At 69.9% G+C, this 52,564-nt stretch carries 60 protein-coding genes and 1 pseudogene (1 of these 61 cut by a window edge); 30 read left to right on the forward strand and 31 right to left on the reverse strand.

From position 1 onward, the window contains the following. Positions 1-88 precede the first annotated feature (88 nt). From AC3WOE_RS24140 to AC3WOE_RS24155, 4 genes are all read right to left on the reverse strand, one after another. A complete protein-coding gene (locus AC3WOE_RS24140) occupies positions 89-766 on the reverse strand; it encodes a helix-turn-helix transcriptional regulator (RefSeq protein ID WP_492693938.1) in 678 nt (225 codons plus the stop codon). Between the two features lie 117 nt (positions 767-883). Beyond that, entirely contained in the window at positions 884-1,528 is a 645-nt protein-coding gene (locus AC3WOE_RS24145; protein ID WP_492693939.1) for an MBL fold metallo-hydrolase, read from the reverse strand. Between the two features lie 480 nt (positions 1,529-2,008). Next, positions 2,009-10,312: a GH36-type glycosyl hydrolase domain-containing protein gene (locus tag AC3WOE_RS24150; protein WP_492693940.1), complete on the reverse strand. Its 8,304-nt coding sequence runs from the start codon at positions 10,310-10,312 to the stop codon at positions 2,009-2,011. A 174-nt stretch (positions 10,313-10,486) separates the two neighbouring features. Then, complete coding sequence (locus AC3WOE_RS24155) at positions 10,487-10,651, reverse strand: DUF1328 domain-containing protein (RefSeq protein WP_492693941.1); 165 nt, start codon at positions 10,649-10,651, stop codon at positions 10,487-10,489. Between the two features lie 228 nt (positions 10,652-10,879). Here AC3WOE_RS24155 and AC3WOE_RS24160 point away from each other — a divergent pair, with 228 nt between their 5' ends. The 3 genes from AC3WOE_RS24160 (at position 10,880) to AC3WOE_RS24170 (ending at position 12,632) form a co-directional block, all read left to right on the forward strand. Beyond that, the gene (locus AC3WOE_RS24160; protein ID WP_492693942.1) at positions 10,880-11,284 is read left to right on the forward strand and encodes a DUF4398 domain-containing protein; all 405 of its coding nucleotides are present in this window, start codon (positions 10,880-10,882) and stop codon (positions 11,282-11,284) included. A 128-nt stretch (positions 11,285-11,412) separates the two neighbouring features. Beyond that, positions 11,413-12,258, forward strand: coding sequence for an OmpA family protein (locus AC3WOE_RS24165; RefSeq protein ID WP_492693943.1), 846 nt, complete (start codon positions 11,413-11,415; stop codon positions 12,256-12,258). A 53-nt stretch (positions 12,259-12,311) separates the two neighbouring features. Next, positions 12,312-12,632: a BON domain-containing protein gene (locus AC3WOE_RS24170; RefSeq protein WP_492693944.1), complete on the forward strand. Its 321-nt coding sequence runs from the start codon at positions 12,312-12,314 to the stop codon at positions 12,630-12,632. Here the strand turns inward: AC3WOE_RS24170 and AC3WOE_RS24175 are convergent. Continuing rightward, positions 12,589-13,221, reverse strand: a complete 633-nt coding sequence (locus tag AC3WOE_RS24175) for a sterol desaturase family protein (RefSeq protein ID WP_492693945.1) — start codon at positions 13,219-13,221, stop codon at positions 12,589-12,591. The genes AC3WOE_RS24170 and AC3WOE_RS24175 overlap by 44 nt on opposite strands. Positions 13,222-13,238: 17 nt before the next feature. Further along, positions 13,239-13,826, reverse strand: a complete 588-nt coding sequence (locus AC3WOE_RS24180) for a hypothetical protein (RefSeq protein ID WP_492693946.1) — start codon at positions 13,824-13,826, stop codon at positions 13,239-13,241. Between the two features lie 184 nt (positions 13,827-14,010). Between AC3WOE_RS24180 and AC3WOE_RS24185 the strand changes: the two genes are divergently transcribed. The 5 genes from AC3WOE_RS24185 to AC3WOE_RS24205 all read left to right on the forward strand — a co-directional run bounded on the left by AC3WOE_RS24185 (position 14,011) and on the right by AC3WOE_RS24205 (position 18,247). Beyond that, positions 14,011-14,643, forward strand: coding sequence for a DUF1003 domain-containing protein (locus AC3WOE_RS24185; RefSeq protein ID WP_492693947.1), 633 nt, complete (start codon positions 14,011-14,013; stop codon positions 14,641-14,643). Between the two features lie 182 nt (positions 14,644-14,825). Beyond that, positions 14,826-15,584: a trypsin-like peptidase domain-containing protein gene (locus tag AC3WOE_RS24190; RefSeq protein WP_492693948.1), complete on the forward strand. Its 759-nt coding sequence runs from the start codon at positions 14,826-14,828 to the stop codon at positions 15,582-15,584. A 104-nt stretch (positions 15,585-15,688) separates the two neighbouring features. Then, positions 15,689-16,423, forward strand: a complete 735-nt coding sequence (locus tag AC3WOE_RS24195) for a Crp/Fnr family transcriptional regulator (protein ID WP_492693949.1) — start codon at positions 15,689-15,691, stop codon at positions 16,421-16,423. Between the two features lie 56 nt (positions 16,424-16,479). Next, the gene (locus AC3WOE_RS24200; RefSeq protein ID WP_492693950.1) at positions 16,480-17,190 is read left to right on the forward strand and encodes a Crp/Fnr family transcriptional regulator; all 711 of its coding nucleotides are present in this window, start codon (positions 16,480-16,482) and stop codon (positions 17,188-17,190) included. A 46-nt stretch (positions 17,191-17,236) separates the two neighbouring features. Beyond that, positions 17,237-18,247: a diguanylate cyclase domain-containing protein gene (locus AC3WOE_RS24205; RefSeq protein WP_492693952.1), complete on the forward strand. Its 1,011-nt coding sequence runs from the start codon at positions 17,237-17,239 to the stop codon at positions 18,245-18,247. A gap of 63 nt (positions 18,248-18,310) precedes the next feature. Here the strand turns inward: AC3WOE_RS24205 and AC3WOE_RS24210 are convergent, their stop codons facing one another. Both AC3WOE_RS24210 and AC3WOE_RS24215 read right to left on the reverse strand, forming a co-directional pair. Beyond that, positions 18,311-18,790: a fasciclin domain-containing protein gene (locus AC3WOE_RS24210; RefSeq protein ID WP_492693954.1), complete on the reverse strand. Its 480-nt coding sequence runs from the start codon at positions 18,788-18,790 to the stop codon at positions 18,311-18,313. Positions 18,791-18,812: 22 nt separating this feature from the next. After that, entirely contained in the window at positions 18,813-19,646 is an 834-nt protein-coding gene (locus tag AC3WOE_RS24215) for a beta/gamma crystallin-related protein (RefSeq protein ID WP_492693956.1), read from the reverse strand. Between the two features lie 219 nt (positions 19,647-19,865). Between AC3WOE_RS24215 and AC3WOE_RS24220 the strand changes: the two genes are divergently transcribed. Continuing rightward, positions 19,866-20,273 carry a hypothetical protein gene (locus AC3WOE_RS24220; protein ID WP_492693958.1) on the forward strand — a complete coding sequence of 136 codons (408 nt, stop codon included), beginning with the start codon at positions 19,866-19,868 and terminating at the stop codon, positions 20,271-20,273. Between the two features lie 77 nt (positions 20,274-20,350). On the opposite strand, the gene AC3WOE_RS24225 is transcribed toward AC3WOE_RS24220, so the two are convergent. The 4 genes from AC3WOE_RS24225 to AC3WOE_RS24240 form a co-directional block, all read right to left on the reverse strand. Continuing rightward, positions 20,351-20,533, reverse strand: a complete 183-nt coding sequence (locus AC3WOE_RS24225; protein ID WP_492693960.1) for a CsbD family protein — start codon at positions 20,531-20,533, stop codon at positions 20,351-20,353. A 58-nt stretch (positions 20,534-20,591) separates the two neighbouring features. Next, on the reverse strand, positions 20,592-20,996 hold the full coding sequence (locus tag AC3WOE_RS24230; RefSeq protein ID WP_492693962.1) for a PRC-barrel domain-containing protein: 405 nt from the start codon (positions 20,994-20,996) through the stop codon (positions 20,592-20,594). A 179-nt stretch (positions 20,997-21,175) separates the two neighbouring features. Then, complete coding sequence (locus AC3WOE_RS24235; RefSeq protein ID WP_492693964.1) at positions 21,176-22,075, reverse strand: DnaJ C-terminal domain-containing protein; 900 nt, start codon at positions 22,073-22,075, stop codon at positions 21,176-21,178. Between the two features lie 188 nt (positions 22,076-22,263). Then, positions 22,264-22,536: a hypothetical protein gene (locus AC3WOE_RS24240; protein ID WP_492693966.1), complete on the reverse strand. Its 273-nt coding sequence runs from the start codon at positions 22,534-22,536 to the stop codon at positions 22,264-22,266. Between the two features lie 340 nt (positions 22,537-22,876). Here AC3WOE_RS24240 and AC3WOE_RS24245 point away from each other — a divergent pair, with 340 nt between their 5' ends. Then, positions 22,877-23,158: a BON domain-containing protein gene (locus tag AC3WOE_RS24245; protein WP_492693967.1), complete on the forward strand. Its 282-nt coding sequence runs from the start codon at positions 22,877-22,879 to the stop codon at positions 23,156-23,158. Here the strand turns inward: AC3WOE_RS24245 and AC3WOE_RS24250 are convergent. From AC3WOE_RS24250 to AC3WOE_RS24275, 6 genes are all read right to left on the reverse strand, one after another. Continuing rightward, complete coding sequence (locus AC3WOE_RS24250; RefSeq protein WP_492693969.1) at positions 23,142-23,426, reverse strand: sll1863 family stress response protein; 285 nt, start codon at positions 23,424-23,426, stop codon at positions 23,142-23,144. The genes AC3WOE_RS24245 and AC3WOE_RS24250 overlap by 17 nt on opposite strands. Before the next feature lie 33 nt (positions 23,427-23,459). After that, positions 23,460-23,618 carry a DUF3309 family protein gene (locus AC3WOE_RS24255; protein ID WP_492693971.1) on the reverse strand — a complete coding sequence of 53 codons (159 nt, stop codon included), beginning with the start codon at positions 23,616-23,618 and terminating at the stop codon, positions 23,460-23,462. Positions 23,619-23,977: 359 nt separating this feature from the next. Next, positions 23,978-24,655 carry a PRC-barrel domain-containing protein gene (locus AC3WOE_RS24260; RefSeq protein WP_492694226.1) on the reverse strand — a complete coding sequence of 226 codons (678 nt, stop codon included), beginning with the start codon at positions 24,653-24,655 and terminating at the stop codon, positions 23,978-23,980. Beyond that, positions 24,537-25,124, reverse strand: coding sequence for a diguanylate cyclase domain-containing protein (locus AC3WOE_RS24265; RefSeq protein WP_492694228.1), 588 nt, complete (start codon positions 25,122-25,124; stop codon positions 24,537-24,539). The genes AC3WOE_RS24260 and AC3WOE_RS24265 overlap by 119 nt, the downstream gene beginning before the upstream one ends. A 258-nt stretch (positions 25,125-25,382) precedes the next feature. Beyond that, a complete protein-coding gene (locus AC3WOE_RS24270) occupies positions 25,383-26,183 on the reverse strand; it encodes a substrate-binding periplasmic protein (RefSeq protein ID WP_492693973.1) in 801 nt (266 codons plus the stop codon). Positions 26,184-26,251: 68 nt separating this feature from the next. Then, the gene (locus tag AC3WOE_RS24275; protein ID WP_492693975.1) at positions 26,252-27,133 is read right to left on the reverse strand and encodes an AraC family transcriptional regulator; all 882 of its coding nucleotides are present in this window, start codon (positions 27,131-27,133) and stop codon (positions 26,252-26,254) included. A gap of 235 nt (positions 27,134-27,368) precedes the next feature. On the opposite strand from AC3WOE_RS24275, the gene AC3WOE_RS24280 reads away from it, so the two are divergent. Beyond that, positions 27,369-28,097 carry a hypothetical protein gene (locus AC3WOE_RS24280; RefSeq protein ID WP_492693977.1) on the forward strand — a complete coding sequence of 243 codons (729 nt, stop codon included), beginning with the start codon at positions 27,369-27,371 and terminating at the stop codon, positions 28,095-28,097. Between the two features lie 132 nt (positions 28,098-28,229). On the opposite strand, the gene AC3WOE_RS24285 is transcribed toward AC3WOE_RS24280, so the two are convergent. Next, a complete protein-coding gene (locus AC3WOE_RS24285) occupies positions 28,230-28,922 on the reverse strand; it encodes a hypothetical protein (RefSeq protein WP_492693979.1) in 693 nt (230 codons plus the stop codon). A gap of 111 nt (positions 28,923-29,033) precedes the next feature. Here AC3WOE_RS24285 and AC3WOE_RS24290 point away from each other — a divergent pair, with 111 nt between their 5' ends. Then, on the forward strand, positions 29,034-29,525 hold the full coding sequence (locus tag AC3WOE_RS24290; RefSeq protein ID WP_492693980.1) for an MOSC domain-containing protein: 492 nt from the start codon (positions 29,034-29,036) through the stop codon (positions 29,523-29,525). Here AC3WOE_RS24290 and AC3WOE_RS24295 read toward each other — a convergent pair. Then, positions 29,518-30,963 (reverse strand): aminotransferase-like domain-containing protein, encoded by a 1,446-nt coding sequence (locus tag AC3WOE_RS24295; protein ID WP_492693982.1) that lies wholly within the window; start codon positions 30,961-30,963, stop codon positions 29,518-29,520. The genes AC3WOE_RS24290 and AC3WOE_RS24295 overlap by 8 nt on opposite strands. Further along, positions 30,963-31,547, reverse strand: coding sequence for a LysE family translocator (locus tag AC3WOE_RS24300; protein ID WP_492693983.1), 585 nt, complete (start codon positions 31,545-31,547; stop codon positions 30,963-30,965). The genes AC3WOE_RS24295 and AC3WOE_RS24300 overlap by 1 nt, the downstream gene beginning before the upstream one ends. Before the next feature lie 96 nt (positions 31,548-31,643). Between AC3WOE_RS24300 and AC3WOE_RS24305 the strand changes: the two genes are divergently transcribed. The 7 genes from AC3WOE_RS24305 to AC3WOE_RS24335 all read left to right on the forward strand — a co-directional run bounded on the left by AC3WOE_RS24305 (position 31,644) and on the right by AC3WOE_RS24335 (position 37,457). After that, the gene (locus AC3WOE_RS24305) at positions 31,644-32,852 is read left to right on the forward strand and encodes a PQQ-dependent sugar dehydrogenase (RefSeq protein ID WP_492693985.1); all 1,209 of its coding nucleotides are present in this window, start codon (positions 31,644-31,646) and stop codon (positions 32,850-32,852) included. 3 nt (positions 32,853-32,855) lie between these two features. Next, a complete protein-coding gene (locus tag AC3WOE_RS24310; RefSeq protein ID WP_492693987.1) occupies positions 32,856-34,067 on the forward strand; it encodes a helix-turn-helix domain-containing protein in 1,212 nt (403 codons plus the stop codon). A 26-nt stretch (positions 34,068-34,093) separates the two neighbouring features. Further along, the gene (locus AC3WOE_RS24315; RefSeq protein ID WP_492693988.1) at positions 34,094-34,747 is read left to right on the forward strand and encodes an NHL repeat-containing protein; all 654 of its coding nucleotides are present in this window, start codon (positions 34,094-34,096) and stop codon (positions 34,745-34,747) included. Between the two features lie 76 nt (positions 34,748-34,823). Continuing rightward, the gene (locus AC3WOE_RS24320) at positions 34,824-35,585 is read left to right on the forward strand and encodes a DUF899 domain-containing protein (RefSeq protein WP_492693990.1); all 762 of its coding nucleotides are present in this window, start codon (positions 34,824-34,826) and stop codon (positions 35,583-35,585) included. 5 nt (positions 35,586-35,590) lie between these two features. Next, the gene (locus tag AC3WOE_RS24325) at positions 35,591-36,151 is read left to right on the forward strand and encodes a hypothetical protein (RefSeq protein WP_492693992.1); all 561 of its coding nucleotides are present in this window, start codon (positions 35,591-35,593) and stop codon (positions 36,149-36,151) included. Then, positions 36,105-37,031: a serine O-acetyltransferase EpsC gene (gene epsC / locus AC3WOE_RS24330; RefSeq protein WP_492693994.1), complete on the forward strand. Its 927-nt coding sequence runs from the start codon at positions 36,105-36,107 to the stop codon at positions 37,029-37,031. The genes AC3WOE_RS24325 and epsC overlap by 47 nt, the downstream gene beginning before the upstream one ends. A 36-nt stretch (positions 37,032-37,067) precedes the next feature. Beyond that, a complete protein-coding gene (locus AC3WOE_RS24335; RefSeq protein ID WP_492693996.1) occupies positions 37,068-37,457 on the forward strand; it encodes a YybH family protein in 390 nt (129 codons plus the stop codon). Here AC3WOE_RS24335 and AC3WOE_RS24340 read toward each other — a convergent pair. Genes AC3WOE_RS24340 through AC3WOE_RS24350 form a run of 3 tightly spaced genes read right to left on the reverse strand, consistent with a single transcriptional unit; the run spans position 37,454 to position 39,837 of the window. Then, positions 37,454-38,680: a potassium/proton antiporter gene (locus tag AC3WOE_RS24340; RefSeq protein ID WP_492693997.1), complete on the reverse strand. Its 1,227-nt coding sequence runs from the start codon at positions 38,678-38,680 to the stop codon at positions 37,454-37,456. The two genes, AC3WOE_RS24335 and AC3WOE_RS24340, sit on opposite strands and share 4 nt — an antisense overlap. Positions 38,681-38,683: 3 nt before the next feature. After that, positions 38,684-38,929, reverse strand: a complete 246-nt coding sequence (locus AC3WOE_RS24345) for a hypothetical protein (protein ID WP_492693999.1) — start codon at positions 38,927-38,929, stop codon at positions 38,684-38,686. Beyond that, positions 38,926-39,837, reverse strand: coding sequence for a mechanosensitive ion channel family protein (locus AC3WOE_RS24350; protein WP_492694001.1), 912 nt, complete (start codon positions 39,835-39,837; stop codon positions 38,926-38,928). The genes AC3WOE_RS24345 and AC3WOE_RS24350 overlap by 4 nt, the downstream gene beginning before the upstream one ends. Before the next feature lie 180 nt (positions 39,838-40,017). Here AC3WOE_RS24350 and AC3WOE_RS24355 point away from each other — a divergent pair, with 180 nt between their 5' ends. The 9 genes from AC3WOE_RS24355 to AC3WOE_RS24395 all read left to right on the forward strand — a co-directional run bounded on the left by AC3WOE_RS24355 (position 40,018) and on the right by AC3WOE_RS24395 (position 46,969). Further along, entirely contained in the window at positions 40,018-40,290 is a 273-nt protein-coding gene (locus AC3WOE_RS24355; RefSeq protein ID WP_492694003.1) for a DUF2789 family protein, read from the forward strand. A 1-nt stretch (position 40,291) separates the two neighbouring features. Then, positions 40,292-41,245, forward strand: coding sequence for an extracellular catalytic domain type 1 short-chain-length polyhydroxyalkanoate depolymerase (locus AC3WOE_RS24360; protein WP_492694005.1), 954 nt, complete (start codon positions 40,292-40,294; stop codon positions 41,243-41,245). 57 nt (positions 41,246-41,302) lie between these two features. Beyond that, positions 41,303-41,632, forward strand: a complete 330-nt coding sequence (locus tag AC3WOE_RS24365) for an ArsR/SmtB family transcription factor (RefSeq protein WP_492694007.1) — start codon at positions 41,303-41,305, stop codon at positions 41,630-41,632. A 7-nt stretch (positions 41,633-41,639) separates the two neighbouring features. Then, positions 41,640-42,143, forward strand: a complete 504-nt coding sequence (locus tag AC3WOE_RS24370) for an arsenate reductase ArsC (protein WP_492694009.1) — start codon at positions 41,640-41,642, stop codon at positions 42,141-42,143. A 4-nt stretch (positions 42,144-42,147) separates the two neighbouring features. After that, positions 42,148-42,810: an aquaporin gene (locus AC3WOE_RS24375; protein ID WP_492694013.1), complete on the forward strand. Its 663-nt coding sequence runs from the start codon at positions 42,148-42,150 to the stop codon at positions 42,808-42,810. A gap of 115 nt (positions 42,811-42,925) precedes the next feature. After that, positions 42,926-43,417: a MarR family winged helix-turn-helix transcriptional regulator gene (locus tag AC3WOE_RS24380; protein WP_492694015.1), complete on the forward strand. Its 492-nt coding sequence runs from the start codon at positions 42,926-42,928 to the stop codon at positions 43,415-43,417. Next, positions 43,408-45,252 (forward strand): arsenic resistance N-acetyltransferase ArsN2, encoded by a 1,845-nt coding sequence (gene arsN2, locus AC3WOE_RS24385; RefSeq protein WP_492694017.1) that lies wholly within the window; start codon positions 43,408-43,410, stop codon positions 45,250-45,252. Before AC3WOE_RS24380 ends, arsN2 begins: the two co-directional genes overlap by 10 nt. 2 nt (positions 45,253-45,254) lie before the next feature. Further along, complete coding sequence (locus AC3WOE_RS24390; protein ID WP_492694019.1) at positions 45,255-46,433, forward strand: MFS transporter; 1,179 nt, start codon at positions 45,255-45,257, stop codon at positions 46,431-46,433. Beyond that, complete coding sequence (locus AC3WOE_RS24395; protein ID WP_492694021.1) at positions 46,430-46,969, forward strand: arsinothricin resistance N-acetyltransferase ArsN1 family B; 540 nt, start codon at positions 46,430-46,432, stop codon at positions 46,967-46,969. The genes AC3WOE_RS24390 and AC3WOE_RS24395 overlap by 4 nt, the downstream gene beginning before the upstream one ends. A gap of 17 nt (positions 46,970-46,986) precedes the next feature. On the opposite strand, the gene AC3WOE_RS24400 is transcribed toward AC3WOE_RS24395, so the two are convergent. From AC3WOE_RS24400 to AC3WOE_RS24410, 3 genes are read right to left on the reverse strand one after another with little or no spacing between them, the layout of a single operon-like run. Then, positions 46,987-47,451: a MerR family transcriptional regulator gene (locus tag AC3WOE_RS24400; RefSeq protein WP_492694023.1), complete on the reverse strand. Its 465-nt coding sequence runs from the start codon at positions 47,449-47,451 to the stop codon at positions 46,987-46,989. Between the two features lie 10 nt (positions 47,452-47,461). Beyond that, positions 47,462-47,737, reverse strand: a complete 276-nt coding sequence (locus AC3WOE_RS24405; RefSeq protein WP_492694025.1) for a hypothetical protein — start codon at positions 47,735-47,737, stop codon at positions 47,462-47,464. After that, positions 47,724-47,978 carry a hypothetical protein gene (locus AC3WOE_RS24410; RefSeq protein ID WP_492694026.1) on the reverse strand — a complete coding sequence of 85 codons (255 nt, stop codon included), beginning with the start codon at positions 47,976-47,978 and terminating at the stop codon, positions 47,724-47,726. Before AC3WOE_RS24410 ends, AC3WOE_RS24405 begins: the two co-directional genes overlap by 14 nt. A 98-nt stretch (positions 47,979-48,076) precedes the next feature. Here AC3WOE_RS24410 and AC3WOE_RS24415 point away from each other — a divergent pair, with 98 nt between their 5' ends. Next, on the forward strand, positions 48,077-48,412 hold the full coding sequence (locus tag AC3WOE_RS24415; RefSeq protein ID WP_492694028.1) for a YnfA family protein: 336 nt from the start codon (positions 48,077-48,079) through the stop codon (positions 48,410-48,412). Between the two features lie 344 nt (positions 48,413-48,756). On the opposite strand, the pseudogene AC3WOE_RS24420 reads toward AC3WOE_RS24415, so the two are convergent. From AC3WOE_RS24420 to AC3WOE_RS24435, 4 genes and pseudogenes are all read right to left on the reverse strand, one after another. Then, positions 48,757-49,263 (reverse strand): annotated as a pseudogene (locus AC3WOE_RS24420) (TSUP family transporter); the annotation flags it as partial. Then, positions 49,260-50,795 (reverse strand): tryptophan halogenase family protein, encoded by a 1,536-nt coding sequence (locus AC3WOE_RS24425; RefSeq protein ID WP_492694030.1) that lies wholly within the window; start codon positions 50,793-50,795, stop codon positions 49,260-49,262. The pseudogene AC3WOE_RS24420 and the gene AC3WOE_RS24425, both read right to left, overlap by 4 nt. Next, positions 50,792-51,289: a PIN domain-containing protein gene (locus AC3WOE_RS24430; RefSeq protein WP_492694032.1), complete on the reverse strand. Its 498-nt coding sequence runs from the start codon at positions 51,287-51,289 to the stop codon at positions 50,792-50,794. The genes AC3WOE_RS24425 and AC3WOE_RS24430 overlap by 4 nt, the downstream gene beginning before the upstream one ends. Further along, positions 51,289-51,537 (reverse strand): type II toxin-antitoxin system Phd/YefM family antitoxin, encoded by a 249-nt coding sequence (locus tag AC3WOE_RS24435; RefSeq protein WP_492694034.1) that lies wholly within the window; start codon positions 51,535-51,537, stop codon positions 51,289-51,291. Before AC3WOE_RS24435 ends, AC3WOE_RS24430 begins: the two co-directional genes overlap by 1 nt. A 208-nt stretch (positions 51,538-51,745) precedes the next feature. Here AC3WOE_RS24435 and AC3WOE_RS24440 point away from each other — a divergent pair, with 208 nt between their 5' ends. Next, on the forward strand, positions 51,746-52,564 hold the 5' portion of the coding sequence (locus AC3WOE_RS24440; protein WP_492694036.1) for a cation:proton antiporter. Its footprint extends 546 nt past the window's final position; only the first 819 of its 1,365 coding nucleotides appear in the window; its start codon is at positions 51,746-51,748; its stop codon lies beyond the right edge, outside the window.

Raw genomic sequence — 52,564 nt, forward strand, 5'->3', positions numbered from 1 at the left:
GCCATCCGCCCTTTTGCTTTTCTCTCTTCTCTTCTCCTCCCCCCCCCCCCCCCCTCCCCCCCCCCCCCCCCCCCCCCCCGCCAGGATGTTAGTTCACCAGCTTGGCGGGTCGCAGCGACGACACCAAAGGCGGCAGCAGTGCCAGCTGACGCATCAACTCGCCGATGCTGTCCGCCCCGCTCTTGGCGCGGATGCTCTGGATCTGGCTGCGCACCGTGGAGATGGCCACGCCCTGGCGCTGGGCCACCTCGGTGGGCTTGACGCCGTTGGACAGGGCCTTGAGCACCTCGGTCTCGGCCGGCGTCAGCTGGTAGCGCAGCGCGAACCACTGGGCGGCGAGATCGCCGCAGAGCTGGCGGCGCTCCAGGATCAGCAGCACAGCCGCCTGGTTGACGTCGCGGTTCAGCGGCACGACGACGACATTGGCGCGGCCGCATTCGGCACGGTCGTCGCCCAGGCGCAGCAGGCAGCGGCGCCCGCTCGCCTCGGCGCCTTCCAGCGCCTCGGCCAGCGGCACGGCATCGGTCAGCAGGCGGGCCCGCAGATGCTGGCCGACCAGCTCCAACGGGTGGTTGTCGTCCAGCGACGCTCGCGCCGCCAGATTGGTGTGCAGCACGCGGCCGCCACCGTTGAGCAGCACGACCCCGTGGTCGAGCTCCTCCAGCACCAAACCCAGCCACTGATTGGACAGTGAGGCCGCCTGGCGGCGTTCACGCGGACGGGCGCCGGGGGTTTGGCCCGGCTGCACAAACTCGGACAACCACATGGAAGCACTCCTCTGCCCACACCTTGCGAGCTCTCATCAAAGCGTAGGAGAGCATGTTTCGCCTTGGGCGTAAATGTTGCTGGGTGTGTTTGTGAAGGAATTACAGCGCGCCGTCGCTCAAACGCCATCTGCAACATAGGGATTGCTGCGACGTTCTTTTCCGATGCTGCTTTCCGGTCCGTGGCCCGGAATGAAGATGGTGTCGTCACCCATGGGCCACAGGCGCTGGCGGATGGCGTCGATCAGCTGCTGATGGTTGCCGCCGGGGAAATCGGTGCGGCCGATGCCGCCCGCGAACAGCACGTCGCCGACGAAGGCGCGCCCGGCCGAGGCCGAGTGGAAGACGACATGGCCCGGCGTGTGGCCGGGGCAGTGACGCACGTTCAGCGTCTCTTCACCGATCTGCACCGTGTCGCCATCGTCCAGCCAGCGATCGGGCGCGAAGCTCTCGGCCGGCGGGAAGCCGAACATCTTGCTCTGCTGCGCCAGGCCGGCTATCCAGAACTGGTCGCCGGGATGCGGGCCGATGATGGGCAGGCCCTGCTCACGCGCGAGCTGGCCCGTGCCGCCGGCATGGTCGATATGGGCATGCGTCAGCCAGATGGCCTTGAGGTTCAGGCCGCGCTGCTGCACCGCAGCCAGCAGCCGCGGCAGCTCGCCGCCGGGGTCGATCACGGCGGCGTCCCGGGTGGCGTCGCACCAGACGAGGGAACAGTTCTGCTGGAAGGCGGTGACGGGGAGGGTCAGGTATTGCAGGGCCATGTGACGAGTGGGAGCTGATAACAAGGTTTCGAACTGAAGGTCAATGTATCGAAACGGCTCCTCGAGCTTCGCCGAACGTGACTGTCAAAGTTTCGAATCCCGTGGGCCACCAGCCGCAAGTGGTTTGAAGCGCAACGCAAGAGCTGCACGAGATGGCTTCGCAGCGACAGCGGTCCTTCCATCAGGTTGATCGCCCGAGACATGCCGCTGAAGATCGATTCGATGACGTTCAAGAACTGAGAGCTGGCTGGCAGTGGGACAAGTTCTAGGCGCGGCCCGTCAAGAGCCTCTTCGTTGTGCTTCTCGATATATTTCTTCAGCTCTCTCGACTCGTGCCATGACGCGGCGTCCCAGGACAGATACCCGCATCGACCATCGTCTGGGATCCGGATCCCGATGACATCGGGTTGCACGTCGACGGGTGGCCGGGTCACACGAGCACGAAGCGCCGGACTGGCGGTCCGTCTGTGAGGCCGCAGATCAAACTGCCGGGCCCAGCTCTTCGACAGCCGGCGCCGCCTCGCGCGGCGCGGGCCGGGAATGTGCAGGCGGCAGGATCACGAGGTGGTGCACTGCCGTCGGTTCGACATCCGTCCTCAGCCACTCGCCCGCCACCAGCGGCTGTGCCCCCTGCGCCCGCGCAGCGGCCGCCTCCTGCAGCGCGTCGGCCCGGCACAGGCTGAAGCGGTAAAGCCGCCCGTGACGGCGCAGCGTCAGCTGCACGGCCGGCCAGTGGCTGGGCAGCGCGGGCACGAAGCGCAGCCGGTCGCCCTGCACCTGCAGCCCGCAGATGGAGCCTATGGCCGCGCGGTAGAGGCCGGCAGCCGAGCCGCTGTACCAGTTCCAGCCGCCCCGGCCGGTCCAGGGGGGCTGGCTGCAGATGTCGGCCGCCACTGCATATGGCTCCAGGCCGAAGCGCGGGCCCAGTGCCGCGTCGTCTGCGCGGTGGGCCGGGCTGCAGGCCACCCAGGCGCGCCAGGCGGTGTCCGCCTGGCCGAGTTGGGCCCAGGCCATCGCGGCCCACACGACGGCATGGGTGTACTGGCCGCCATTCTCGCGGACGCCCGGCGGGTAAGCCTGGATGTAGCCGGCTGAAGGACGGTGGTGAGCGAGCGGCGGGTCCAGCAGGCGCAGCAGTCGCCAGTCGGTGTCCAGCAGCAATCGTTCAGCCGAGGCCATGGCCTGGTGCTGGCGTTCGAGCGGTGCGGCGTCGGACAGCACGCTCCAGGCCTGGGCGATCAGGTCGATGCGGCACTCCGCGCTGGCGTGTGTGCCCAGCGGCGTGCCGTTGTCGAAGAAGGCTCGCACATACCATTCGCCGTCCCAGGCCGGCCCGGCCAGCGCCTGGCGCCAGCCGTCAGCCGCCGCCAGCCAGCGAGCGGCGCGCTGGGTCTCGCCACGCGCTTGGGCCAGCGGTGCGAAGTCCGCGACGATGCGGCACAGAAACCAGCCCAGCCATACCGACTCGCCGCGTCCGGCTGCGCCGACCTGGCTCATGCCGTCGTTCCAGTCGCCGGCGCCGATCTGCGGCAGGCCATGCGCCCCCACCTTCAACCGTGCGTCGATGGCCCGGGCGCAGTGCTCGAACAGCGTCGCCGTCGAGCTCCCTGGGCGCGGCACGGTGTAGGCGTCGTCGGCCGCGACGGGGATCGCGTCGCCTTCAATGAAGGGCACGGGCTCGTCCAGCACGCCCGTGTCGCCGGTGGTGTGAACGTAGTGGTGGGCTGCATGCGGCAGCCACAGCAGATCGTCGCTACAGCGCGTGCGTACGCCGGCGCCGCTGTGGGGGTGCCACCAATGTTGGACGTCGCCTTGCGTGAACTGCCGGGCGGCGGCGCGCAGCAGATGCTCGCGCAACAGTTCGGGCGCGGTCAGCGCGAGGGCCATCGCGTCCTGCAGTTGGTCGCGAAAGCCGTACGCGCCGCCGGCCTGGTAGAAGCCCGCGCGGCCCCAGAGTCGGCAGGCGGTGGTCTGGTGCAGCAGCCAGTGGTTCACGAGAGCGTCGAAGCGTGGGTCAGGGCTCAGCACATGGACCGCATCCAGGCGGGCCTCGCGCAGGCCTTGTTCGCCATCCAGCAGTCGCTGCGCCAATGCGAGCGCCGCCGGTGGCGTCGCCGCGTGGCCGAGCAAAAACTCGCAGCGGCGCGTGGCGCCGGCCTCCAGGCGCAGGCTCAGGCTCAGCGCCGCGCAGGGGTCGCCGCCTTGGCCGGCCAGGCGCCCGAAGCTGTCGGGCCAGCTGGGGCGGCCGCGGGCGTCGAACAGCTCGCGGCGGTCGCAGGTCCAGTCGGGCATCACGGCGTCGCGGCCGTCCTCGCCATCGGCCTGCAGCGTCCAGAACGCGGTCTGGCCAGCGGCGCCGTCATGCTGGTCGAGCTGGGTGGCCAGCAGCACGTCCAGCGCGGCGCCGCCGGACGGTGTGAGTCGCGACTGGCTGGTGCGCACGGTCTGTCGGTCCACCAGCACTGCTCCGAGCAGCCATTCGATGGCTCCCAGTACGCGCAGCCGCCTGCCGCGGCTGCCGGTGTTGCTCAGCGAGATCTGCACATGCTTGGCCGCGAGCATTGCATCCACGCGCCAGGCCAGCTCCACCGTCAGCTCGCCACGCCGGTGGCTGATGGTCGTGCCCTCGGGGCTGTGCTCGATACGGTAGTCGTCCTCGGCTGCGCCTGGTCCCGGTGCGAGGTTCCAGACCTCGCCTGTTCTCAGATCCTGCAGCGCGAAACGCTCCCGTGCGATGTCGACGAGGGGGTCGTTGCTCCAGGCGCTGAGCTGGTGCAGCCGGCTGTTGCCGGCCCAGGTCCAGCCGGCGCCGCTCTCGGACACCAGCGTGCCAAAGTACGGGTTGGCCAGCACATTGACCCAGGGCCTGGGCGTGGGCCGGGCCAGCGATGTGACGAAACGGTAGCCCCCCTCCAGCGGGTCGAAGCGGCCCGGCGCCGCGGGCGCTGCGGCAGCGAAAGCGGGCTCAGCCGGGCCGCGGCGTTCGCGCGCTTCGCGCAGCGTGCGGGCGCCCTCATGCCAGGCCAGCAGGTCGGCCACGTGGCGGCCCAGCGGCCGGCCATCGGCGTTGAGACGTAGCCGCGCGAGCTGGGCGAGCGTGGTCCGCTCCAGGGCGCTGACATCAGCGGACTGCAGCAGCAGCAGCGTGCCACGCCCGGCCAGCGGCCCGTGATGCAGCTCGGGGGCGTAGTGATCGCGCAGGCTTTGCAGGCCCTGCCTCAGCGGCATCAGGTAGGAATTCGGCTCCGCATTGATCAGTACCAGGTCCACGCCGACGCCGCCATGGGCCCAATACAGCAGCCCCTGGACCAGCGTCTGCACCAGCGCGAGGCCGGCCACGGACGTGGCGGTGACGACCACCAGCGGCCGCTCGCCGGAGAGCCCGTAGCGCCACAGCAGCCGGCGGTCGCAGGCCTGGCCGGGCGTTGCGGCATCGGGGCGGGCGTGCAGCAGCACGAGCAGGCTGGTCAGCACCTGGATGGCGGCCAGGTCTTCACTGTGCAGGCGGCGCTCGCGCTGCTGCAAGGTATGCAGCGTGGCGCTGAGCTGCGAGGCGCGCTCCACGGCACCAGGGCGGCGATAACTGTCAACCAGCGCGGCCAGCGTTTCGGCGTCCTGGGCTGCAGCGGTGGCCCAGGTCAGCTGTGCGGTGCCATGGGGCGGGAGCATCAGCGGCACGCACAGCGCGGCCACCGGGTCCAGCCCGGTATCCAGCGGGCCGCTGACCGTGGCGCCGGGGTCGAACGCGGCCAGTGCCTGCCAGGGCTGGCGCAAGCGACCGCGCCAGCGTGCGCGGTCGGCCAGTGCGCGCACCGCGAGCGGGCCACCCGTTTCGGCATGAGCGATGAAATGCACCGCGTGCTGGCCCCGCTCGCCCTCGCGACGCGGCCGCCGCGCGAAGGTCATGGCATGAGCCGCGGCATCCCAGTCGACGCTGACAAAGAGGTTGGCGAAGGCTGGGTGCATCTCGTCGGCACGCGCAGGCGAGAGGCTCACCTCGAAGGCCGACATCAGCTCCAGCGTGATGGGCCGGCCGGAGGTGTTCCACAGCTCGACGCGGCGCAGCTCCACGTCGTCCTCGGGACTGACCCAGACCGTGCAACGGGCGTGCAGGTCGGGCCAGGTGGCGTCGAAGCACACGCGGTCGGGCAGGAAGCTGGCGGTGTAGCGCGCAGCAGGGTCGGGAGCCGGGTGCTGGGTCAGCGATACCGGCGCGATGCCGCCGCCTTCGCTGCGGCGCAGGTAGACGAAATGCCCGTGGTCGTCGCGCAGCGCGTCGTCGCGCCAGCGGCCCAGGTCGACCTCGCCGTAGCGGCTCCAGCCGGCACCGTTGGCGCGCAGCGAGACGCTGTAGGCCGGTCGCGACGCCTCAGCAGGACGGCCGGCGGCCAGTGCGGCGGCCTGGCGATAGCCTGCATTGCCCAGCAGCTGGGTGCGCCCCAGGGCCTCTTCGCCGGGCCGCACGTCGCGCAGCGACACGTCCGCCGCCGGGTCGCCTCGGTCCACCGCGGCGGGTGCCGTGTCGCGCTGGCGAGCCACCTCGCGCGGCAGGCGCTCCTGCAGCAGCGTAGCCACCGCGGCAAGGCGGGTATCGGCCATGCCCCAGCGCTGCGGCAGGCCATCCAGCAACACCTGGGCCAGAGCCACCAGCGTCATGCCCTGGTGGTGCGCCATGTGAGTCTGCACGCGGGTGCACTGATGCTCGTCGACCTGTCGCGCCGGCGTGCAATCCAGCGCCTCGAAGAAGCCCCAGGGGGTGCGCATCTTCAAGGCTTGTAGCCGCCGCAGGTTGTGAGCGGCGGCCTGCGGCACGAGCATGGCGGCCAAAGTGGTGGCGTAGGGCGCGATGACGCGTTCATCGGCCGGCGCGCGGCGCAGCGCCAGCCCAGGCACGCCCTGCGGCGCGTACTGGTAGGCCAGCGTGCGGTCGGTGGCGGCGTAGGCGGACTCGCTGACGCCCCAGGGCAAGCCCAGCTCGTCGGCATGGCGGCGCTGCGCCTGAACGGCCATGCGCGCGGCCCGGCCCAACACGCTGTCGGCCGGCTCGTCCAGGATCAACAGTGGCATCAGGTACTCGAACATCGAACCCGACCAGGACTTCAAGCCCAGCTCGGCACCGTCCGCCTGGAAGCTGCGGCCCAGTGCGGCCCAGTGCGCGGCTGGCACGTCGCCCTTGGCGATGGCCCACAGGCTCGCCAGCCGCGACTCGCTGGCCAGCAGGTCGTAGTGGTGGGGGTCCAGCTTCTGGTCGGCCACCAGCCAGCCGATGTGCAGCAGGCGCCGCTGCGGGTCGTAGAGGAAGGTGAAGTCGGTGGCCTCGGCAAAGCGCCGGCAGCGCCGGGCGACGCGGTTGAGCTGGTGCTGCAGCGCCTGGGCGGCGCCGACCGTCTCGCAGGCGTTCGCCACCGCGAGCAGGTGGCCGCAGAGGTTGCCGCTGTCCACCGTGGAGACGTAGGCCGGCAGCAATGGCTGCAGCGTGTCGGTGGCGATCCAGTTCAGCAGATGGCCACGTTCCAGCGGCAGGCGCTCGAGCGTGTCCAGCGTGGCGTGCAGCCGTTCGAGCAACTCCATGGGAGTGATCCAGCCGAAGGCGCGCGCGCTGACAGCGGACAGCAGGTACAGACCGATGTTGGTGGGCGAGGAGCGCTGCGCCACCATCAGTCGCGGCAAGGTCTGCACGTTGTCGGGCGGCAGGTGGTGACTTGCGGGCCCGACGTGGGTCGCGAACCAACCCCAGGTTTCGCGCGCCAGGCCCAGCAGGTATTGGCGATCGTCGTCCGCGAGCGGCGGCATCACGGCCACGGCCGGACGGCTGGCCCAGGCCACCCACAGCGGCGTAGCGGCCCACAGCAGGCTCAGGCCCACCGCCAGCAGCGGGGCCGGCGTGTGCAGCGCCAGCAGTGCCGCGCCCAGGGCCAGTGCGAGCAGCGACAGCGGCGCCTTCTGCACGAGCTGGGCCCGCAGGCCCAGGGCGGCCCGGCTTTCGGAGGCGGCAGCCGTCATCCATGCCAGCAAGCCGCGGCGGCTGACCGCGCTGCGCCACAGCGCCCGCGTGATCGCGTCCACGCTCAGCAGCGACTGACGCAGCCACAGCGCCAGGTGCCAGGCCAGGCCGGCGAGCGCGCGGGCGAAGTCAGCCATGGCCGCGCGGATGAAGTGGCCGAGGGCGATGTCGTCGCGACTCGGGGCGAGGCCGGCTACGGCACCCAGCAGCGGGGCTGCCCCGAAGGCCGCTGCTGCGAGCGCGAATGCACTCCATGCCGAAAGCGGCGCGCCGGCCAGCGCCAGCAGCACGAGCAGCAAGGTCGCCGGCGCGACGAGGCTGCGGCGCAGGTTGTCGATCAGCTTCCAGCGGTCCAGCGCGCGCAACCCATGGCGTGGCAACAGCAGCGGCAGCAGCTGCCAGTCGCCGCGCGTCCAGCGGTGCAGCCGTGCGGCGGCCACGTCAGCATGCTGGGGTGCCGGCTCGATCAGTGCGACGTCGCCGACGCTGCCGCAGCGGGCAATGCATCCCTCCAGCAGGTCGTGGCTCAAGACCTGGCCCTCGGGCAAGCGCCCGGCCAGCACCGCATGCACGGCGGCCACGTTGAGCAAGCCCTTACCGGCAAAGCTGCCTTCGTCGAGCAGGTCCTGGTAGACCTCGGAGGCGACTGCGTTGTAGGCATCGTGGCCTGCGGCGACGCCAGCAAAAAGACGGTGAAACAAACTGCCCGGTCCGGCGGCGCGGCCGCTCGCCATCTGCGGCCAGGCAGCCTGCAGGCGCGGCTGCAGGATGCCGTGGCCGCTGACCACACGTGCCAGCCCACCGACCGTGCGCCCGAGCTGCGGCCGGTTCAGAGGGTGGGCCGCCACGGCGACCAGTGCGCGCAGCGCGCCGGGCGGCAGCACAGTGTCGCTGTCCAGCGTGACGACGTAGGGCGTGTCGGCAGCTGGCTGTGAGCGCGGGCCGAAGTCCAAGAAGGCGTTCCCCCCACCGCTGAGCCGCTCCATCAGCTGCTCCAGTTTGCCGCGCTTGCGCTCCCAGCCGATCCAGTGGCGCTCGCTGTCGCTCCAGCGGCGCGGCCGGTGCAGAAGCAGGAAGCGCAGCGGCTCGCCTGATGGCGCGGGGTGACGCGCATTGAGCGCTTCGATCTGCGCGAGGGCCTCCTGGAGCAGCGGCGCGTCGGCAGGGGTGTCGGCTTCGGCAGCATCGGCAAAGTCGCTCAGCAGCGCGAACTGCGCGTGCGCTTCGCGGTTGGCCAGGTGGTGGCGTTCCAGCCGGCGCGCGAGTTCCTGCGCAGTGGCGGCGCTGTCCAGCAGCACGGGCATCACCACCAGCACGCGATGCTCCGGTGGGATGCCCCCGGTCAGCGCCAGGCGCGGCAGCCGGCGTGGCGGCAGCGACTCGCTGATGAGGCGGTTCAAGAAGGCGGTGGCCACCTCGCTGGCCGGCAGCAGAGTCAGCAGCGCCAGCCCGCCCCAGATCCAGCCGGCCAGGCCTGGTGCCGAGGCGCCGTGCATGAAGGCAAGCGTGATGCCGACGCTGAGCGCGGCCAGGCCTGCGAGCATCAGCGGCAGTGCCTGGCGGCGCCAGAGCAGGCCAAGCGGCGGCGGCAGGCCGAGCTTGGCATGCAACGCGGTCCGGCCTGCGCCGAGCAGCCAGTAGCCCAGCGACGCGGTCGGCAGGCCACCGTTTGGCGGGACATCGTGCGATGCCAAGGCCAGCAGCCGGTCCGCGATGGCGCGCTCGCTGCGGCGGCAGCGCCGCGCCAGGCGCTCGATCTCGTGCAGGCTGGCATCCTGGGTGTCGCGGTGTTCGGCTGCAAAAGGCGGCCAAGCCAGCAACCGTTGCATCAGCGCGCTGGACTGGTCGATGAGGCCGCTCCAGTCGGCACGCGCCAGCCGGCTCAGCGAGCTGATCGCGTGGCCCACGCTCAGAGCGTCGGCGGCGGCCTCGACCTGCTGGCATTCAAGCGCCGCGGCCGGGTCAGGCAGTGCCTCGGCCAGCGCCGCACGGATGGCCTCGCGGCCGGCCGCGCCCTGGGCGGTACCGGTCTCCGAGTCGGCGTGCAGGCGCTGCATGACCTGCAGCGCGAACGCAACGGCCACGCCCCGCTCACGCAAGCGCTCGAACCAGAGCTGCGGCGCCACCAGGTGGGCACCTTCGTCAGCGAGCGTGTCGCACAGCGTGTGCGCGACCTCGCGGGCGGCCTCCTCGGTGGCGACACGCTCGGCCAGCCGGCGAAGATTTTCGACCAGCACCACGCGCAGCGTCGTCGGCAGCGCCCAGAGTTCGCCCTGCGTGAGGCGGTGCACGCCCTGGTAGGCCTGCAGGAAGCTCGCCAACAGGTCGGGGTCGAAGGCGCCGTCGGTGTGGGCCAGGTAATGCCAGGCAATGGCATAGATGCGTGGCAGGCCGGCGAGTTCGGGGCCGGTCAACACGGGCAGCTGGCGGTAGTAGCGGTGCGGCAGCTCGTCTCGCACGACGCGCGTCTGCGCGATGACGTCGCGGATGTTGTCCTGCAGCCACTCGCCGGCCGGGCTCAACGGGCGGCCTAGGCGCCGCTGTCGCTCGATGGCAGTCTGCGCCTCACGCAGCGAGGCGACGTTGTCGCGCAGTCGTGGGAAGAAGGCAAGCGGTAGGCCGGCCCGGTGCGGCAGGCCATGCTCGCGGGCCAGCGCCTCGCCATGCGCGGCGAAGCCTTCGGTGCCTAGCAAAGCCGCGCGGATGGGGGGCTTCAGCGGCCCGCGTGCAGGCTCGAGCAGGGCGTCCCGCGCCGGCCACGGCCCCCAGCGGCGCTTCAAGCGAGCCACAGCGCACCCACCAACAGCAGCAGCAAGGCCAGCAGGGTGGATATCAGGCGTGGTTGCAAGACGGCGTGCAGCGCCTGCAGAGCGCCTGCGGCGCCATGCCAAGGGCCACGCGCAGCGGCGCAGTCGACGCAGTGAGCCCGCAACGCGTCGGGAACTGTGCTTGGATCAACGGCCACGCAGCAGCCCCACGATCAGGCCCGCAACCGCCAGCACGATGAAGAGCAGGCCCATCACGTGCGCCAGGCTGGCCGCCCCTGCGGCGAGGCCGCCGAAGCTGAACAAGGTGGCCAGCATGGCCAGGACGAGGAAGATCAACGCGTAGTGCAGCATGGGACGCTCGCTGGGATGGCTGGAGGCTGATGCTGCTGGCTGCTGCGGCGCAGCGTCTGTGCGCCAGCAGACATTGGCAGCGTGTGCTGGCAGACAGACAGGGCGGGCGCGGCGCCCCAGAGTCGGTGGCACAGCGCGCTGCGACGGGTTCAAGCCCCGACAGGGCACTGGGTCGCCGGCCCCGCCGGCGTGTTGCCGCCACCCGCGGCCTGACCCGAGGAGCTCCCAATGAACTCGACACCCTCCGTTCCCATCCCTGTCGTCTACCGCCATCTGGCTTGGGTGTTAGCGGCTTCTTCCGCGGCCTTGCTGCTCGGCGCTTGTGCCACGCCGTCCAAGGCGCCGCCACAACTTGCCGTGGCCGAGGCCGCCGTGCAGCGTGCCAACACGCCCGCCACGGCCAGCGACGCGCCTGCCGAGTTGCGCGTGGCCACTGACAAGCTCGCCGCCGCGCGGGCCGCCGTGGCCTCGGGCGACGCGGACCGCGCACGCACGCTGTCCGAGCAAGCCGAGATCGATGCCCGCGTCGCCGAACTGCATGCCGACAGCATGCGCTCTCGCAAGGCCGCGAAGGAGTCGCAGGACGCGGCCCGTGCGCTAGCAGAAGAGATCCAACGCAAGCCGGTCCGCTGAACGAATCACCCCCGAACTCTGAAAGACAACTCATGTACACCCGATTTCCCCGCACCCCCTCCCATCGGCATGCGCTGGCGGGCACGGTCGCCACCGCCTGCCTGGCTCTCCTGGCCGCATGCTCCTCCATGCCAGCCCAGAACGCTGCGCTGGACCAGGCCCGAACCCGGCTCAACGCCGCGCAGGCCCAGCCCGAGACCGTGGCCATGGCAGGCGATGAACTGGCCCGCGCCCGCGAGTCGCTGCGTCGGGCCGACCAGGCCCAGATCAACGGCGACAGCGTGGCCCAGGTGAACCACCTGTCCTACCTGGCGCTGCAGCAGGTGGCGATCGCCGAGGACACGGCTGCCAGCCGCAACGCCCAGGCCGTCGTCACCGGTGCCGCCGCCGAGCGCGACCGCATGCGCCTGGAGCTTCGCACCCGCGAGGCCGACACGGCCCAGGCGCAAAGGACCGCTGCCGAGCAGGCCTCGGCGGTCAAGACAGTGCAGCTGGCCCAGTCCGAGGCCAACACCCAGGCTGAACGCGACCGTGTCGCGCGGCGCGACTCCAAGGTCAGCGATCTCGAATCCCAGCTGCGCGAGCTGAACGCGCGCCAGACCGAGCGCGGCCTCGTCGTCACGCTGGGCGACCTGCTGTTCGACACCGGTGCCTCGCAGCTGCGCCCCGAGGGCCAGCGCAGCATGGACCAGCTCGCCGCCTTCATGAAGCGCAACCCCGAACGGCGCGCATCCATCGAGGGCTACACCGACAGCACCGGCAGCACGGCGTTCAACCAGTCACTGTCTGACCGCCGCGCGCACTCGGTGATGGCGGCGCTGGTGCACCTGGGCGTGTCGGGCGGCCAGCTCAGCACCCAGGCCTATGGCGAGGACCGCCCGGTGGCCGGCAACGACACCACGGCCGGCCGGCAGATGAACCGCCGCGTCGAAGTCGTGTTCGCCAGCCAGGCGGGCGATCTGATCCAGAAGTGAATCCCGGGCGCGGCCCGGTGCCGCGCCATTTTCTTCCCTGAACAGGAGTTTGCATGAACACCTCGAACCTCAAGACCTCCGCGCGCCTGCTGGTCGCTACCGCGGCGCTTGCGCTGCTCGGCGCCTGTGCCGCCACCCGCACCCAGGAGGGCACGGGCGAGTACGTGGACGACACCGTCATCACCACCAAGGTCAAGGCCGCCATCCTCGGCGAGCCGACGCTGAAGTCCGCCGAGATCAATGTCGAGACCTTCAAGGGCCGCGTACAGCTCAGCGGCTTCGTTTCTTCAAAGCCGGAGATGGAGACAGCCGTGATGGTGGCGCGCAACGTCAAGGGCGTGAGCGGCGTCGCGAACGACATGCGGATGAAGTAGCCCCCCTGCGGTCCGTGCCGAAGACGCGGTCCCAGAACGCACTGCTGACGCCGTAGTAGCCCTCCCTCGTCGATGACGATGGGCTGCCCGGCGTCATGGGCATGCGCCGGTGGTGCAGCCCATGCCACTTGCGGCGCCGCTGCAGCCAGCGCTGCCCGATGTGCGCCGGCCTGGTGGCCTGCGGCCGGTGAAGGGCGTGGTGGGTCAGCCCGTAAGCGAGGTAGCCACCGAGCAGCCCGAAGCCCAGCGCCGCGGCCGCCCAGGCCCCAAGCCACCAAACGGAGGGGAGCAGCAAGGCGGCGAAGAGTGCAGCCGTCAGCAAGGTGGGGGCCGCGATCAGCACCCCCGGGCGACGGTGGTGCTCGGCATGCCAGCGCTTGAACGGCGACAGCCCGTGCAGCACAAAACGGTGCAGCAGGTATTCCAGCAGGGTCCAGCCCAAGACGCCGGCCGCAGCCCAACCCGCCAGACGCGGGTCCGGCGGGCCGACCAGCAGCAGGGCGGAACCGAGAGCCAGGGCCACGCTGCCGTAGAGATAGAAGTCGGCCCGGTAGGCGCCAGGACTGTGTTCGAGGGTGAGCCAGCGCATGGGCATTGCGATGCGGCTCAGGTCTTGCCGGCCTTTGCCTTGGCAGCTGCCAGGCAACTGCCGCGCGCGTCGACGGTCATCGAGCCGCACTTCTCCGCGGCCACCTTGTAGTCGGCTTCGCGCCGGTCCTCCGCGGCGTCGCGCCTGGCTTCGGTCACGCGCTGGTTCAGCCTCAGGTCGGTCTGGCCCTTGACGCGTGCGGCCTGGGCCTCCTTGGTACAGACGTTCTTGGCGCTGCCGGCCTTGTCGTTGCACCGGGTGCGGGCCAGGTCGTAGGCGGTGTCCACCTTGACGGTCGTGACTCGGTCCTGAGCCCGGCGGGTGCCGGTGTGGGCCAGGTCCAACTCGGCCTGGGCCACCAGTTCCTTGCCGCGGGCCTGTTCGCGGCAGATATCGCGCGCGTTGCCGGCGAGCTTGTCGCAGGCGACCTTGTCGGCCCGCAGTTCGGCCTCGGCGCGCGCCTTGCCGGCGTTGAACTCATCCACGCTGCTCAGGCTGGTGCCGCCCAGGGCGGGGGCGATGCACAGCGCGACGAGCAGGCAGGCCGCGGCTACCTGAGGCGCTCGATGGGTGATGTGGGGTGGGTGCGCGAAACGGGTGGTCATGGTGTTTCCTGTGGATTGAAGCGCCTGCGTCCGAAGGTGCGAGACGGGTGCCCAGCCTGAGGGCCGCGCGCCGCCATGTCGGTTCGACAGCGCACCGAGCGCGCTCACCCTGTGTGCGCCAGCAGACGGTGCGCACGCTCAGCCTTGGCCAGACTCGCCGTCACAACCCGCACTCTCGTCCGCAATGCAAGCTCTCGACGACGTCCACGACGCGCAGGCCGCCGCCCTGCTGGGCCGGCCGTTCGCCGAACTCGACGCACAAACGCAGCGCGTAGCCCGGCACATCGGCCTGCGCCAGCCGATCACGCGGCACCCGGAAGCCGCCACGGCCGCCCTGCCGACCCGGGGCCAGCGTGCTGCCGATGCGGTCACCGCGTTCGGCGGCTCCTGGTTCTTTGTCGGCCTGTTCGCCGCCGTGATGCTGGTGTGGGTGGGGCTGAACGCGCTGCTGCTGGCGCGATGGGGCCAGACCTTCGACCCCTACCCCTTCATCCTGTTGAATCTCTTCCTGTCCATGCTGGCAGCGGTGCAGGCGCCCATCATCCTGATGTCGCAGAACCGTCAGTCCGAGAAGGACCGCCTCACGGCCGGACATGACTACGAGATCAACCTCAAGGCCGAGCTGGAGATCATGCTGCTGCACGACAAGCTGGACCAGTTGCGCGAGCGGCAATGGGCCGAACTGCTGGCGTTGCAGACCGAGCAGATGCGGCTGCTGGCCGCGCTGGCGGCCGGCCTGCCGGCAGCGTGCGCCAGCGCACCGACGCCGGCGGCCGCGGTCTCTCAGCATGGCGTCGCCGCCGGTCCCGCAGACTAGGAACGGGAGCCCGTGCCCGGTTTGCCCCGCAGTATTTGCGGCCGGCGGCGCCCCTGTGCAACCGGATTGAACGCGCGCCCCGCGTCCAGGGCCGGTGATGCGGTTTCGCCGTGGTTCGTGCGCTAGCGCACAGTCGGCCTCGCCCGGCACCCTCAGCATCGTCCCTTTGCGGGAGTGAGCCCATGTATGCCATTCAGCCACGCCCTGCAGGCGTGGAACCCCTGCTGCTGAGCTGCACCCAGGTGGCCACCTTCCTCGGGCCCCAGGCCTCGACGGTGGCCAGCGGTTTCTTCTTCCAGCGGGGCGCCCGCCTGTTCCTCATCACCAGCCGCCACGTGCTGCTCGATCTCGCCACCGACCACCGGCCGCAGCGCGTCGAGTTCACGCTGCACGCCGCCGGCACGGATCTGACCGAGCAGCACCGCGTGTCGCTGCCTCTGTATGACAACGGCCTGCCGCTATGGCGCCAGGCGGGTGACAGCGGTGGGGACGTGGACGTGGCCGCACTGGAGATTCCAGGCATGGCCATGCCGCGGCACGCGCAGTTCTGCGCCTTCACGCCCCGCCACATCCAGGTGCAGATGCATGCGGTGCGCCTGGGCCAGCCCGTGCTGCTGGTGGGGTTTCCGCTGGACTTTCACGACAACCTGCACCATCTTCCCGTGGCGCGCGGCGCCGTTGTGGCTTCGGCCTTTGGCGTGCGCTTCCAGGGCCAATGCTGCTTCTTGACCGATGCGTCCATGCACCGCGGCAGCAGCGGCGCGCCGGTGGTGCGCCACGACCCCGACGGCGACACCAGCCTGCCCTGGCAGTTGCTGGGCGTGCATGCCCCGCGCATGGCCCCGCACGAGCGCGCCAACGGGCGCGACGGCGAGCACGATGCTTCGCTCGGCCTGAACCTGGCCTGGTATTCGGACGTACTGCTGGCGCTGACGCAATGAGCCCATGCCGCCTGAAAGAGTGACTATGTTCCATACCGCACGCACAAGTCGCCCAGGGCTGGCTAGAGTCGCCGTTTCGACGCCGCGATGGCACGGGAGGTTTGATGCCTGCACCACCTGATGCCCTTGACCCGCTCAGCAACCGCCTGCTGGCCGCCATGCCGGGAGAGGAATGGGCTCGCCTGGCAGCCCAGCTGGAGTTCGTGCCGCTGCAACTGGGCCAGGTGCTGTACGAGTCCGGCCGGCCGCAAAGCCATGTGTATTTCCCCACCACGGCCATCGTTTCGCTGCTCTATGTGATGGAGGACGGCGCCTCGGCCGAGATCGCGGTGGTGGGCTACGAGGGCGTCGTCGGCGTGTCGCTCTTCATGGGCGGCGAGACCACACCCAGCCGTGCCGTCGTGCAGAGCGCCGGCGGCTGCCACCGATTGCGTGCGGCGGCCATCAAGGCCGAGTTCGGGCGCTATGGGGTCTGCATGCATCTGCTGCTGCGCTACACCCAGGCGCTGCTGACGCAGATGGCGCAGACGGCGGTCTGCAACCGCCACCATCTGCTGGAGCAGCAGCTGTGCCGCTGGCTGCTGCTGAGTCTGGACCGCATCGCCGGCGACCAGTTGGTGATGACCCAGGAACTGATCGCCAACATGCTGGGCGTGCGCCGCGAAGGCGTCACCGAAGCGGCGCTGAAGCTGCAAAAGCTCGGGCTGATTGATTACGCCCGCGGCCACATCACCGTGATTGACCGCCCCGGGCTCGAGAGGCGCAGCTGCGAGTGCTACGGCGTCGTCAAGCTCGAGTACGACCGCCTGCTCAACCAGCCCTTGCCCATTGCCCGCTGACCGGCAGGGTGCGTTGGCGCACAGCGGCGCGGGGCCGGTCGCGCACAGACTGGCGCATGACCGCCAATCAACTGCTCGATCACCTGCCTGCCGCCGAGTTGCGGCGCCTGCTGGCCGCGGGTGTGCAGGTGCCCTTGCGCGGCGGCCAGCAACTGGCCACCCAGGACGGACCTGCGCGTGCGCTGCTGTTCCCGGTGCGAGGGTTCATGTCACTAGTCACGCCGCTGGATGCCCACCCGCCGTTGCAGGTGGGCATGGTGGGCCGCGAGGGCGTGCTGGGCGCTCAACTGTTGCTGGGCCTGCCCACCAGCCCGGTCAGCGCGCTGGTGCAGGAAGACGGCCAGGCCTGGGGGTTGCCCGCCGCCGCGCTTCGCCGCCAGTTGCCCGGCAGCCCCGGCCTTCGCCGGATGCTGACGCGCTACCTGCTGGTGCAGCTGCGCTACTCCGCCACCGCGGCGGCCTGTCTGCACTTCCACACGCTACAGGCGCGGCTTGCGCGCTGGCTGCTGATGGGTCAGGACCGCGCCGATGGCGATGGCTTTGCCGTCACGCAGGAGAGCCTGGCCCATCTGCTGGGCGTGCGGCGTGTTGGCGTCACGGTGGCGGCGGGCAGCTTGCAGGAGGCCGGCCTGATCCGTTACCACCGCGGCTGGATCACGGTCAGCGACCGCGCCGGCCTTGAGGCGGCCGCCTGCAGCTGCTATGCGCAAGACCGTGCGAGCTACCGCCTGGGCATGAAATTGCCTGCTGAAGACACGTTATGTTAGGCATCGCACTGACGCCTGCGGCCACACTACCTGCCAATCTAACCCCATGATGCATGCCCAGGCCCAGTCCGTCGCGCCAGCGGGCGCGGCGCTGCCGCAGCACGACCTCGACCTGCACCGCCAACTGCGCCAGGCGCTGGTGCAGTTGGCTGCTTCGCAGCAGCACTGCCAGCAGCTGGAAATGCAGCTGCGCGACGGCCAGCTGCGCGAGCGCCATCACAGGCACCGTGCCGAACACGACGACTTGACGGGCCTGCTCAATCGCGCCGCCTTCCGCGAGCGGCTGCAGCAGGCCTTGGCCTGCGGGGCACCGGTTGCGGTGGTGATGCTGGACCTGGACGGCTTCAAGCTTGTCAACGACCAGCACGGCCATGCCGCGGGCGACGAGGTGCTGCGCATCATCGCGGCGCGCATGGGTCATGCGCTGCGCAACGGCGACGTGGTGAGCCGCCTCGGGGGCGACGAGTTCGCCTGCCTGTTGCAGAACGCGGGCAGCGCCGCCAACCTTCAGGCGCTGACGAGCAAGCTCAGCGCATCCATCGCGTCGACCATGCAGGTGGCCGGTCATCGCATGAGCCTGCAGGCCAGCCTGGGCCTGGCGATCAGCCCCGACGACGGCGCCTGCGTCGACACGCTGCTGACCAGCGCGGATGCCGCCATGTACCGCGCCAAGCGGCATCAGAAGGGCCTTGCTGCGCCACCCACGCCGGCGCTGTTCGACGGCGTGCAGCACGTTCCCGCGGCACTGGAAACGACTCAGCGCTGTCTGGCGAGTCCTGATGACTGCCTTGTTCGAACCGGTTCGATCCATCTGCACCCAGATGGCGTTGACCCCCATCCCCAGGAGCACCCCATGAAGTTGCGCAGCCCCCCCGAAGGAAGCCGCCGCCACGACGGCATGACCCCGCCCCCGCTCCCTCCCAGGGTGCCGCAGGAAACTGACTTCACGGCCGAGGGATCGCCGCCACCCGGCAAGGTGGGCACCGAGCGCCCCGTGCTGCCTGAGAGCGGACCGGACGCGCCGAAGTCCGCGCTGGGCGAGGACGGCGGACGCTGAATGCGGCAGGCGACGCCGGGGCGCCGCCTGCATCGAAGACCGTCGAACGGCCCGGGGCGGAAGTCAGGGCGGGGTCGGCGGCATCAGCACGGTGTCGATCGCGTGGATGACGCCGTTGGTGGCCTGAATGTCGCGCTCGACAACCCGGGCCTTGTTCACCCGCAGGCGGCCCTGTGCCGCGTCCAGGCTCAGCGTTTCGCCTTGCAGTGTTGCCAGAAGCATGGGCTGCTCGCCCGCGGCGGCGACTGCCACATGGCCGGGCACCACATGCAGCTTCAGGAGGGCGGTCAGCCTGGCCTTGCTTTCGGGCTTGAGCAGGTCGGCCAGCTCGTTGCGGGCGAGCCGGTCGAACGCCTTGTCGTTGGGGGCGAACAGGGTGTAGGGCCCCTCGCCGTCGAGGATGTCGGCCAGGCCGGCGGCCTTGATGGCGGCCATCAGGTGCTTGAAATGGCCCGACCGGTGGGCCGTGGCCAGCAGGTTCTCGCGCGGGGCGGCAAGCCCCACGGCCACGGTGGCCGTGGCGTTGGTGGTGGTGTTGGTCATCACATCCTTCGAGGGCAGTGGCTCAAGCGCGTGGCTCGCCCTGGGCGTTGACCGTCACGGTCGGGCCGGGAGGCCTGGCGAGCTGGATGTGGTGCTGTTGGCCGCGGAAGTCATAGGTCACGTCCCAGTAGGCCGGGGCCTGTGCCGCGGGCCGGTCATCGCAGTGCTGCACGTCGCGGGTCACGACCGATTCGCCGTTACCGTTGCGCCCGATGTTGTTGCCCACCATGCCACCGGCCACCGCGCCGCCGGCCGTGGCCAGCACGCGCCCCGTGCCGCCGCCTACCTGGTGGCCCAGGATGCCGCCGATGACAGCGCCGACGACGGTACCCGGCACGCTGCCCTCGCTGCGGCCTTCGTTGACCTGCTGGTGCTCCACCCAGCATCGCTGCTGTCCGGCTTCGCCATAGACCGCGCGCACGTCGCTGACGGTCGCCTCGTAGAGGCGCTCACGGTCGCGGCGGCGGTAGTCGCCCACCACGGTGGGGTAGGGCGCATAGCTCAGCTCGTCGTCACGGGCATTGCCCGCGACCCTGCGGACCGAGGAGATCTGGTCATCGAGCCCCATGGCTTCCAGCGACGAGTACTGGCCCGGCCGCAGCACGCGGCAGCGGCCGCCATAGCGCTGGTCGACGCAGACCTCCCAGCGCTGGCTGCGCACCACGGCCGACGAGGCGCGGTCGTTGAAGTGGCTGCTCTTCAGGTTGCTGATGTCGCCGTTGGCCGTGATGGAGCGGCCGCCGAAGTCGGACTGCTCGTAGAAGGTGATCTGCGCCAGCGCGGGCGCCGCGGCCGCGAGGCCCACGAGCAGGCCCAAGGCACAGCGGCGCAGCGAAGCGGAATGGGTGATGTTCATGGAGTTCTCCTGTTGGAACATGCCCCAGTCTGGCCAGGCGCCGGCCCGGCGTCTGTGCGTTGACGGACTGACGGCGTGACGCGCGCCGACCGGCCAGGCTCGGCACCGCTCGGCAGCACACAGACGCGGCCGCAATGCGGCGCTAAAAGCAGATGCAGGTGCGCCAAGTCGCCAGCGGCGAGCGCGAGGCCTTGGCCGCACCGCACCGGAAGGCCCTTCATGATCAAGACCCTCTCGACACTGGCGCTGGCCCTGGCGGCCATCCTGCTGCCCGTCACCTCGGGTGCCATCGGCAGACTGGCGCTGAAGCAGGCGCAGGAGCGCCACCGCCTGGAGCGCGACGTCTGCCTGAACGGGCAATCCAACCAGAGCCTGCAGACCTGCCTGCGGGAGGACGATGCGGCCCACGCGCAGGCGCTCAAGGCCGACCTGGGTGACGGTGCCGCCGACTACGCGCGCAACGCGAACCGGCGCTGCGATGCCCTGCCGCCGGACCTGCGTCAGGCCTGCGCCGCCCGCATGCAGGGAGCCGGCACGATCAGCGGCAGCGTCGCCGATGGCGGCATTTATCGGGAGCTGGTCACGGTGGAGCCGGCCAAGGCCGACAAGACGCCAGCCGACCGCTGAGCCCGCCAGAGCATCGGCCTCAATAAAAGCAGGGCCCCGGTTGGTGACCGGGACCCTGCAAGGGAGATGACGGCGGCCTACTTCTTGATGCTGTGCCTGACGACGTCCTTGACGTCGCCGACGGCCTTCTGGGTCTGGCCCTCGACCTGCTTCTTGATGCCGTGCAGTTGCTGCTCGGTGCTGCCGATCAGCTTTCCGGTGGTCTGCTGCACCTTGCCGGCGGCCTCCTTGAGGCTGCCCTTGACCTGGTCCTTGTTCATGCGTTTCTCCTTCACTCGTTTGAAAGGGATCCGCGCGGCCTGGGCCGCACGGGGCGGATCATTCGGACGCGTCGGGCCGGCGGTAGAACTTGTGCAGGCCATCGGCCCAGGCCTGGTCTGACATCGTGGGCCAATGGGCCTTGTCGAAGCCGGGCGCGTCCTTGAGCGATTCCTTCAGCGCGTTGAGCGTGAAGCGCTTGGCCGTGGTGTCCAGCGTCAGGGCCGTCCAGGGCACCGCGAAGAGCTTGTCCCCGAGACCCAGCATGCCGCCGAAGGACAGCACTGCGTAGGCGATCCGGCCGGTGGCCATGTCGATCATGAACTCCTTGATGTCGCCGAGGTCCTCGCCCTTCTCGTTGTAGACGTCGTTGCCCAGCAGGGTCTCGGCGCCCATCAGCGCCGGGCCGGGACCGCTGTTGGCATACATGCCGAGGCTGTCGCGGGTGACGTAGTTGGTGGTCATTCGTAATCCTTGATGCGTCACTCTGTGACGCTGAAGTGGTGCGAGAGGATCTCGCAGCCCAGGGATGGACCTTAGGCGCAAGGCGGGCGGCGGTCTGTGCGCAGGGCCACGCAACGGCCGCCCCGGCTGCCTGGATCTCGACGCGACTCTGGAGGCAGCAGGCGCGGCGCCGATGCAGGTCACCCGCGTGGCCGGTAGTCCGGAAATGCATGGGCCAGCGCGCGCCAGGCCTGCTGGGCGGGCAGGCCGTCGCCGGGCGGCAGCGTCACGTCGAGCACCGCATACAGGTCGCCCGGCGGCGAGCCGGGCAGGCCAAGACCCTTGAGCTGCAGCTGCCGTCGGCTCGCCGAGCCGGGCGGGATGGTCAGCAGTGCCGAGCCCGTCGGCGTGGGCACCGTGACGGTCGCTCCCAGCATGGCTTCCCAGGGCGCGACAGGCAGGTCAACGTAGACGTCCCGGGCGTCGAGCCGGAAGGGCGGATGACGCATGAAGACCACTTCCAGGTTGAGATCGCCGGCTGGAGCGCCGCCGTTGCCGTCCTCACCCAGTCCCCTGAGGCTCAGATGCTGGCCGTCGAGCACGCCCTTGGGGACGTGGACTTCGAGCTGGCGGTCGCTGAACACGAGCGCGCCGTGGCTGTCGAACGAAGGTATTTGCAAATTGAGACGGCGCGTGACGCCACGGTAGGCGTCGACCAGTTCGATGAGGATGACCCCGTGCTGGTCCTGGCCACGCCCGCGCCAAGGCTCGGTCGTCGTCGCAAAGAACTCGCGGAAGGCGCGCTCCATGGACGGGTCGTGAGGCGGCACCAAGCCCGGCTGCCAGTCGGCCTTGCGCGGCCCGGGGTGATTGCCGTTGCGGGGTGGCGCGGCCAGCTCGGCGTCGTGGCGCTGACGCCGCTCGGGACCGATCAGAGTCTCGTGCGCGGCGGCCACGTCCTTGAAGCATGCCTCCGCGGTGGGCTCGTGGCTGACGTCCGGGTGGAAGCGGCGCGCGAGCTTGCGGTAGGCCAGCTTGATCTGATCCTGCGTGGCGGCCAGGGCCACGCCCAGGGTCGCGTAGTGGGTCTGGGGCGTCACGGCAGAAGGTGGTGGGGGCTAGGTCACCCAGGATGCGGACTGGGCCCGCGGGTGTCTGTGCGATTGCGCACCCAGGGCGCTGTCATCGACAGCGCGCAGGCCGGTCTGCGGCGGGCGAGCCGGCGGGAGGGCGAGCAGGGCGGACGTCAGGCCATGTCGTGGTTGCGTCGGCAAACCGCGGCGTCGCGTCAGCGCTCGATCGGGCTGACCTGCGGGACCTCGTTCGAGGGCTTGGCCTGCTGCGCGAAGGGCTCCGCCGCCAAGGCATGACCGAGCAGGCTGCCGAACAGCACGGCGCCCGCCGCCACCAGCAACAGCCAGGGCAGACGACGGTGTGACATGGCCAGGAAACTTTCATCGCGCGGGGGCGACGCATCCTCGCTGCGGTAGATGGGCACGGGCGGTCCGTCGGTGCGCATCCGGACACGGTCGGCAGGGTTTGGGCTGACGTGAATTTTCATCGCGAACCCTTCTGCCCCTTTCGGCCGGCGTTCTTGTGGCGCTCAGGCATGTGGGTCGATGGCTTGGGCACATCGGCCTTGATGTCAAGCACGGGCGGGTGACCCGCCGGTTCAGCGGGTTTGCTCTTGGGCTTCATCGACTTCTTCATGGGTGGGCTTCCGGATCAAGGTCCGAGCATCGAAGGATGTCTGGCTCGGACCGTATCTACCTTAGAACGGCCTTGCCGCCTTGACTGTGCGCCAGCGCACGCCCCGCGTCGTGCTCCCGGTGTGCTGCCGCACAGACCTGGGCGATGCCGGCAGACAGACTCAAGTCGTAGCCCTCGCAGCAGAGGCCCGCATGAACGCCAACGCACAGAACTTCCCATCCCCAATGATCGAACTCAGCGACACGGAACTCGCCTACCTGGCCCTGTCCGCGCTGACCTGGAGCCGGGACCTGCCCCCAGGCGCGGTCAGGGCCAGCGCCACGGCCGGCTGGCTGACTTTGTCGGGCGAGGTGCTGTGGCACTACCAGCGCCAGGACGCCGCCGAGTGTGTGCGCCATCTGCCGGGCGTGGTCGGCGTCAGCAACAACATCACCCTGCGCCCCGCCTGCGCCAGCGTCAGAGCCGAGCCCTGAAGTCGTGGAAGGCGTGGATGAAGGCGTCGCGGGTGTGATCCATGTCTGACACCCACTGGTGCCACGACCCCTCGCTGGCCGCCTGCAACTCCTCCCATTTCAAGAGTGCGGCGTGCGAATGGATACGCAGCTTGGCCAGTTCGATGGCGTAGCGCTCGCGCGCCTCTCGCCTGGTATGCGTCACCTTGGTTTCGAAGGAACTGAGCTGGTCATTCAACTCGTCGAGTTCGAGCTTCATGTTCTCGACATAGGTCTCGCGTGCGGTCATGGCTGTGCACTCTTGGGTTGAGGCGGATCTGCTTTACAGCCGGCCCATCAGCCAGAGTACGACGACGATCAGCAGCACGAGGCCGAGGCCGCCGGAGGGCACATAGCCCCAGCTGCGGCTGTGCGGCCAGGTCGGGAGGGCGCCGAGAAGCATCAAGATCAACAGGATCAGCAGGATGGTGGCAAGACTCATGACGTTCTCCTTGAGCGGAACCTTCAGCCCGGTTCATTCCGAGGCGGCCGACGCGGGTAGCGTCACGACGACGAGGGCGCTGGGGCCTGCCTTGCCGGTCTCACCTGTGGCGCCAGCGGGGCCTGGAGCGCCTTGTTCGCCCGCAGGCGCGACGATGACGGTGCGTGGCGGCGGTTCATCGCGCTGGCAACCGCAGAGCAGCAGCGCCAAGACACACAGTGAGAGGGCCGAGCGTGACGACATGGGGATTCCTTTGCGACGAACGGCACCGGACAGTGCGCGTAAGCCAAGGTAGCGGCTTACCGCCGCGGCGTCGGTACGTTGTCGCACCGATAGGCCGCCGTCCATCCGACGCCCGTTCAAGCCCAGTAGCCCGGACGCTGATAGTTCGCATGCAGCAGGATCTCGTAGTCGCGATGGATGGAGGCGACATCCTGGTAGACCGGGCTGCACTTGACCTGCTCTCGCGTCAGCGTCACGTGGATCTGCTGCCCGGTCCAGTCGATGCGATCCACCCAGGGCAGCGCGACCAGTACCTTGCGCCCGCCGGGCCACCAGCTCTGGGTGTCGACGACCAGGTAGCGGATCTGCCAGCTCTCGTCGTCGAAGACAAAGTCCTGGACCTGGCCGATGCCGTGGTCGGTGGCTTGTACCTCGTAGCCGCACACCTGCTCGGTGCTGCGCAGCTGCATGTCTGCTGGGTAGGCGCTGCCCGCCTCTTGGTCGGCGTGAGCCCCCGGCGCGATTGACGGATAGGGCATGGCGCCCAGCGCCCACAGGCCGCCGCCGTCCCAGTAGGCCGGGTAGTGGTAGTGGCGCTCGAACGCCTGCTCCTGCTGGCGTGAGACGGGTCGTTCGATGTCCAGCGGTGGGCTGCTGCGTATCAGCCGGCGCGTCAGCGCGACGTCGATCACTCCGTCATGCCCGACCGGCTGTTTGATGGAATAGGGCGAGATGAGCACATCGCGCTCGGCCAGCCAGGTGCCTGCATCCACGACAAGGTAGCGAATGACCCAGTTGCGGTCGTCGAACAGCACGTCCTCGACGGGGCCGATGGCCCCGTCCGCGGCCTTCACTTGGGCTGCGGTGACGTGACTGACGCTGTTGAACATGTTGACTCCCGGGATACGCGACGCAATCGTGACAAGCCGTGGTGGATGCGTCCGTGCGGTTGCGCACGTGACGCTGCTTCGCGGCGATCACCCGGATCGGCACGCCGCCCACGTGCATCAACGAAGTCAGCGAATCCATCAACTTCTGCGCTACCAGCCCGGGGTCGGTTGTGCCTGCGATCCCCGGCAACAGCGCGATGACCTCGTCGCCGATCTTGTGCCCCAGCCTGTCGTTGATCTGCTTGAAGCCGTCGAGATCCAGGAAGAGCAGCGCCTCCCATACGCCAGGAGAACTGATCGCGGACAGCGAAGCAATTGCCGCGCTGTGCGTCGAGCGACGCGCCGAGTTCGGGTCGAGTTCGGGTCGAGTTGATAGGGCCTCGAAGCCGACGATTGGTGATCGTTGGCGGTAGTCCGAAACGGCTCAAGGTCGTTCAACACTTTGACATCGTTTCAAGTGGCCCAGAACGACTGCGCGCACCAGCGAATCGAAACTTTGCCAGGCTACTTCTTCTCGAAGTCACCCGATCCGCCATAGAGCGCTAAGTTCGAAACTTTGTTCTTAGCCCCCTGAGGACGGGACAACGCGTTTTCAGGAAGGACGCCAATGTATCGACTCGCGGCCCGGCGCCTCGGGCCGGCCGCATCGCGATCAGGGCATGGAGCTCAGCGCCTCGCTGCGTGACAGATAGGCGCTGAAGATCCTGTAGAGGCTGCCGTCCGCGCGCATGGCGGCGATGGCATCTTGGATTTTTCTGGCATCGTCCTCGCGCACCCGGGTTCGGGACAGCGCGAATCCCGCGGCGTAGTTGTCGTCCGGGAAGCCGTCGATGACCGCGACCAGCCCCTGCAGCCTGCTGTCCGCAAGAATCCGCTCCCACACGATGGGCTCGGACAGCAGGGCGGCATCCCGGCCCAGCGCGACGAGCCGCGCCGCCATGTTGGCATCGGCGTACTCGTCCACGCGGCCTTGCTGCCGCAGCCCGGCTATCCATTGGTCCCATTGCGGGCCGTGCTTGAAGCCCTTGACGACCGCCAACCGCCACTGGCTGTTCTCGGCGAACGCCTCCAAGGTCGGGACCGGGCCCGGCAGGCCGGTCCGCACCAGCAGCCGGTTGCGCCCGCTCATGTAGATGACGAAGCGCGCGAACCCCTTGCGCTCCTCTGTCTCGATGGCCGACACCGTCATGTCGAGGCTGCCCTGGGCCAGGTCCAGCCAGGTGCGCACCCGGGAATCCACGAAGGTTTCGAACTTGCAGCCGGTGCGGCGGGCGACTTCCTCGACGATGTCGACGTCGATGCCCACCGGGTTCAGCCCCGCGCGCCGAAACGCCAGCGAACCGTATTCGTACAGGGCCACGCGGTAAGGCCCGCACGCAACCGGCTGCGCCGCTGCCGGCAAGCTGGCCGCGGCCCACAGCCCCGCCATCACCCATGTTCCGAGCTTGCTCATGCGCCCCATGCCCATCGACCCCGGCGGAGTATGCGCTGCGCCCACCGGCGGCGTCGGCCAGTGCCTTCTCAGGTCCCCGTCGACCGCAGCCCCAGCCTCATCTTGTCGCGCCCCGGCGGAGCGCCGAACAGGCGGCTGTACTCGCGGCTGAACTGCGAGGGGCTGTCGTAGCCCACGCTGTAGCCGATGGCGGCCACGTCGCCGGCGTCAGACAGGATACGCGAGCGCGCCTCCTGCAGCCGGATCAGCTTCTGGTACTGCAGCGGGCTCATGGTCGTCGCCCCCCGGAAGTGGCGGTGGAAGGACGACTCGCTCATGGCCACCATGTCGGCCAGCATGGGGATGGAGATGGCCTCGGCATGGTGGTCGCGGATGAAGCGAATGGCCCGGCCGATCTGCGACAGCCGGCTGTCGGCCAGCCCGATCTGCCTGACCATGGCGCCCTGGGCGCCGTGCAGCAGCCGCCACACCAGCTCGCGCTCGACCAGCGGGCCCAGCACGGCCGCGTCGCGCGGCGAGTCCTTCAGCCGCAACATGCGCACCACGGTGTCCAGCAATGGCTCGGGTGCGTCGCTGACCGCAAAGCCCGCGGGTTCAGACGCCGCCATGTCGGCAGGATCCATTTCCAGCAGCAGGGCGGAGATGGTCGCCGGCTGAAGCTTCATGCCCGCGGCGAGATAGGGCAGCTCGGGGCTGGCCTGGATCACGCAGCCGGCGACGGGCAGGTCCACCGTCACCACGAGGAACTGGCCCTCGCGGTATTCGAACACCTCGTCGCCCAGCATGGCCCGCTTGGCGCCCTGGGCGACGACGACGAAGGTGGGCTCCAGCACATGATGCTGAAGCTCCGTGGGCGCCTGCGCCGCCACCGCGAACACGCCGCCCGGGTGGTCGGCCGGCGGGGCGGCATGGCGCTGGATCAGGGCCTGCAATGCCTGGAGTGAACTCATGGCGCGACCGTAACCGCGGCGCCGGGCCGGCTCAAGGCCTGCTTGCACGAACCACGCCGGATTGAGCGAATCGTGCAAGAGCTTGAGGGTTTTGGGCTATCGACCCCGGGAGGGCGACCGGGGATCGGGCTGCGCGCCGGCCCGATGCGCGAATCGTGCAATGACATGACCGGATTTGACTGCTCGAATCGGCTGCCTGCCGATTCAATGCGGGCCTTCGCCCAAGGAGGTCGCAATGAGGATGCAAGGCAACACCATACTGGTCGCGGGCGGCGCCAGCGGCATCGGGCGCGGGCTGGCCGAACTGCTGCACCGTCTGGGCAACGAGGTCATCGTGCTGGGCGACCCGGCAATCGACGCGGCCCCAGGCATCCGCGTCGTCGACCTGGACCTCGGCAACCCCTTCGGCGTCGCCGACTTCTCCGAGCAACTGGCCGCGACGTTCCCGGACCTGAACATGCTCGTCAACATCTCGATCGCCTTCCCCGTGAAGTACCTGCCGGGCCTGCATGCGCTGCTGGAGGCCGACGACAGCTACGAAAAGCTCGAGGCGCAGCGCCTGGGCATGCAGCACCTGACCGGCACGCTGCTGCCCCACTTCCGCAAGCGCGAGCACAGCTCGGTCATGACCATGGCCGTCGGGCCGGCGCTGCTGCCTTCGAATGCGCCAAGGGAGTCCGGTTCATCCAGGCTGGAGGGCGGCGAGCGCGCCTGCGTCATGTCGGTCAGGAAGCGCTGGGTCAGCGCCAGCATCGAGGTGATCGACGTGGCCTGCCCATCACGTGCCGAGCGCGTCGGCCCTGTGCAGGTCCCGCGGTCCGAGTTCATCTCCAGCGTGGCCCATCTGCTCGCTGAAGGCCTGCAGGAAGGCGCCGCCCTCGCCGGACTGCGGGCGCTCTGGCCCGCGCCGCCGTCGATGGCGCGCAGGACCCGCGACGACGATCTGGTTTCGCAGGTGTACTGACCCGCAGCGCGCCCCGTCGGATACTGTACAAATAACCAGTATCATGCGTGATCGCAGTTGCCAGGGTGTGAGGTGCACACCAGGCGTTCCAGCCCAGCGGCCTCCGGGTCGCTGGGCTTTTTTTGTGGAGGCTCAGTCCTTGAGACCGCGCGTCCAGATGCGGCCGGCGGCGTCGAACATGGTGTGGCCGTCCAGGGACGACGGCTCGGCGGCCAGAGTCAGCCAGTCCAGCGTGTCGTGGTGGCTGCCAGGCATCAGTTCCGCCGACCGCTCCGCCACCAGCCAGGCGTGCAGACGGGCATAGAGCTGCGGGTGATGCTCGCGAGTCCACGCCAGGCCGACGAGATCGCCGTAGGCCTCCTCACGGCGGGCGGAACGCATCTCCAGCCAGGCCTGCTGCAGATCCGGTGACAGCGTCTGCGGCGCCTTGGCGGCGACGAAGCCGGCCGGCATGCCATGCCAGGCGCCATCGAGATAGCGGCGGCAATGGCCGATTTCATGGGCCGCCATCAACTCCAGGGCGGGGCCGAGCAGCGCGGGCTCGAGTGCGTCGATCTGGCTCTGGGCCAAGGGATTCGCGCGCATCGACAGCACCAGCTTGCAGCGTCCGTCGACGAAGCCCAGCGACAGCGGCGCCACGCCGGGCGCGTCCTGGGGTTGGACGACGACATCCAGCGGCAGCCTCAAGGCCTGGCGGGCGTGGCCGACGACGGGCGCGATGGCCTGCGCCCAGCGCGTTTCCAGGGGTGTCAGATCGTTTGCCCAGGCGGTCGGCGACAGCACGGCGCAGGCCAGGGCGAGAACAGCAAACAGACGACGCGGCACGGCAGACACTCCTCGGATGAAGGCATCTTCGGCCGAGATGACCCGTGGCTTGACGGCGCTGTCGCGGGCGTCCGTGAACTATGCGGCCCCCAGATCGGCCAAGATGTATCCATGAAAACCATCCGCGATCTCATGACGCCGCCACCCCACGTCCAGGGCCGCGTCGAAGCCATCGTCGTGCGCGGCGCGCCGCGCGACCGGGCGCGCCTCGTCGCGCACACCACGGCCCTGGCCGGCATCGGCCTGGCCGACGACCGCCTCGGCCAGCGCGGCGAGGCCGAGCTGTCGACGCGCCAGGTCACGCTGATACAACTCGAGCACCTGCCGCTGATCGCGACGTTTGCACGCAGCGGCCCCCTCGATCCGGTCGACCTGAGACGCAACCTCGTCATCTCCGGAATCAACCTGCTGACGCTGAAGAACGCCAAGGTGCGCGTCGGCGAGGCGCTGATCGAGATCGTCGGCCCCTGCGCGCCCTGCTCGCGCATGGAGGAGGTCATCGGCCCCGGCGGCTATGCAGCGATGCGCGGCCACGGCGGCATGACGGCGCGCATCCTCGAAGGCGGCGCGATCCGCGTGGGCGACACCGTGAGCGTCAGCTGACGCGGTTGCGCGCCCGCTCGACGACGCGCTGGGCGCTGGTCGCCGCGCTGAGCTGCTCCTGCAGGAACTGCGACAGCCGCGGCTGCTGGCAGAAGGCCACGTTGAAGCGGATGTGCGCGTCGCGTGCGCCATCTGCCGCGAAGGTGGCGCCGCGCACCAGCAGGATGCCGTTGCGGAAGGCCTCCTTGACGACGCCGTCCACGTCGACGCCCGCCGGCAGCGCGCCCCACAGGAAGAGGCCGCCCTCGCCCGGGTGGTCCAGCAGCACGCCGGCCTGGCGCAATTGCTGGGTCGCCTGGCTGCGGGCAACGGCCAGGCGCTGCTGCAGGCGGTCCAGATGCTTGCGCCAGCGCCCGGCGGCCAGCACCTCCAGCAGCACGAATTCGTTGAGCGCCGCGGTCGTCAGCACCGAGACGATCTTCTCGCGCATCAGCCCGCGCAGCAGGGCCGGCTCGGCGGCCACATAGCCCAGGCGCAGGGCCGGGCTCATGGCCTTGCAGAAGCTCGAGTAGTAGATGACGCGCTCCAGGCCCGACAGCTGGGCCAGGCGCGTCGGTGCGCCGGGATGGAAATGGCCCTGCACGTCGTCCTCGGCGATCAGGAAGTCGTGACGCTGGGCCAGCATCAGCACGCGGTGCAGATTGGCCGCCGTGCTGCCCCAGCCGGTGGGGTTGTGCAGCACGCTCTGGATGAAGAGCAGGCGCGGCCGGTGGCGGGTGCAGGCGGCGTCCAGGGCTTCGAGGTCGATGCCGTCGGGCCGGCGCGGGATGGGCAGGATGTTGACGCCGGCCTGGCGCAGCCGGTCGAAGAGCAGGAAATAGCCCGGCGTCTCGACGGCCACCGAATCGCCCGGCCGCAACAGGGCGCGGCAGATCAGGTCGATGGCCTGGGTGCCGCCATAGGTCGTCAGGATGCGGCCGGCGTCGACCGCAATACCCTGGCCGCGCAGCAGCAGCGCGATGCGCTCGCGCAGCTCGGGCAGGCCCTGGGGCGGGCAGCGCGAGGCCATACCGGCATGGGCCCGCGCCAGGCCGCGCTGCACGGCGGCGGCGGGAATGGCTTCTTCGAGCCAGGTGGCCGGCAGTGCACCGCTGCTGGCCAGCAGCACGCCGGAGCGCTGGTCGTTGGCCTGCTGGGCCAGCCAGACCGCCTCCTGTTCCTCGCCGGCCTCGACGCGCGCCGCGTCGGGCATGGCGTCAAGCGGGCCCTCGGCGACAAAGAAGCCGGCCGTGCCGCGCGAGTCGATGAGGCCGGCGGCGACGAGGCGGTCGTAGGCGACGACGACGGTGTTGGGGCTGACGCCCAGGCGCGAGGCCAGCTGGCGGATGGAGTTCAGCCGCGCACCGGGTGGCAGCTGATGGCTCGCGATCAGCGAGTGCAGGCGCTGCTCGATCTGGTCGGCCAGCGGCGTGGGGGAGTCGCGGTCCAGGGAAAACATCAGCGCATCAACATGACAGCCAGCACAACCAGGGAGGCGGCCATGATGGCATTGAAAGCACGGCGCCGGCCGGGGCTGGACAGGAAGCGCGAGATGCCGACGCCGAACAGCGCCCACATCGACACGCAGGGAAAGCCGATCAGGGCGCCGGCCAGGCTGACGAACAGGGCGCCGCTGGCGAGGTTCCACTGCGCCGGCATGAAGACCGAGGCCACCGTCACCGCGCGGATCCAGCTCTTGGGATTCACCGCCTGGAACAGCGCCGCCTGCGCAAAGCCCACCCGCTCGGGCGGCCGCCCGTCGGCGGCGGGCGCGACGGCCAGCTTCCAGGCCAGCACCAGCATGTAGAGGGTGCCAGCCAGCTTCAGCGCCTCGTGCAGCAGCGGCCAGGCGGTGAAGACCGCGCCCAGGCCCATGCAGGTCGCGAAGGTCAGCACCGCCACGCCGGTGTTGGTGCCCAGGATGGCCGGCAGCGTGCGCCGGTAGCCGTAGTGGGCGCCATTGGCCACCAGCATCATGTTGTTGGGGCCGGGCGTGCCTGACATCAGCAGGCAGTAGGTGGCAAAGGGCAGCAACTCGTTCATGCCGCCATTGCAGCGGCCAAGGGCTGAAGCGTGAAGCTACAGCGGGCGACGCCGTGCGGCACGCTGTATCAGCGCGAGCACCGACACAATGGCCGCATGACTTCGATTCGCCACGTCTTCTGCGTCGCTGCGGCGGTGCTTGCCGCACCGGCCCTGGCCGAGCCGCCCGCCTACCGCACCCAGGGCCAGTGCGACGGCCTGCCCGCCATCACCTCGCTGCAGGTGGCGCCCGAGTTCTGCCTGGCGCTGGCGGCCTCCAACCTGGGCCGGCCGCGCGGCGTGCTGGCCCTGGGGCCCAACCACCTGCTCGTCGCCGACATGGGCAACTGGAACCCTGGCCGCGGCCGCCTGCTGGAACTGACGCGCGAGCCCGGCAAGCCCTTCAAGGTCACGGTGCTGCTCAAGGGCCTGGACCGCCCGCATGGCCTGCGCAAGGACGCCCAGGGCCGCGTGGTGCTGGCCGAGACCAGCAGGATCAGCCTGGTCGAGCTAAATCCCGCGAAGCTGAGGCCCTTCATCACCGACCTGCCCGCCCAGGGCCGGCACCCGCTGAAGTCCTTTGCCATCGACGCGGCCGGCGAGTTCTACGTCAACGTCGGCTCGCCCAGCGACCACTGCGAGGCCTTCGACGGCGTCGAGGGCGGCAGCGACAAGGGCTGCCCCCAGACCGGCGGCAAGGCGCCCTGGGCAGGGGTCTGGAAGTTCACGCGCGGGCATGGCGTCGCGCCGTCCTGGGAGCGCCAGCCCTTCGCCTGGGGCCTGCGCAATTCCGTCGGCCTGGCGATTCATCCGGACAGCGGCGAACTCTGGCAGGCCGAGAACAGCCGCGACACCTTGGCCGGCGACCAGTACGACAAGGCCTCGCCGCCCGACGAGCTGAACCGTGTGGAAGCCGGCAAGCACTATGGCTGGCCGCATTGCACCGGCAACGATGTGCTGGACCGCAGCTATGGCGTCAGCAGCTGCAGGGACTTCGTCGCGCCGGTGAAGCTGATCCCTGCCCATGCGGCGCCGCTGGGCATGCTGTTCTACAAGAACGCCGGACCGGCGAAATGGCAGGGCAGCCTGGTGATGGCCTGGCATGGCTACCAGCCGACCGGCCACCGCCTGATAGCCTGGCGTTTCGATGACAAGCACCAACCCGTCGGCGAGGCGCTGCCGCTGATCGACGGCTGGAACGCGCTGAACGGCAAGCACCCCATGGGCGCACCCACCGAGGTCGACCAGGACGAGCAGGGCCGCCTCTGGATCACCGAGGACCGCAACGGCGACCTGTTGTTGCTGGCGCCGAAGGCCGCGAAGTAGGCCGTGGACTCGCTGATCTCCGCCGCTGCCCGCGCCCTGGCCGTCGGAGATGCGCTGACGGCCCTCAAGCGCGTCGCCCTGCGCGAGGACCCGCCGGCCCTGGCCCTGCGCGGCATTGCCTTGGCCCAGTTGGGCGAGCATGGTCGGGCGCGTGAGCTGCTGAAGCGGGCCGCCTCGGGCTTCGGCACGCGTGAAGCGCTGGCGCGTGCGCGCTGCGTGGTCGCCGAGGCCGAAGTGGCCCTGGCCCTGCGCGACTTCAGCGGCCCGCCACGGGCGCTGGAAGCGGCCATGGCCACGCTTGATGCCGGTGGGGATCGCGGCAATGCGCTGCAGGCCCGTTTGATCGCAGTGCGCCAGCAGTTGCTGCTGGGCCGTCTCGATGACGCGGCTTCGTTGCTCGCACCGCTCGACGGTCACGCCATGCCGCCGCTGCCCGCCGCCGTCGCGGCTTTGGCCACGGCCGAGCTGGCTCTGCGTTCATTGCGGCTTGCAGACGTGCATACCGCCCTCGCACGCGGACGCGAAGCCGCCTCACGCAGCGGCGTGCCGGCCCTGCAGGCCGAAGTCGAAGACGCGGCTGCCACCCTCGATCACGCGGCCGCACGCCGGCTGCTCGACGGCGAATGGCGGCCGCTGCGCCTGCACGAAGTGGCGGCGCTGATGGACTCGGGCGCCGTCGTCGTCGATGCCTGCCGCCACCGCCTGCGCGCCGCCGCGCTGACGCTGGACCTGGCCCGGCGCCCCATCCTGTTCACGCTGCTGCGCGCCCTGGCCGAGGCCTGGCCGGGCGAAGCCGAGCGCGATGCGCTGATCGCCCGGGCCTTCCGCATTCGCGAGGTCGACGAAACCCATCGCGCCCGGCTGCGCGTCGAGATCGGCCGGCTGCGCGCCCTCGTCAAACCGGTCGCCGCCATCGAAGCCACCGCGCGCGGCTTTATGCTGCGGGCGCCCGACGTGGCCGTACTCGCACCGCCCATGACAGGCGAAGCCAGCGAGCTGCTGGCCCTGCTGTCGGACGGCGCGGCCTGGTCCACCTCGGCCCTGGCCCTGGCGCTGGGCGAAAGCCAGCGCAATGTGCAGCGCGAACTGGCCGAACTGGAGACAGCAGGCCGGGTGCGCGCCGTCGGCCAGACGCGGGCGCGGCGCTGGCTGGCGCCGCCGCTGACCGGATTCACGACGATCTTGTTACTCCCCGCCGCGCTGCCGCTTGGCTAAGGTACGCCCATCGCAAGGAGCAACACATGAGCACCGAGACCCAGACCGCAGCAATCGTCCGTGAATACGGCCCCTTCGAGGGCGTCGACAAGGTCGGCGGCGTGACCTATGACGGCCACTGCGTCTGGGCCGCGACCGGCCCCGCCCTGGTGGCCTTCGACCCCGTCAGCGGAGAACCGCAGAAACGCATCGCCCGCCCGGCCGATGCCGGCACGGCCTTCGACGGCCGCTATCTGTTCCAGATCGCCGAGGCCCGCATCGACAAGATCGACCCGGGCACGGGCGCCGTCGTCGCTTCCATCCCCGCGCCCGGCCAGGGTGGCGACTCGGGCCTGGCCTGGGCCGAGGGCAGCCTGTGGGTGGGGCACCACCGCGAACGCAAGATCTACCAGATCGACCCGGCCACCGGTGCCATCCGCCGCACCATCGAATCGAATCGCTTCGTCACCGGTGTGACCTGGGTCGACGGCGAGCTCTGGCACGGCACCTGGGAGAACGACGCGAGCGAGATCCGCCGCATCGACCCCGACGACGGCACGGTGCTCGAAAGCCTGCTGATGCCGGCCGGCACCAACGTCAGCGGCCTCGAGTCCGACGGCGCCGACCTGTTCTACGCCGGCGGCGGCGGCACCGGCAAGGTCCGCGCGGTTCGCCGCCCCAAGCGCCAGGCCGCGGCCTGATTTCCCCCTGAGCAGACACCCACCCGGACCCGGGTGGAGCCGCTGCATTGCCTTTCCACCCCCACGGAGTCTTTCGATGAACGCACCGACACCCCATCCCATCGTCACCCGCGACCGCTGGATCGCCGAGCGCAAGGCCCTGCTGGCCCGCGAGAAGGCGCTGACCCAGCAGCAGGACCGCATCGCCGCCGAACGCCGCGCCCTGCCCTGGGTCAAGCTGGACGACGCGGCCTATGTCTTCGACACGCCCCAAGGCCCACGCAAGCTGAGCGAGCTCTTCCAGGGCCGGCGCCAGTTGCTGGTGCAGCACTTCATGTTCGGGCCCGGCTGGGAGCAGGGCTGCAAGAGCTGCTCCTTCATGGCCGACCACCTCGACGGCATGGCGCCCCACCTGGCCCAGCGCGACATCACGCTGCTGGCCATCTCAAGCGCACCGCTGGCCCAGCTCGAGGCCTTCAAGCGCCGCATGGGCTGGCAGTTCGCCTGGGCCTCGTCGAACGGCAACGACTTCAACCGCGACTTCCACGTCAGCTTCACACCGGCGGACCGCGTCGACGGCGAGGTCTTCTACAACTTCCACATGACGCCCTTCCCGCAGGAAGAGGCGCCCGGCATCAGCATCTTCTGCAAGGACGAGGCCGGCCAGGTCTTCCATACCTACTCGACCTTCGGCCGCGGCGTGGAAGTGATGATGGGGACCTACAACCTCATCGACCTGACGCCCAAGGGCCGCGACGAGGCGGGCCTGAGTTACACGATGGAGTGGGTGCGTCACCACGACCGCTACGAATCGTCTGCACCCGCGCCCGCAGCCTGCTGCGGTGGCGCCAAGGTCTGAGCATCATGAGCGGCGTCTGGCCTTGGCTCGTGCTGGCAGGTGCCGGCGCCCTGCACGGACTCAACCCCGCCACCGGCTGGGGATTGGCCGCCTGCTCCAAGGACGCGCGCCGTGCCCTGCTGCCCATCGCCCTCGGGCATGCGGCCGCCGTCGGCGGTGTGGCGGCCCTGGTCGCACTCGGCGTATCGACCAGCGCGACGCCATTGCAATGGGCTTGCGGCGGCTTGCTGCTTGCGGCCCTGTTGATGAAGCGCAGGGAGGCCGGCCTTGCGCTGTGGTCCTGTCTGCTGGCCAGTGCCCACGGCAGCGGCATGATGCTGGTGCCGGCTCTGGTGCCACTGTGCCTGAGCGCCTCGCCGGCGCGCGAGATCACGGCCTCGGGTTCGCTGTGGATGGCGCTGGCAGCCGTGGCCGTGCACATGGCGGCCATGCTGGCCGTGACGGCGGCCCTGGCTATCGCAGGGAGAAGCGGGATTTCTATACTGACCGCCCTTGCTCAACGCCTGCGCGGCGCCCGCCATGACCCCAGCTCCCGCTCCCACGTCGACGCCCGCGCCCGGCGATGAACTGCAGTCCGTCGTCGACGCCCTGCGTGGCGCGCGGCGCCAGTGGCGCGACACCCACCGCCGCGGCGGCGACGGCCGCGAGCTGCCGTCGCGTGAGCTGCTGGCGGGCATGGTGCAGTGCCTGTCGGGCGCCCTGTTCCCGATGCGCCTGGGCCCACCGACGCTGCAGCCCGAGAACGAGGACTTCTACGTCGGTCACACCATCGGCACCGCCATGGCGACGCTGCGCCAACAGGCCGCGCTGGAGCTGCGCCACGAGGCCCGCCAGCGCGGCGAAGACCCGCCCACGCTGGAAGCCGGCGCCGAACTGGCCAGCCGCTTCCTGCGCACCCTGCCCGCCGTGCGCGTGCTGCTGGACAGCGACGTGCTCGCCGCCTACCAGGGCGACCCGGCCGCGCGCAGCGTCGACGAGGTGCTGCTCTGCTACCCCGGCGTGCGGGCGCTCATCAGCCATCGCATCGCCCACGAGCTCTACAAGCTCGGCCTGCCGCTGATCTCACGCGTCGTCGCCGAGCTGGCCCATGCCGACACCGGCATCGACATCCACCCCGGCGCCACCATAGGCAGCGGCTGCTTCATCGACCACGGCACCGGCGTTGTCATCGGCGAGACGGCCATCCTCGGTGAGCGGGTGCGCATCTACCAGAACGTCACCCTGGGCGCCAAGAGCTTCCCCACCGACGGCGACGGCAACCTCGTCAAGGGCCAACCGCGCCATCCAATAGTCGAGGACGAGGCTGTCATCTACGCCGGCGCCACCGTGCTGGGCCGCGTCACCATCGGCCGCGGCGCCGTCATCGGCGGCAATGTTTGGCTGACGCGCAGCGTCGCCCCGGGCAGCCTGGTCACGCAGGCCGATTCGCTGGCCGGCACAACCTGAAACAGCCGACGCGTCCTGACGCGCTAAGGTGGGGTTATGAGCGATGAACAAGCCATCCGCGATCTCGTCGCAACCTGGATGAATGCCACGAGCGACGGCGACGTGCAGACGGTGCTGGGCCTGATGACCGAAGACGCCGTCTTCCTGACGCCGGGCCGAGCGCCCATGACCAAAACGGATTTCTCCAAGGCCGCCGAGGCCCAGTCGCGTGGCAAGGCGCCGAAGTTTGAAGGCCACAGCGAGGTGCTGGAAGTGCAGGTCATGGGCGACTGGGCCTATATGCGCAGCCGCCTCAGTGTCACGATCACGCCGCAGGACGGATCGCTGCCCACGCGCCGTGAAGGCCATACGCTGACCGTGCTGCGCAAGGAAGACGGCCACTGGAAGCTGGCCCGCGACGCCAATCTGCTGGCGCCCGTGACCTAGCGCTCGCCCTGGTCGAGGCCGAGGCGACGCGCCAGCGGCGCCAGCGTCGGCCCCTGGATCAGCAGCGACAGCAGCACGACGACGAAGGCCACGTCGAAGAAGCGCCAGCCGTCCTTCAACCCGGCCAGCACCGGGTAGGTCGCCAGCACGATGGGCACGGCGCCGCGCAGGCCTGACCAGGCCACGAAGCATTGCGAGCGCCAGCCAAAGCCCAACGGCGCCAGGCACAGCATGACGGCCAGTGGCCGCGCCAGCAGCATCAGCCCCGCGGCGATCAGCAGGGCCGGCCCGGCGATGCGCCAGACCTCGTGCGGCGTGACCAGCAGACCCAGCAGCAGGAACAGCACCGCCTGGGCCAGCCAGGTGTAGCCGTTCAGGCCCGGCAGGCTGAGCTCGGCGACGCGGCCCGCGCGATGGCGCATCAGCAGGCCGGCCAGATAGACGGCCAGGAAGCCCGAGCCGCCACCGCGATTGGTCGCGGAGAAGATCAGCACGCCGAAGGCCGCCATCAGCAGGGCCGACAGGCCGTCGTGGTCGTCGGCGATGGGCAGCCGGCTCACCCACCAGGCGCCCAGCAGGCCGCCGCCCACGCCAACCAGCAGCCCCAGGCCGAGCTGCTCGCCCAGCATGGGCAGCAGATCCCTGAGGCTGGACACATGCATCTCGCCGGCCTGGGACCAGGGCGCCAGCCAGGCGATCAGGCCCAGGGTCAGCACCATGGCCATGGGGTCGTTCATGGCCGACTCGACCTCGATGGTGGACGCCAGGCGCGGTTCCAGCTTCAGCCGGCTGGCGCTGAACTGCGCGAATACGGCGGCCGCATCGGTCGACGACACGGCTGCACCGAGCAACAGCCCTTCCACCCACGGCATGCCCAGCACCTGGTGGGCGATGCCGGCGACGACGACCGCGGTGATCACCACGCCCAGTGTGGCCAGCAGGCCGGCGGGCAGCATGCCGCGCTTCACCTCGTCCCAGCGCGTGCGCAGGCCGCCGTCGAAGAGGATGAGAGCCAGCGCGAGGTTGCCGACCGCGACGGCCATCTTGTGATCGTCGAAGGGCACGCCCAGCGGCCCGTCCACGCCGGCCAGCATGCCGACCGCCATGAAGACGAGCAGATGGCTCAGGCCGAAGCGGTGGGTGTAGAGCGCACCGGCAACGGCGACGAGCACCAGCAGGGCGACGGCGGCCACCAGCAGTTCGGAGCCGCCGCCGTGGGGCATGGATCAGCCGCCCGCCGGCTGCGGCGTGACGCCGTCGGCGATCACCTGTGGCCCGCGCGGGGCGGGCACGGTCTTGCCGGCCGGTGGATTGGGCGCGCCCATGACGTTGACCGTCGGCGCCGCCGGTGTCGCGAAGTGCAGGCCGCGTTCATGGAAGGCGCGCATCAGCGCCAGGTTCAGGGCCTGCTGGCGGTCCATGTAGACGTCGTAGTTGGCGTCCTTGACGCGGTAGACGACCTCGAAGTTCAACGAGTTCTCGCCGAAGCCCTTGAAGTGGGCGCGTACGTACTCGAGCTGCGGGTCCGCCTCGATGAGTTCGGCAGCAGTGGTGGCACCGAGGCCACCTCGTCGGCCGTCGCGTCGCTGGTGATGCCGAAGGCGAACAGCACGCGGCGCGTCTGCAGACGCTTGAAGTTGGCCACCGTGCGCTTGAGCAGCTCGGCGTTGGACATGACGATCTGCTCGCCGCCCAGGCTGCGGATGCGCGTCGTCTTCAGGCCCACGCGCTCGACGGTGCCCGTCACGTCGCCGACGGTGATGGAGTCGCCGACCTCGAAGGGTTTGTCCACCGCGATGGCCAGCGACGCGAACAGGTCGCCGAGGATGTTCTGCACGGCCAGGGCCAGCGCGATGCCGCCGATGCCCAGAGACGCAACAAAGGCCGTGATGTTGACGCCCAGGTTGGACAGCACGGCCAGCACCACCATGACCCAAAGCGCGCCCTTCAGACCCCAGCTCAGCAGCGTGGCCGAGGCCGACAACGTGGAGCCGCCGCCGTGACGCTGCTGCTGGGCGGCCAGCACCTGCGCCACGGCCTGCTGGGCCCACAGGCCCATCTGCAGCACGACGACGGCGAACCACAGCTGGGACACGCGGTCATGCCAGCGGTCGTCCAGCGGCAGCATGTTCAGGCCCACCAACAGGCCGACGATCCAGATCAGCGCGCCGTTGGTGCGCTCCAGCACGCTGACGAGGCCGTCGTCCAGGGTCGTGCTCGTGCGCGCCGACAACGCGCGCAGGCGCTGCACCAGCAGGCGCAGACCGCCCTTGATGACGATGATGGTCAACAGGCCCGCCAGCACGGCGGGCAGCACTTCGGTCCACCCGACGTCGGGCCAGGCGGCTCCGACGCGGGCGAGGGCATCGTTCCAGGTCATGGTGACCTCCATTCAATCGAACTCCCCAGACCCTAGGCGCCGACCGCCCGTCGGTCTGTCAGCCGGCGGCAGCGGGGGCTGTGGGCCTCGGCTGACAGGGCCACGCGATGAGGCGTCGGCTGACACCGCCCCGCACGGCGCCCGCATAAGGTCAGGGCAGACGACGTGAAAGGACACGCCATGGACACCACCACCCACCACCCGCTGGAGTCTCTGTTCTGCCAGCTGGGCCTGCCCGACTCGCCCGCCGAGATCGCGCATTTCATCCGCCGCCACCGGCCGCTGCCGCAGACGCTGAACCTGTCGGAGGCGCCGTTCTGGAACGCCAGCCAGGTCGCCTTCCTGCGCGAGGAATGGCATGCCGACGACGGTGACTGGGCGATCCAGATCGACCAGCTCAATGCGCTGCTGAGAGAGCACCCCGATCCGGAAGCACTGCCTCAGGCGGAATGACATGAAGCAGCCTTCCTGGGCTGCGCTGCTGAACCGCAACGCCGCCCTGATCCGCAGCGCGACGCGACCGCTGCGCGAGCGCCATCGCCCGCCCTGCGGGGGTGGCAGCTGGTTGATGGGCATGGTGATGGCGCCGGACGGCCCGCGCCGCTACTACCTGTTCCGCCCGGCCGGCGTGCGCTTCGGCGAGCGCCTGCCGATGCTGGTCATGCTGCACGGCTGCCATCAGGACGCCAGGAGCTTTGCCGACAGCACGCGCATGAACGCGGTCGCCACGCGCGAGCGCTTCCTGGTGCTCTATCCCGAGCAGCCGCGGCTGTGCAATGCCCAGGGCTGCTGGAACTGGTTCGAGACCCAGTCGGGCCGCGCATTCGGCGAGGCGGCCTGGATCATGAAGGCCGTCGACCAGGCCTGCGTGCTGTTCCAGGCCGACCGTGAGCGCATCGCCGTGGCCGGGCTGTCGGCAGGCGCCAGCATGGCGGCCCTGCTGGCCACGCGCTACCCGCAGCGCTTCAAGGCTCTGGTCATGCATTCGGGCGTGCCGCCGGGAACGGCGAAGTCGTCCGTGACGGCCATCGGCGCCATGCAGGGTCGACGCGATCCGTTGCCAACGGCCACGTCGTGCGACTGGCCGCCGCTGATGGTCATCCACGGCGATGCCGATCGCGTCGTGTCGGCACGCAATGCCGGCTCGGCCGCGCTGATGTGGTCGGAGGCGGCGGGCGCCCATGCCGAGCCGGCGCAGGAGCAGCGCCGCGGCAAGCGCTACCCGATGCGAGTCACGCAGTTCAAGCGGGCACGCGACGTCGTGGCCACGCTGGTGGAGGTGGACCACCTCGGCCACGCCTGGAGCGGCGGCGCGGCGCGGCAGCGCTTCAGCGACGCCAACGGGCCGGACGCCTCGCGCATGGTGTGGCGCTTCGTAGCCCGGCAATTCGACGCTGCCGCGCGCTGAGTCGCGCCGCCAGGGCGCCGCTTGCGCTCCAATCCATTGTTCGATAATAATGGAATGATGGATGAACAAACCGTCGTCAAGGCCCTGGCCGCCCTCGCTCAGCCGCTGCGCCTGCAGGTGTTTCGCGCCCTGGTCGTCGTCGGCGACGCCGGCCTGACGCCCGGGGCCATCCAGGAGGGCCTGGGCGTCGCGCCGGCCACCCTGTCCTTCCACCTGAAGGAACTGGTCAACGCCGGCCTCGTCACCCAGGAGCGCGCCAGCCGCAACCTGATCTATCGCGCCCACTACGAGCAGATGAATGGCCTGCTGGGCTATCTGACCGAGAACTGCTGCCAGGGCGAGGCCTGCGCCGTTCCCGGCGCCACCACCACGTCCTGTTGCGGCTGAGCCCCCTATGACCACCCACGTCCTCATCCTCTGCACCCACAACTCCGCCCGCAGCGTCCTCAGCGAGGGCATGCTCAACCACTGGGCCGTCAAGCTCGGCAAGGATGTGCGGGCCCACAGCGCCGGCAGCGCCCCGAGTGGCCGCATCAACCCCTTCGCGGTCGAAGCGCTGCAGAACGCTGGCGTCGACACCGCCGGCTACCGCAGCAAGAGCTGGGACGCGTTCACAACGCCGGACGCACCGCCCCTGTCCATCGTCATCACCGTCTGCGACAGCGCGGCGGCCGAGCAATGCCCGGTGTTCTTCGGCGGCAACGGCCAGCCCGTCAAGGTGCACTGGGGCTATCCGGACCCGTCCCATGCCGAGGGCGGCGACGAGGGCAAGCGCCGCGCCTTCGAGCTGACACGCCAGGCCATCGGCTACCGCATGCTGCAGTTGCTGCAACTGCCCTTGACCACGATGAACAAGACCGAGCTGCAGCAGGCGCTGGCCGACATTGCCAAGAACTGACGCGATGAATCTCCCTCGCAAACTCCTCGCCGAGTTGCTCGGCACGGCCCTGCTGCTGGCCGTGGTCATCGGCTCCGGCGTCATGGCCGAGCGACTTTCCGGTGGCAATGTCGCCATCGCTCTGCTCGCCAACACGCTCGCTACCGTGGGCGGGCTCTACATCCTCATCGAGGTCTTCGGTCCCACCAGCGGTGCCCACTTCAACCCGGCGGTCAGCGCCGTCATGGCGTGGCGCGGCGAATTGTCGGTGGCGGCCTTGTTGCCCTACGTCGCCGTCCAGCTCACCGGCGCCATGCTGGGTGCCTGGCTCGCGCACGCGATGTTCGACCTGAACATCCTGCAGTTCTCGACCAAGGTGCGCAGCGGCACCGGTCAGTGGATCGCCGAAGGCGTAGCCACCTTCGGTCTGCTGCTGGTCATCCTGCGTGCACCCGCAGGTCGGGCTTCAGCGATGGTCGCGGCCTACATCGGCGCGGCCTACTGGTTCACCGCGTCCACCTCCTTCGCCAACCCGGCTGCCGTCTTCGGCCGCATGTTCAGCGACAGCTTTGCCGGCATTGCACCGGCCAGCGCCCCGGGCTTCGTCATGGCCGAACTGATGGGTGCGGCCCTGGCCGTCCTGGTCGACCGGTTGCTCTCGCAAGCCCAGAGGCCCCGCGCCGCCTGAGCCCGGCGCGAACGGCACGGGGCCGTGGCCCCGTCTTTTTGACCCAGATAGTTGCTATTGACAACCAGAGCTGCCGCCAGGATCATGCGTCGAGATAGTTGCTATTCACATCCAAATGCCCGAATCCACCGCCGGCAGCCTGTTGCGCGAAGTTGCCCGCATGTACACCCGCGCCCAGCGCGTCGTGGCCGACTGCTGCAGCACCACCAACACCCAGTGCCATCTGCTGACCGAGCTGGGGCGCTCCGGGCCGCTGCCGCTGTCGGAGCTGGGCACGCGGGTGAGCCTGGAGAAGAGCTGGGTGTCGCGTGCCGTGGAGGCCATGGCAGCCCGTGGCTGGGTGACCAAGGAGCCGAACCCGCAAGACGCAAGGAGCTGGCTCGTCACGCTCACCGCCGACGGCGAGCGCACCGTCCGTGAGCTGAACCGCACCCTCGACAACCACGCCGACGCGCTGCTCGCCGCCCTGAGCCCGCGCGAACGCGATGCCGTCGAGACCTCTTTGCTGACGCTCCTGAAGGCCCTGCGCGAAGACCCGGCCGCCATGTGCTGCCTGCCGCCCGAGCCTGCCCAGGAGCCCACCCAGGACTCCAAACCATGTTGCTGAACCACCCCATCACGCTGCGCCAGGCCGGCGCATCCGACTGGCCCGCCATCGAGGCCCTGCTGCAGGCCAACAAGCTGCCCACCGAGGGCGCCCGCGAGCACCTCGCCACCTGTCTGCTCGCGACCAGCGACGGCGAGGTCGTCGGCTGCGCCGGTGCCGAGGTCTACGGGACCGTCGCGCTGCTGCGCTCCGTCGCCATCGCGCCGGGCCTGCAGAAGCAGGGCATAGGCCGGCTGCTCGTCGAGCGCCTGCTGCACGAGGCCCGCTCGCGCAACATCGCCGCTCTCTATCTGCTGACCGTCACCGCGCCCGAGTACTTCGCGCAGTACGGCTTCAAGCGCATGAAGATCGAGGACGCGCCCCAGGCTCTGAAGGCCTCGGCCGAGTTCCAGGGCGCCTGCCCGGCCTGTGCGGCGCTGATGGCGCTGACGCTGCGCGAGGCACCGGTCGCAGGGGCCGCATTGCCCGTGGCGGTGCTGGGCGCCGGCCCCGTGGGCCTGGCGGCCGTGGCTCAGCTGGTGGAACGTGGCCTGCCCTTCGTCGCGCTGGAGGTGGGCGCGGAGGTCGGTGCCAACCTGCGCGACTACGGCCATGTGCAGCTCTTCTCGCCCTGGCAGTTCGACGTAGACCAGGCCATGGCCAGGCTGCTGGCGCCCACCGGCTGGACGGCACCGCCCACGGCCGACCTGCCGCGTGCCGGCGAGGTGGTGGACCGCGTGCTCAAGCCCTTTGCCGCCCTGCCGCAGATTGCCCCCTCGATCAGGCTCGGCGCCCGCGTGCTGGCGGTGACGCGCGAGGGCTTCGACAAGGTCAAGAGCGCCGGGCGCGACCAAGCGGCCTTCCTGGTGCGCTACGAGCAACAAGGCGAGGTGCACGAGTTGCGCGCGCGCGCCGTCATCGACGCCACCGGCACCTGGAAGCAGCCCAACCCCGTCGGTGCCAACGGCCTGCAGGCCATCGGCGAGGCCGAGTCGCGCGACCGGATCTTCTACGGCATCCCCGACGTGGCAGGCCCGCAGCGCAGCCGCTACGAAGGCAAGCGCACACTGGTTGTGGGTGCGGGCCACTCCGCGGCGAATGCGCTGCTGGCTCTGGCCGAACTGGCGAAGCAGTCGCCGGGCACGCGCCTGGCGTGGGCCGTCCGTTCACCGGCCCTGCAGCGCGTTTTCGGCGGCGGCGACGCGGACGCACTGCCGGCCCGTGGTGCGCTGGGCGCTTCGCTGCGCCGGCTGCGCGATGGCGGCGCGCTGGAGTTCTTCGCCGGCCTGCGCGTGACGCGCATCGAGCGCGTCGGCGGCCAACTGCGCCTCACCGGCCTGGACGCGAAGCAGCAGCCTGTCGTCGTGGACGGCATCGACGAGATCATCTGCGCGACCGGCCAGCGGCCCGACCTCTCCATCACCAGCGAGCTGCGCCTGAGGCTGGATCCCTGGCTGGAATCGACGGAGGCCCTGGGACCGCTGATCGACCCCAATCTGCACAGCTGCGGCACGGTGCGCCCGCATGGCCACCGCGAGCTGGCCCATCCCGAACCCGGCTTCTACACCGTCGGCGTGAAGAGCTATGGCCGTGCGCCCACCTTCCTGATGGCGACGGGCTTCGAGCAGGCGCGCTCGGTGGTTGCGGCGATCGCCGGTGACCTGGCAGCGGCGGATCGCGTCGAGCTGGCGTTGCCGGAGACCGGCGTTTGCTCAGTCAGCCCGCCAACCGATGGCGCAGCCACCGGCTGCTGCGGCCCCGCACCCGAAGCGGTGGCAGTGGCCACACCCGGGCACGGCTGCGGGTCGAAGCCAGTACCGCAAGCCGAACCGCGCGCCGCCCGCTGCTGCGGCTGACGATGCCGGCCAGCCGCACGCGCGTCGTCGCCACGCTGGGCAGCGCCCAGACCCTGGCCTGGGCCTCGTCCTACTACCTGCCGGCCCTGCTGGCACGACCGATGGCCGCCGAGCTGGGCGTGAACGAGCCAACGGTGTTCGCGGCCTTCTCGGTGGCGCTGGTCGTGTCGGCCTTGGTCGGGCCGCATTCGGGCCGGCGCATCGACCGCTGGGGCGGCCGACACGTGCTGATGGCAACGAGCGCGCTGTTTGCGCTCGGGCTGGCCGCCATGGCGCTGGCCAGCGGGCCGGTCGGCCTGTTCGCGGCCTGGCTGGTGATGGGCGTTGCGATGGGCAGCGGCCTGTACGAGGCGGCCTTCGCTTCGCTGGTGCGCCTGTACGGCCAGGAGGCGCGCGGCACCATCACCGGCATCACGTTGATCGCCGGCTTTGCGAGCACGGTCGGCTGGCCACTGACGGCGGCGCTGGAACACGCCTTCGGCTGGCGCGGCGCCTGCTGGGCCTGGGCCGCCTTGCACGTCATCGCGGGCTTGCCACTGAACGCCTTGCTGCCACGCGCCGAGCTGGCGTCGCCTCCGGCGATGGGCGATGCGCCGACTGCAGCAACTGCCTCGGAGCCACCGTTGCGGACCGCCGCGCTGCTGGCGTGGGTCTTCGCCGTGACCTGGTTCGTCAGCACAGCCATGGCGGCTCACCTGCCGCGACTGCTGGATGCCGTGGGGGCCGCGCCCGGCGCCGTCATCGCCATCGGTGCGCTCGTGGGGCCTGCCCAGGTGGCGGGGCGGCTGCTGGAGTTCGGTTTCCTGCGTCGGCTGCATCCCCTGCACTCGGCGCGTGCCGCAGCGCTGATGCACCCACTCGGCGCAGCGCTGCTGGCAGTGATGGGCGCGCCGGTGGCAGCCGCCTTCGCGCTGCTGCATGGCGCCGGCAACGGCATCCTGACCATTGCCAAGGGCACCTTGCCGTTGGCCCTGTTCGGCCCGTCGGGCTACGGACTCCGGCAGGGCTTGCTGGTGATGCCCGCGCGGCTGGCGCAGGCGCTGTCACCCTGGCTGTTCGGATTGCTGCTGGCACGCCTGGGCACCGCCGCGTTGTGGTTTTCGGCCGCGCTGGCGCTCAGTGCGCTGGTTGCGCTGCTGTTCATTCGTGTCCCCATCCATCCACCGGAGACCTCCGCTTGAAGATCCGCACCGCCACCCTCGGCGACGCTGCCGCCGTCGCCGCCATCTACGACCCGATCGTCCAGGCCACGACGATCTCGTTCGAGACCGAGCCGCCGGGCGAATCCGAGATGCGCACACGCATAGCGAAGACGCTGGGCAGCCTGCCCTGGCTGGTCGCCGAGGACGATGCCGGCACGGTCTGCGGCTATGCCTATGCCAGCAAGCACAAGGAGAGGGCGGCCTACCAGTGGTCGGTGGACACGACGGTCTATGTGCGCGAAGACATGCGCGGCCAGGGCGTCGGCCGCGCGCTGTACGGTCGCCTGCTGCCGCTGCTGGCCGAGCTGGGCTATTTCCAGGCCTTCGCGGGCATCGCCCTGCCCAACGCGGGCAGCGTGGGCCTGCACGAGGCTGTCGGCTTCCAGCGTATCGGCGTCTACCGCAAGGTGGGCTTCAAGCACGGCGCGTGGCGGGACGTGGGTTGGTGGCAAAGAACGCTGCACGAGACGGACGGACCGCCGAGGGAGCCGAGCGCCTTCGTGGCTCGGCCCTGAGACCACCCCATGCAGGTTCAGCCCATGTTGCAGCAGCCAGGCTTCGGCAGTCGCCTGGCTCCGTCGGGCGGCGCAGCCAGGTCTTCCAGGATGCTGCAATCCAGCGCCGCGCCGCCCGCACAGGCGGCGTCGCAGCTGCCCACGAAAGCCGCCATCGCACGCTCCAATGCCTGCAGCTCAGTCAGCCGGGTTCGGATCTGCTCCAGGTGGCGTGCCGCCACCTCGCGGGCTTCGACGCAGGGGCGCTCCGGCTCGTCCATCAGGCCCACGAGCTCGCGCACCTGCTCGATGGCGAAGCCGAAGTCGCGGCAGCGGCGGATGAAACCCAGGCGGCGCACGGCAGCTTCGTCGTAGACACGCCTGCCGGCCTCGGTGCGCGGCCCGTTGGGCAAAAGGCCGATGGACTCGTAGTAACGGATGGTGGGCACGGAGCTTCCGGTCCGCTCGGCCAGCACGCCGATGGAGAAGGCAGGCGAAGTCATGCCAGCGAGCTTAGCCTGCGCTGCAGCCGCAGATGGCCGGCTCGCAGGCCGGCAGGAACTGCGAGAACAGCCATTGCGCGTCGCCACCTTGCTGCGGTGGGCCGACGATGACCAGCTCGACGAGGTCGGCCAGCTCGGGGGCGGCCTCGACACCGTAGCTCAGGCGCAGCGTCGAACCCTGCAGTCGGTGGGTTCGCAGCCGCGCACGCGTGAGCTGCTGGATGCGGGCCAGGCGCGACCCGATGTCGGCGACGCCCAGCGTGCAGGCGATTTCAGCGGCGGCCATGCTCAGCTCCCGCGGCGCAAGCCGTGGCGCATGCGCAGGCCGTGCGGCGCGCTGCCCGCCGACGCTGCCACAGCCAAAGGGCCGGCAGCACCACCAGCAGCAGCGCCACCGGCAGCAGCTCGTCGACGCAGGCCCACAAAGCAGCGGCCGTGCTGGCGAGCGCAGCGACACCGAGCAGAGGGATGGCGCAGCAGGCGGCGCAAGCGGCGCCCAGGCCCAACGCCAGTTCCCAAGACTTCATGAGGACTCTCCTCGCAATGATGAGGTCGACAAGGTAGGACCTCAAGCCACTTGAGGAGCAAGGGTTTTGCGCGCATCGGTCGTTGCCACAATGCCCGCATGGACCTGCTCAAGACCTGCGGCCTGTTCGCCATCACCGCGCTGGCGGAGATCGTCGGTTGCTACCTGCCCTGGCTGTGGCTGAAGCAGGGCCGCTCTGTCTGGTTGCTGCCGCCAGCGGCCGCGAGCCTGGCACTCTTCGCCTGGCTACTGACCCTGCACCCGACGGCGGCAGGCCGGGTGTATGCCGCCTATGGCGGCGTCTACATCAGCGTGGCGCTGCTGTGGCTGTGGGTCGTCGACAAGGTGGCACCGACGCCGATGGACTGGCTCGGTGTGGCCCTTTGCCTGCTGGGCATGGCAGTCATCATGTGGGGACCGCACTCGCCCGCATAAGCTGATCGACTCGCGTTGGCCCCTCCAAGCACCTCGCCCGCGACCGGAGCGAAGCTCACTTGTGGCGCCAGACCTTGACGGCCGAGATGACCAGGATAGCCGCCAAGGCAGGAAGCAGGACGCTGTTCGGCACGATGCCGAGCATCCGGCCGCCCAGTGCCGCGCCAAGGATGGACCCGGCCGCCATCGCCCCGACGAGACGCGCGTTGCAACGCAGGACCTCGAAGGCGGCGTCCCGGCTGTAGCGCACGAAGCCGACCACCATCGTCGGCAAGCTGATCGCCACCGACAGGCTGCCGGCGGTCGGCGCCGAACAGCAGGATCAGCGTCGGAATCAGCAGCTCGCCGCCCGCCACGCCCATGACCGCGGCCACAACGCCGATCAGGAAGCCCGCCGCCACGCCAGCCAAGACCTGGGCCGGCCCGTGCAGCAGGGCTCCACGGCCATGGACCTCGTGGGCGAACACCAGCACCGCCGCGATGGCAATCAGCATCAGGCTGATGACCTGATAGAGCCTGCGGTTGCTCAGCCGCGTCGCCCACCCGGCGCCCAGCCAGGCACCAACGAGGCTGCCGGCCAACAGGTTGGCGATGATCGCCCAGCTGTCGAGCAACTGCTGCGCCGGCACCGTGCCCATGCGGAAGAACAGCGCACTCGTGACGACGACGAGGCTCATGGCCTTGTTCAGGATCACCGCGTACAGGGCCAGGAAGCCGAACAGGCCGATGAGGATGGGCAGGCGGAATTCCGCGCCACCGAGACCGATCAGGCCGCCCAGCACGCCGACGGCGGCGCCGGCCAGCGCGGCACCAAGGATGCGGCGAGTCGCCTCGGCAGCGACGGGTGTCATCTGCCCGCGTTGATCTGCTGAATCAGCGCCCGGTGGCCGGGCAGGTCGGCCACCGCACGCTCGGCGAAGCGCTGGATCTTGGCGAAGAGCTTGGCCGCGTCCTCGGCCTGGGTGAAGTCGGCGCGACCGGCGCTGAGGTCGGTCGCGTAGCCCATGCCGTAGAGGATGTACTGGTAGTTGAAGAAGGCGAAGGTCTCGGTGTCGAGCAGGAAGTCGAAGCGGCCCGGCGGGCGCAGCTTCCATTCCTCGAGCAGTCCGGCCAGGCGCTCGGGGATGGTGGCGGGCTGGGCGTTGTCGCGCCAGAAGGGCTCCTGGCGCTGGCTCAGGCAGTAGTGCAGCTTCAGGAAGTTGATGATGTTCTCGAAGCGGGTCGTCATCAGCTCGTTGAAGCGTCGCGCCGGCGCGGCGATGGGGCCGCCGTGCGGCAGCATCTCGGCAATCATGCCGACGGCCGCCTCGATGAGGACGAGGCCGGTCGCTTCCAGCGGCTCCAGGAAGCCGGCGGACAGGCCGACGGCGACGCAGTTCTGCACCCACTGCTGCTCGCGGTAGCCCGGCGCGAAGGGGATGCTGCGCATCGCAAGGTCTTCATGCCCCGGGCCGCAGTAGCGGCGCAGGATGTCGGCGGCGCGGTCTTCGCTGAGGTGGCTGCTGGAGTAGACGCAGCCGATGCCGCGCGCGCCGTTGAGGCCGATCTCCCACAGCCAGCCGGCCTCGTGGGCGGTGGCGATGGTGGCGCTCTCCATCACGGCGTCCGCCTCCAGCGGGATCTTGCAGGCCAGGGCGCGGTCGACGAAGAGATGCTCGCGCGCCGATTTGAAGGGGCTGCCGAGTGCGCGGCCGATGAGCTCGGCGCGAAAGCCCGTGCAGTCGACGTACAGCTCGGCCTCGAAGCGCCCGTGCTGGGCCGTGTCGAGATGGGCAATCGCCCCGGCGCCGGTCAGCGACACGTCGGTGACCGTGCCCTGCACATGGCGCACACCGAGTTCGCGAGCACGGTCGGCCAGCAGCTTGGCCAGCTTCGTCGCATCGAAGTGATAGGCGTAGTTCAGCGGCGCGGCATAGGGCGCCTCGCCGCTGCGCTTGGGCGCGCGGTTGGCCTCGGCGACGCGGCATTGCAGCGTCATGGCCTGGGCGAAGGGCGGGCGGGTGGCCTCGTCCTGCAGCAGCCAGTAGGGCACGAGGTTGAGGTCCTCGGCGTAGAAGGGCGCCTCGAAGGGATGGAAGAACTGCTGGTGCTGGCCGTCGACGGGCGTGCGCGCCCAATCGACGAAGCGGATGCCCTGCTTCAGCGTCGCCGCGGTTTCGCGGATGAAACGGCCTTCGTCGATGCCGAGGAATTGCAGGGTGCTGCGGATGGTGGGGAAGGTGCCTTCGCCGACGCCGACGGTGCCGATGTCGGGCGACTCCAGCACGGTCACTTCCAGATGCGGCCTCTCGGAAAGGCGCAGGGCCTTGGCCAGGTAGGCGGCGGTCAGCCAGCCGGCGGTGCCGCCGCCGACGATGAGGATGCGTCGCTTGGGACTCGTCATGCTCTTGTATACAAATTCTTCAGCCACTGATGGCCGGTCTGCGCGCCATGGCTCCAGTCCTCGTCCTCGTCGCTGGGCTGGGCCACATAGCCCGAGGGGTTGAGCAACTTGACGCGGCCGACGCGGAAGGCCGAGACGCGGTGGGTCACGAAGGTCAGGCCATGTTCCAGCGCCGTCGCGGCCAGCAGGCCGTCGCGGGTGTTGGCATAGGGCAGTTGGGCGCGGCGGCGCACAACGGCCGCGTCCACCGGCAGCACGCGGCCCTCGAAGGCCGGCATGACGCGGTTGTCGATCCAGTCACGTACGGCCAGGCCAGCGGCACGGTCCTTGCGACCCAGGCGGGCAGCGGCGTTCTCGATCTCCAGCAGGTTCAGCGCCGAGATGAAGAGCTTTTGCCGCGGCAGGCCGGCGGCCCAGGCGGCCAGGCCGGCATCGGACTCGCTGGCCTTGGCCTTGCGCAGTTCGAGCACGATGCCGGTATCGAGCAGGAACATCAGAGGTTTTCCCTGTGATCCCAGGCGCCATCGGCCGCCGCATCGGCCGCGTCGATGGCGACGGCCTCGGGCATGGCCAACAACTCCAGGATGCTCTCGCCTTCGCCGGTCAGGCGGCGGTACTCGGCAATGCTCATCAGCACATGGGTAGGCTGACCGCGGTCGGTGATCACGACCGGCTCCGTCGCCGCGGCGCGCTTGGCCAGGCTGACGTCGCGGTTGAACTCGCGGCTGGTGAGGAGCTTCATCGTGGCGACGAATGTACCTACGTACCTTCAAATGCGCAATTGGGAAGTAGGTACCTAGGCTCGCCACTGCTCGTCCCAATGGACATCAGAAGCTCGACTGGCAAAGTGCTCTCGCAGTTGGCGGCGCTTTCAGAAGAAAGCGATGACAACGCTGTACAAAACCACCGCCAAAGCGGGATGGCGGCCCCAGCCGCCGACGAGGAGACCCATGGAATTCGACCTTCTTGCCATCCTGGGCGACGTGTTCGCCAAGCATGGCCCTGCAGCCCCCGCAGTCGCGCAGACCTACGCGCCAGGCGACTTCAGCGTCCACTTCTTCCTGCAGCTCGGGCTCATCATGGCGGCCTGCCGCGTCGTCGGCTGGGCGGGCCGCAAGTTCCTGGGCCAGCCCCAGGTCGTCGGCGAAATGATTGCGGGCGTCATCCTCGGCCCGTCGCTGCTGGGCCTGTTCTTCCCGCAGCTGCAGGCCGCCGTCTTCCCCAAGGAGATGCGCAGCGTGCTGTATTCCGGCGCCCAACTCGGCGTCGGTCTGTATATGTTCCTGGTGGGCACGACGCTGCGCCTGGACCATTTCGCCACCAAGGCCAGAAGCGCCATCGGCGTGTCGATCTCCGGCATCGCGGCGCCCTTCTTCATCGCCTTCCTGATCACGCCGCTGCTGCTGACGGTGCCCGGCCTGTTCGCCGAAGGCATCTCGACAGCCAATGCGACGCTGTTCATGGGTGCCTGCATCGCGCTGACGGCCTTCCCCATGCTGGCTCGCATCATCAACGAGCAGGGCCTGGCCAACACGTCCCTCGGCACGTTGACGCTGACGGCCGGCGCCTTCGATGACGCGGCCTCCTGGTGCGTGCTGGCCCTGGTGCTGGCGGCCTTCGGCGCCGGTCCGGGAGTGGCCGTGCTGGCCATCGGCGGCGGCGTGCTGTGGGCGGCCTTCATCATGGGGTTCGGTCGCAAGCTGCTGGCGCCGCTGGGCCGCAGGGTGGAGCGCGACGGCCAGATGAGCCACACGGTGCTGGGCATCACG

The organism is Roseateles sp. FW305-36 (assembly GCF_058787015.1).

Excerpts from the sequence above, each read along its gene's own strand:
- AC3WOE_RS24140 (WP_492693938.1), bottom strand. The coding sequence starts at position 766 with ATGTGGTTGTCCGAGTTTGTGCAGCCGGGCCAAACCCCCGGCGCCCGT.
- AC3WOE_RS24145 (WP_492693939.1), bottom strand. The coding sequence starts at position 1,528 with ATGGCCCTGCAATACCTGACCCTCCCCGTCACCGCCTTCCAGCAGAAC.
- AC3WOE_RS24155 (WP_492693941.1), bottom strand. The coding sequence starts at position 10,651 with ATGCTGCACTACGCGTTGATCTTCCTCGTCCTGGCCATGCTGGCCACC.
- AC3WOE_RS24160 (WP_492693942.1), top strand. The coding sequence starts at position 10,880 with ATGAACTCGACACCCTCCGTTCCCATCCCTGTCGTCTACCGCCATCTG.
- AC3WOE_RS24165 (WP_492693943.1), top strand. The coding sequence starts at position 11,413 with ATGCCAGCCCAGAACGCTGCGCTGGACCAGGCCCGAACCCGGCTCAAC.
- AC3WOE_RS24170 (WP_492693944.1), top strand. The coding sequence starts at position 12,312 with ATGAACACCTCGAACCTCAAGACCTCCGCGCGCCTGCTGGTCGCTACC.
- AC3WOE_RS24175 (WP_492693945.1), bottom strand. The coding sequence starts at position 13,221 with ATGCGCTGGCTCACCCTCGAACACAGTCCTGGCGCCTACCGGGCCGAC.
- AC3WOE_RS24180 (WP_492693946.1), bottom strand. The coding sequence starts at position 13,826 with ATGACCACCCGTTTCGCGCACCCACCCCACATCACCCATCGAGCGCCT.
- AC3WOE_RS24185 (WP_492693947.1), top strand. The coding sequence starts at position 14,011 with ATGCAAGCTCTCGACGACGTCCACGACGCGCAGGCCGCCGCCCTGCTG.
- AC3WOE_RS24190 (WP_492693948.1), top strand. The coding sequence starts at position 14,826 with ATGTATGCCATTCAGCCACGCCCTGCAGGCGTGGAACCCCTGCTGCTG.
- AC3WOE_RS24195 (WP_492693949.1), top strand. The coding sequence starts at position 15,689 with ATGCCTGCACCACCTGATGCCCTTGACCCGCTCAGCAACCGCCTGCTG.
- AC3WOE_RS24200 (WP_492693950.1), top strand. The coding sequence starts at position 16,480 with ATGACCGCCAATCAACTGCTCGATCACCTGCCTGCCGCCGAGTTGCGG.
- AC3WOE_RS24205 (WP_492693952.1), top strand. The coding sequence starts at position 17,237 with ATGATGCATGCCCAGGCCCAGTCCGTCGCGCCAGCGGGCGCGGCGCTG.
- AC3WOE_RS24210 (WP_492693954.1), bottom strand. The coding sequence starts at position 18,790 with ATGACCAACACCACCACCAACGCCACGGCCACCGTGGCCGTGGGGCTT.
- AC3WOE_RS24215 (WP_492693956.1), bottom strand. The coding sequence starts at position 19,646 with ATGAACATCACCCATTCCGCTTCGCTGCGCCGCTGTGCCTTGGGCCTG.
- AC3WOE_RS24220 (WP_492693958.1), top strand. The coding sequence starts at position 19,866 with ATGATCAAGACCCTCTCGACACTGGCGCTGGCCCTGGCGGCCATCCTG.
- AC3WOE_RS24225 (WP_492693960.1), bottom strand. The coding sequence starts at position 20,533 with ATGAACAAGGACCAGGTCAAGGGCAGCCTCAAGGAGGCCGCCGGCAAG.
- AC3WOE_RS24230 (WP_492693962.1), bottom strand. The coding sequence starts at position 20,996 with ATGACCACCAACTACGTCACCCGCGACAGCCTCGGCATGTATGCCAAC.
- AC3WOE_RS24240 (WP_492693966.1), bottom strand. The coding sequence starts at position 22,536 with ATGAAAATTCACGTCAGCCCAAACCCTGCCGACCGTGTCCGGATGCGC.
- AC3WOE_RS24245 (WP_492693967.1), top strand. The coding sequence starts at position 22,877 with ATGAACGCCAACGCACAGAACTTCCCATCCCCAATGATCGAACTCAGC.
- AC3WOE_RS24250 (WP_492693969.1), bottom strand. The coding sequence starts at position 23,426 with ATGACCGCACGCGAGACCTATGTCGAGAACATGAAGCTCGAACTCGAC.
- AC3WOE_RS24255 (WP_492693971.1), bottom strand. The coding sequence starts at position 23,618 with ATGAGTCTTGCCACCATCCTGCTGATCCTGTTGATCTTGATGCTTCTC.
- AC3WOE_RS24270 (WP_492693973.1), bottom strand. The coding sequence starts at position 26,183 with ATGAGCAAGCTCGGAACATGGGTGATGGCGGGGCTGTGGGCCGCGGCC.
- AC3WOE_RS24275 (WP_492693975.1), bottom strand. The coding sequence starts at position 27,133 with ATGAGTTCACTCCAGGCATTGCAGGCCCTGATCCAGCGCCATGCCGCC.
- AC3WOE_RS24280 (WP_492693977.1), top strand. The coding sequence starts at position 27,369 with ATGAGGATGCAAGGCAACACCATACTGGTCGCGGGCGGCGCCAGCGGC.
- AC3WOE_RS24290 (WP_492693980.1), top strand. The coding sequence starts at position 29,034 with ATGAAAACCATCCGCGATCTCATGACGCCGCCACCCCACGTCCAGGGC.
- AC3WOE_RS24295 (WP_492693982.1), bottom strand. The coding sequence starts at position 30,963 with ATGTTTTCCCTGGACCGCGACTCCCCCACGCCGCTGGCCGACCAGATC.
- AC3WOE_RS24300 (WP_492693983.1), bottom strand. The coding sequence starts at position 31,547 with ATGAACGAGTTGCTGCCCTTTGCCACCTACTGCCTGCTGATGTCAGGC.
- AC3WOE_RS24305 (WP_492693985.1), top strand. The coding sequence starts at position 31,644 with ATGACTTCGATTCGCCACGTCTTCTGCGTCGCTGCGGCGGTGCTTGCC.
- AC3WOE_RS24315 (WP_492693988.1), top strand. The coding sequence starts at position 34,094 with ATGAGCACCGAGACCCAGACCGCAGCAATCGTCCGTGAATACGGCCCC.
- AC3WOE_RS24320 (WP_492693990.1), top strand. The coding sequence starts at position 34,824 with ATGAACGCACCGACACCCCATCCCATCGTCACCCGCGACCGCTGGATC.
- AC3WOE_RS24325 (WP_492693992.1), top strand. The coding sequence starts at position 35,591 with ATGAGCGGCGTCTGGCCTTGGCTCGTGCTGGCAGGTGCCGGCGCCCTG.
- epsC (WP_492693994.1), top strand. The coding sequence starts at position 36,105 with ATGACCCCAGCTCCCGCTCCCACGTCGACGCCCGCGCCCGGCGATGAA.
- AC3WOE_RS24335 (WP_492693996.1), top strand. The coding sequence starts at position 37,068 with ATGAGCGATGAACAAGCCATCCGCGATCTCGTCGCAACCTGGATGAAT.
- AC3WOE_RS24340 (WP_492693997.1), bottom strand. The coding sequence starts at position 38,680 with ATGCCCCACGGCGGCGGCTCCGAACTGCTGGTGGCCGCCGTCGCCCTG.
- AC3WOE_RS24350 (WP_492694001.1), bottom strand. The coding sequence starts at position 39,837 with ATGACCTGGAACGATGCCCTCGCCCGCGTCGGAGCCGCCTGGCCCGAC.
- AC3WOE_RS24355 (WP_492694003.1), top strand. The coding sequence starts at position 40,018 with ATGGACACCACCACCCACCACCCGCTGGAGTCTCTGTTCTGCCAGCTG.
- AC3WOE_RS24360 (WP_492694005.1), top strand. The coding sequence starts at position 40,292 with ATGAAGCAGCCTTCCTGGGCTGCGCTGCTGAACCGCAACGCCGCCCTG.
- AC3WOE_RS24365 (WP_492694007.1), top strand. The coding sequence starts at position 41,303 with ATGGATGAACAAACCGTCGTCAAGGCCCTGGCCGCCCTCGCTCAGCCG.
- AC3WOE_RS24370 (WP_492694009.1), top strand. The coding sequence starts at position 41,640 with ATGACCACCCACGTCCTCATCCTCTGCACCCACAACTCCGCCCGCAGC.
- AC3WOE_RS24375 (WP_492694013.1), top strand. The coding sequence starts at position 42,148 with ATGAATCTCCCTCGCAAACTCCTCGCCGAGTTGCTCGGCACGGCCCTG.
- AC3WOE_RS24380 (WP_492694015.1), top strand. The coding sequence starts at position 42,926 with ATGCCCGAATCCACCGCCGGCAGCCTGTTGCGCGAAGTTGCCCGCATG.
- arsN2 (WP_492694017.1), top strand. The coding sequence starts at position 43,408 with ATGTTGCTGAACCACCCCATCACGCTGCGCCAGGCCGGCGCATCCGAC.
- AC3WOE_RS24390 (WP_492694019.1), top strand. The coding sequence starts at position 45,255 with ATGCCGGCCAGCCGCACGCGCGTCGTCGCCACGCTGGGCAGCGCCCAG.
- AC3WOE_RS24400 (WP_492694023.1), bottom strand. The coding sequence starts at position 47,451 with ATGACTTCGCCTGCCTTCTCCATCGGCGTGCTGGCCGAGCGGACCGGA.
- AC3WOE_RS24405 (WP_492694025.1), bottom strand. The coding sequence starts at position 47,737 with ATGGCCGCCGCTGAAATCGCCTGCACGCTGGGCGTCGCCGACATCGGG.
- AC3WOE_RS24410 (WP_492694026.1), bottom strand. The coding sequence starts at position 47,978 with ATGAAGTCTTGGGAACTGGCGTTGGGCCTGGGCGCCGCTTGCGCCGCC.
- AC3WOE_RS24415 (WP_492694028.1), top strand. The coding sequence starts at position 48,077 with ATGGACCTGCTCAAGACCTGCGGCCTGTTCGCCATCACCGCGCTGGCG.
- AC3WOE_RS24425 (WP_492694030.1), bottom strand. The coding sequence starts at position 50,795 with ATGACGAGTCCCAAGCGACGCATCCTCATCGTCGGCGGCGGCACCGCC.
- AC3WOE_RS24430 (WP_492694032.1), bottom strand. The coding sequence starts at position 51,289 with ATGTTCCTGCTCGATACCGGCATCGTGCTCGAACTGCGCAAGGCCAAG.
- AC3WOE_RS24435 (WP_492694034.1), bottom strand. The coding sequence starts at position 51,537 with ATGAAGCTCCTCACCAGCCGCGAGTTCAACCGCGACGTCAGCCTGGCC.